This window comes from Humibacillus sp. DSM 29435 (assembly GCF_001758225.1).
GTDB lineage: Bacteria > Actinomycetota > Actinomycetes > Actinomycetales > Dermatophilaceae > DSM-29435.
This window is the reverse complement of the sequence record NZ_MAST01000014.1, coordinates 57243-98986: the sequence shown is the minus strand read 5'-3', so window position 1 is coordinate 98986 and position 41744 is coordinate 57243. Positions and strand designations below refer to the sequence as shown.

Sequence of the window (41744 nt, the reverse complement as noted above, 5' to 3'; positions counted from 1 at the left end):
CTAAACCGAAGCCTGCGCAGGCACCGGTCCTACCGTCAATGAAACAAGTAGCCGCGGGGAGTACGGGCAGATAGACGACGCACACGATGTCGCCTCGCCGAATGGCGCCACCGAGATGAGTGACGAGCAGGTTCTGCGCCGGTACCTGTGCATCCACTACCCCCACAAGGTGTCACCGGTCGCCAAGGGGGCGCTCACCGCTCCACGCATTGTCGAGGCCCTGACGAGCGTCATCGGCCCGAACGTCAAGGCCATGCAGTCGATGCTGTTCATCAAGTCCGAGGGCAGGCCCGGGCAGGCCTGGCACCAAGACGAATGCTTCATCCCCACTCGCGATCGGTCGCTGACGGCAGTCTGGATCGCCCTCGACGACGCCACCGTCGAGAACGGCTGTCTCTGGGTGCTGCCCGGTTCTCACCAGCGCGGCGTCATCTACCCCGCCCGGCCACAGCAGGACCCTCGGTTCGACTGCACCACCGAGGCCTACGACTTTCCTTACCGTGACGACGACGCCGTGCCGGTGCAGGTGCCGGCCGGCACCGCCGTCGTCTTCAACGGCTACCTCCTGCACCGGTCGCTGAGCAACTCCGGCGGGCGCGGCTATCGTCGGGCCCTGGCCAACCACTACATGAGCGCCGAGTCCCTGCTGCCCTGGAGGCTGCCCGCTGACGGCGAACAGATGGCGGTCGCCGACTACCGCGACATCGTCATCGTCGCGGGCGTTGACCCCTACGCCTACAAGGGCATCGCCGACATCGCCCGGCCCCACTCAAGACCAGACCAAGAGGGGGGCTGTGACCGCTGACCACCGGCTCCGGCCACCGGGCCGGTGGGAGAGTGGGGTGATGAGGGTCATCGGAGCCGGCTGGGGGCGAACGGGCACGACATCGGCCGCCGCGGCCCTGGACGTACTCGGGTTCGGTCCGTGCGTCCAGATGCAGACGATGTGGGAAAAGCCCGCACTGGCCGAGGCCTGGGCGGCTCACTACCGGGGCGAGCCGGCCGACTGGCCCGACCTCCTCGGCCCGTTCGGCGCCACAGTCGACTGGCCCGGTTGCTGGGAGTGGCAGACCTTCGCCCGACTCTGGCCCGACGCCAAGGTTCTCCTGACCCTTCGTGACGGGCCCTCGTGGTACGAGAGTGTGCTGGGTTCGATCCACGCTTAGACCGCACCCGGTCTGGAGGTCGGCCCGCCTGCTGTCGCCGCGCTTCTCGACCGGCTGTGGGACGCACACTTCGGCGGTTGGTCCAGGGTGTTCGACCGTGACCACACCCTCGCTCGCTACGAGGCCCACGTCGCCGACGTGCGTCGAGTCTGCCCACCGGATCGACTTGTCGAGTGGCGCGTGGCTGACGGTTGGGCTCCCCTGTGCGACGCACTCGGGGTCGAGGTTCCCGACCAGCCGGTCCCCCACCTCAACAGCCGCCCCGCCTGACTCGAGCCGTCGGGCGAAGCCTCCTCAGGAGGCGGCCGCCAAGGGTTCGGGCAGGGGGAAGACACCGTCGCGCGTGGCGAGGTAAAAGCCGAGCAACGGCACGTCGTGGGCGGCGCACGAGTCGATGGCCTGCTGGTGCCACGCCCGGTCTACGTCGTTCAGCACCCCACCACGGGGCCGGCCGCGTCCGACGAGCAGCGACCCGCCGCGCTCGACGACGAGGGGGAGCACCAGGTCGAACAGCGTCGCCACCGCCTCGATGTCCCCGTCGTGCGGAACGTCGGACAGCACGATCGGCAAAACGCCACGGTCGTGCTCGTCGCACACCATGATTCCCAGGCAGCCGTCGGCTCGGGCCTCCCCGCTGATGATGAGGTCGATGACGTCGGCCGCGAGACGCCGGTCGGTGAGCGGCAGCTCTTTGATGTTGACGGGCAGGTTCTCGAAGGTCATGCACGTCATGGTGGCGCCGATAGAAGCCGCGACGTGCGAGTTATCCCCAGCCGCGTCTTCAGGCGCGAACGACGTCCTTGTCACGCCACGAGAACTGCGGTTCGTACCCCAGGACACGCCGCGCCCTGTCGATGGAGAGCAAGGTCGTGTGTTCGCCGATGTCGCCACGGCGAGGGACCCCGGGAAACACCTCGTCGAGCAGCTGGGCGTTGGGGGTCGTCATCACCGTGTCGGGTGACGCGATGATGAACCGGTCGAAGCCGGTGGCCCCGTGCATCAGCGCCTTCTCGACGGCTTGTGCCCCGTCCCGACCGTCGATGTAGCCCCACAGGTTCCACTTCCGTGCCCGAGGGTCGGAGTCGAACGGGAACTCGGCGTAGTCGCTCTGGTCCATCACGTTGGAGAAGCGCAACGCCGTGATCGCGAGGTCGGGGTGCCAGCGGCACAGCTCGATCGCCATCGTCTCCTCGAGATGCTTGACGAGGCTGTAGACCGACTCGGGGCGAGCCGGGTACTCCTCGTCGACCGGGACGTAGGGGGGCGCGGTGTCGAAGGGCAGCCCGAGCACCGTCTCGGACGACGCGTAGACGATGGTGCGAACGCCGAGCCGGATCGCGGCGTGGAACACGCTGAACGTCGTGATGATGTTGTTGCGGAAGGTCTCGATGTCGGGGACGAGCCCAGGCGCCGGGATGGCCGCCAGGTGCACGAGGGCGTCGACCACCGCGGGCTGGTCGCCGTCGCGGGCCCCACTCAGCGCGTCGACGACCTGGCCGTAGTCGGTCAGGTCGACCCGCATGAACCCGTCGCCACGGGCTCCCTCCCTGTCGAGGTTGACCACCTCGTGCCCGCTCGAGCCCAGCCTGGCGACGACGTGCCGCCCGAGCTTGCCGGTACCTCCTGTGACGGCGATGCGCACGACGATCTCCCTGCTCAGAACTGGATGCCGCGGGTGAGGGCGCCGTCAACGACGAGGTTGGTGCCGCTGACCCGGCTGGCGACCGGGCTGGCCAGGAACACGACCGGAGCAGCGACCTCCGCCGGTGTGCCCATGTGACCGGTCGGGTTGAGACCCACCGCCGTGGCGTAGAGGTCGGGGTCTCCGGTTTCGATGCTCGACCAGACCCCGCCCTCGAAGTAGGTGTTTCCCGGAGACACGGTGTTGGCCCGAATCCCCTTGTGCGCCAGCTGCATCGCCAACCCGTGGATGTAGCCGATGATGGCGGTCTTAGCGGTGCCGTACGGCCCGGACGCGAAGTCGGACTCGCGACCCGACACGCTCGAGATCGCGATGATCGACGCGGCCTCGCTCTGCTCGAGGTAGGGCATCGCCGCGTTGACCAGGCGCACGGTGTGCATCACGTCGACGTTGAGGCTCAGCTGCCAGTTCTCTTCGGACTCCGGGATCGCGAGGGCACTGACGCTGGCCACGACAACGTCGATGCCCCCACCGGCCTGCGCCGACTGTTCGACCCAGGCGGTGAGCGCCTCGGCGTCAGCGACGTCGACCACTGAGCCGGTGACGGAACCGGCCGAACCGCGCTCGCTGAGAGTCAGCTCGACGGCGGCGACCTCCTCGGCCTGGCGGGCGCAGAAGCCCACGACGGCTCCCTCGGCGAGGAAGGCCTCGACGATGGCCCGACCGATGCCACGGGTGCCGCCGGTGACCAGAACGCGCTTACCCTTGAGCTGCAGATCCATGAAAGTGCCTCTCGTGCAGTTGATGTGAGCGGATGCCGGCTGGTCGCCTCCGCTTTGCGATGGTCGGGAACGAACGCGTCAGACGGCGCCGAGGTGGTGGGCTCGGGCGCGGAGGTCGGCGTGGATGCCGTCGAACGCCGCCCCGTCGGGGAGCAGTGCCTTGGCCGCCTTGACCACGACGCTGTAGTTCGCGTCGACGACGTTGGCGATGGGGGCCTGCGTGATCTGCGACAGCAGCTGGTACGCGTCCATCGTGTGCAGGCCGTGCAGAGCGCTCACCCAGTGCACGAGCTCGGAGTTGGCGATCCGCCACGAGTCCTCCATCGGGCGGCTCGAACCGATCGCCATCACGTGGGTATCGTCTTCGATGCGAGGCCAGCCCGGGGCCTGGCCCTTGATGAGGTCGACGATGAGCGTCGTGGTCATGGCCCCCTCGACCGCCGTGCCGCAGGCCTCACCCTCGCCCTGGCGGTAGTGGCCGTCGCCGACCGAGAACATCGCCCCTTCGACGTTGACGCCCAGGTAGACGGTGGAGCCCGCGCGCATCTGCGGGGTGTCCATGTTGCCGCCGAAGCGTTCGGGCACCAGCGACGAGCGCACCTCTCCCCCGGCCGGAGCGACCCCGACAGTGCCGAGCATCGGCTCGAGGGGCAGCTCGATGCGGTGGTCGCTGTGCCTGGCCACGAAGCCGACGGTGCGGCGGTCGCGGTCGAGCTCATAGATCCAGGTGGTGTCGGGCAGCGCCTCCTGGAGCGTGACCGTGCGGTCGGTGCCCGTCATGCCACCGAAGAAGGGAATGGCCGCGGAGGCACCCCAGTCGCGAGCGGGCTCGAGAGCGACGAGGTGCAGCACGAGGGTGTCACCCGGCTCGGCCCCCTCGACGAAGAACGGCCCGGTCTGCGGGTTGACGAAGCGCAGGTCGACCTTCGCGCTCGACAGGTCGTCGACGCTGCGCAGGGCTCCCCCGAACGCGTCGTCGGACCACAGCCTCAGGGCGGTGCCGGGCTTGACGCGCATGACTGGCGCGACGCCGCCGAACGTGTAGGCGTAGTCGTTGCGGGTGGGGGTGTACTCGATGACGTCCATGCTGACTACCTTGGCGCCGTCAGCCGAGCTTCGCCACCGTCAGCAGCACCACAGACGGTTCGCTCGCCTCGAGGCGGTGCGACGCGTCGGGGATCATCAACAGGTCACCTGCCGCGCCCTGCCACTCGCTGTCGCCGGCCACCAGCCGCACTGCTCCTTGAAGCACCTGGAGCGTCGCCTCCCCCGGGTTCTCGTGCTCGTGCAGCTGTTGTCCCTCGGCCAGGGCGATGAGGGTCTGACGCAGAGTGTGAGCGGCGCCGCCGTACAACGTCTGGGCGCTTCGCCCGCTCGAGGCCTCCGCCGCGGCGCGCAGGTGCCGGGCGGCCAGTTCGGTCAGGTTCAAGCCGGGCACGTTCTCCATGGGATCTCCTCCGTAGGGCGCAGAACCCCGATCATGCCCCACCAGACAAGCGCCTGCCAGCTCTCTCAGGCCGGCGGCCCACCGGCATCCTCGATGCCCTGCGCGCGGGCGATGAGGGCGTCGCCGCGGCGCACGAGGTCGAGCCGGGCGACCCGAGTGGGCAGCACGCTCGCGTAAAGCCAGTTCGTGGCGACGCGAACGCGAGCCGAGAGGGAGGGCAGCGCCAACAGGTGGTAGCCCCGAGCGACCGCCTTGGCGACCGGCCCGGTGAGCGGCACCCCCAGTGGTCTGGCCACCGCGTCCCAACCGCCCAGGTCGGCCACCAGACCGAGGTCGCGGTGCCGGTAGGTGCGGCCGGCGCCGATCCCGAGAGAGGCGGTCACGTTCGCGGCGGCCACCGGCCCCTGCCGCTGCGCGTGCTGGGCCGTCGGCGGGGTGAACGGGCGCCTGCCGGCGCCCGCGCCCCGCCCGGCCACTGCGAGGTCAGGCACTGCCGCCGCATCGCCCAGGGCCCAGACGTGGGGCGCACCCCGAACGGCGAGGTCGGGGCCGACCTCGACTCGTCCACGCTGGGTGGGCAGTCCGAGACTCGCCATGAGCGGGCTCGGCACGACGCCGGCGCTCCACACCACGGTGTTCGTCGCGATCCGCGTGCCGTCGGTGAGGGTGACGCCCTCGTCGTCGACCTCGCTGAGACTCACCCCGAGCCGAACCTCGATCCCCCGCCGGCGGAGTCGGCCGAGGGCGCACCGAGTCGCGAGCCCAGCTCGGGCAGCACCTGGGGGGCGACGTCGACGAGCACCCAGCGCACCTGCGACGGGTCGAGGCGGCCCCAGCGGCCGGTCACCCGCGACACCCAGAACTGCAGCTGGGCCACCAGCTCGGTGCCCGTGTAGCCGGCGCCGACAGCGACGATCGTCAGACGCCTCCGGCGTTCATCGTCGTTCTCCGGGCCGTCCGGGAGCGCGTCGGCGTGATCGAGCTGGGCGATGATGTGGTCACGCAGGTAGGTGGCCTCGCGCAACGTCTTCATGCCGTGGGCATGCTCGTGCAGGCCCGGGATGTCGAACTGGCGCGTCACCGATCCCGGGGCGATGACGAGCCGGTCCCAGCGGAGGTCGACCTGACCCTCCTCAGGGCAGTCGAGTCCGATCGTGTGGGCGGCGAGGTCGAGCTGGCGAACCCGACCGACGAGCACCCGTACCCCACGGAGCGCCTGCCGGTAGGGCACGGCGATGTCGCGCGGCTCGAGCACCCCGTTCGCCACTTCGGGCAGCAACGGTGCATAGAGCAGGTAGTCGCTGGCCGTCACCAGCACGAGCTCGGCCTTGCCGCCCAGCAGTTTTTGCAGCCGGCGCATCGCGTAGAAGCCGGCGAACCCGCCGCCGATCACCATCACGGTCGGTCGATCTTGCGTTGTCGTCACGAGGAGCCCCTTCGGTGGGTTCTCGACACCGTAGGCCGAACGGACCACCCACCGATTGAGTCATCCGACTTCATCGTCTGCGTCGACGGAGCGACCCGGTCGGGTCGCCGCAGACCGAGAAACCCAGAGAACGTCGGATGCCGCTCAGCCGGCGAGTGATCGCCCGCTGAGCGGCATCCGATGTCACGAGGTGGGAAAGGTCAGGCGACGCGCTTCTGCGGCGCGGTCGCCTCGGTCTTGCCCGGGTCGCTCTCGACGATGTCACCGAGGGCGTCGTCGATCTTGGCCATCAGGTCGGCCTCGAGCTTCACGCCGGCCGCCTTCACGTTGTCGGCGACCTGCTCGGGCTTCGAGGCCCCCACGAGGGCGGCAGCGACGTTGTCGTTCTGCAGCACCCAGGCGATCGCGAGCTGCGGCATGGTCAGGCCCGCCTCGTCGGCGATGGGCTTCAGCTTCTGCACCCGGGCCAGCACGTCGTCGTTCATGAACCGCTTGATCATGTCGGCGCCGCCCTTCTCGTCGGCGGCCCGCGAGCCCTGCGGCGGCGCCTCGCCCGGAAGGTACTTGCCCGACAGCACGCCCTGGGCCATGGGGCTCCACACGATCTGGCTCACCCCGAGCTCCTTCGACGTCGGCACGACCTCGTCTTCGATGACCCGCCACAGCATCGAGTACTGCGGCTGGCTCGAGATGAGCGAGAAGCCCAGCTGCTTCGAGAGCTTGACGCCCTCGCGGATCTGCTCGGCGGTCCACTCACTCACGCCGATGTAGAGCGCCTTGCCCTGGCGCACCACGTCAGCGAAGGCCTGCATGGTCTCCTCGAGCGGTGTCTCGGTGTCGTAGCGGTGCGCCTGGTAGAGGTCGACGTAGTCGGTCTGCAGCCGCTGCAGCGACCCGTTGATCCCCTCCATGATGTGCTTGCGCGACAGCCCGGTGTCGTTCTTGCCACCCGGCCCCGTCGGCCAGTAGACCTTCGTGAAGATCTCGAGGCTCTCGCGCCGCTCGCCCTTCAGGGCGTCGCCGAGAACCGTCTCGGCCTTGCCGTTCGCGTAGACGTCGGCGGTGTCGAAGGTGCTGATGCCGGCATCGAGCGCCGCCTGTACGCACTGGGTGGCGACGTCGTTCTCGACCTGCGAGCCGTGGGTCAGCCAGTTGCCGTAGGTGATCTCAGAAATCTTGAGTCCGCTGTTGCCGAGGTATCTGAATTCCATCCCCCCACCGTAAGACCCGAGTCCGGGCGAGATCTCCCGGGGGGCGTGGGCCCGCCTCGGCGTGCGGCCTGACGGGGTCAAGTCTGGCGGTCTGCCCTCGCGGTGGGTATGACTGGGCTATGACGTCTCAGACATCGGATGCCGCCCAGCTGCCCTTGCCCGCACGGATCGCCGTGGCGCTCGAGAACGACGAACGGCTCGACCCCGCGGTCGACGCGCTGGGCCAGGTCACCGCCCCGCTCGGCGCACCGGGTTTGGGCGACGTGCTGCGTGGCGCCTGGCTGGGGCACGCGTTGCATCCGTCGCTCACCGACGTGCCGCTGGGACTCTGGACCGCCACCAGCGTGCTCGACCTCCTCGGCGGCCCGACCGCTCGCCCGGCCGCCCAGCGGCTGCTCGGGGTCGGACTGCTCAGCGTGGCCCCCACCGCAGCTTCCGGCTGGGCCGAGTGGCACCGCTCTGACCGACCTGCGCAACGGGTGGGGGTGGCCCACGCTGCTCTCAACGTGGCCGCCATCGGGCTCTACGCCGGCTCGTGGGCCGCGAGACGGGGCGACCGGTACCGGCTGGGCACCGTGCTGGCTCTCCTCGGAGCCGGCACGGCCGGCGCGGCCGGCTATCTGGGCGGTCACCTGGCTGCCGTGCGCAAGGTCTCCACGGTGCACCCGGGCCTGGCCGGGGGTTCAGGCCCACTCCCCGACGAGGCTGCCCGGGCGGGGGGAGTCAACGACCCGCTCAAGGCGGGGGCGGTGACCGCGGCCCTTCCACGATCGGCAGGCAGGCGCTCCGAGCCGCAGGCCATCACCTCCGAAGATGTGCACGAGGCCCTCGTCGCCCAGCATGCGCACCTAGGCACACTGCTGCACCACGCTCGGGTGGCGGCTGCTCCTGACCACGCTGCTGCGATGCGCGGCTTCCTCAGCCACTTCGCCGGTCATGTCGCCGTCGAGTCGGCGCTCATCCACCCGGTGGTCCCCGCGGTCGTCGGCAGCGGTCTGGGCCTGGGCAGAGCGGCGGAGGAAGCGGGCCTGGCCCAGCAGATCAAGCGGCTCGAAGACATGGACTCGGAGTCGCCCATCTATCGAACGCAGTTCGGGCTCTTCGAAGAGGCGATGACGAAGCACCTGTCGATGGAAGAAGGTCAGGAGCTACCCGAGATGGTGAACCGGCTGCGCGACGACCACGCGGCCACGATCATCAAAGCCCTTGCGGCCGTGGTCGACTCGGCGCCCACCCGGTCGGGTTCGTACGCGCACATGCTCGATGCGGCAAAGGCACAGGTACGGTCTGTGACGTAGCAGGGGCCGTCGCGCGCTGCGTCGCAGTCGTCTGGTGTCGAGTGGGCCCCGCCTATGCTCCGGCCATGACCTGGATCAGGACGATCGACCGCGAGAACGCTGAGCCTCGCCTACGCGACACCTACGACCGTATCGCCGGCCCGCACGGCAAGATCGACAACATCCTGCTGGCGCACAGCCTGCGCCCGCACACCCTGACCGGTCACCTCGCGCTGTACAAAGCGGTGCTGCACCACTCTCGCAACCGCCTGCCGGTCTCGTTCCTGGAGACCATCGGCGTGCAGGTGAGCCATCTCAACGGCTGCGCCTACTGCGTCGACCACCACTCCGCCGGGCTGCGTGAGCTACTCGGCGATGACGCACGCCACGGTGTGGTGCTTCAGGCCCTCCGCGCCGGTCGGCCCGAAGACGCCTTCGAGGGTCGAGAGCTGGCGGCGCTGCGCTACACCAGGCTACTCACCGAGGCGCCCGGCACGGTCTCGGAGAACGACATCCAGACGCTACGCGCGACTGGGCTCGACGACGGCGAGCTCCTCGAGATCAACCAGGTGGCGGCCTACTTCGCCTACGCCAACCGCACCGTGCTCGGCCTCGGCATCACGACTGACGGCGACGACCTCGGCACGGCTCCACCGGAGTCTGACGACGTCACCGAATGGCACCACGGCTGACCACCCCGTGGCCAATCTCGCTGCCATGCAAGCAGATTGAATGAATGGATCTCTTGACGTACGTATCGAACACCTGTTCAAATTCAAAGAAGGGTAGAGCAGCCGCGATGCGAGCGACGGGAGGCGCAGTCGATGGTCGAGACCTCTCGACAGCACGCCTCCCCGGTGCCCGTCGGCTCCGTTTCTGACACCTCCGCACCGGTACTGATGGTGGGCCACGATGATGCGGTGGTCGACCTCGAGCGGCTGAGCACGTTGTACCACGACCGTGACGCCGGCCGGGTGTCGTTGAGTCAGAAGCGGCTTCCCCTGTTCGAGCGAGCCCTGCGACGGCAGGTGGCCCAGCATGTGCTGACCCGCCGGCTGCCGATGCTGGTGGCCGAGCTGCTCGAGGCCGCCGCCGACGACCTGGCTCCAGCGACGGCCGCCGATGGAGCGCGAACCGTCTCCGACCTCGAAGCCGAGGCGAGCGGCGAGCTACGCCGGTTCGAGGCGGTAGAGCACTGCAAGGCCGCGCTCGATGCCGTCGCGGTGGAGTCGCTGGGGCGCCTGCACGCCGACATCGACGCCGCCGAGACCGCCCGGTTCGCCGCGTTGGGCCGAAGCACGCCCCCGGGCTGGGTCGACCCCGAGCGACTCACCGTCATGGAGGTCTGCACCGCGACGGGACTCGGGGAACGTGACATCTTCGCCCGGGTTCGGCTGGGCTCCGCCCGTGGCGCCGCGGCCACCGACCTGCGGGCTCGGCTACGAGCCGGGTCGGTCAGCCTCTACCGGGCCTGCACCATCCACACCGAAACACACGGCTTGCCCGACGAGGCGGCCGCGGGAGTAGCCGAGGCGGTGCTGCGACCGAAAGACGATGCGCCGCCGTCGGCAGCACTGTTCCGCCAGCGCCTGAACCGGTGCGTGATGGCGGCCGACCGTGAGGCGGCAGAACGGCGCCGGGCTGCTCGCAAGCGCCGTCGCGGAGTGCACGCCAGGATCGACGAAGACGGGCTTGGCACGATGACCATCACCAACGACGCCGAGAAGGTGATCGCCGCGATGGAGCGCGTGAACGCGGCCGCGCGGGCTGCCCGACAGAGCGGCGACGAGCGCGATTTCGAGACGCTGCGCGCCGAGGTGGCCACCGACCTGCTGGTGTTCGGCGGGCTGCGTCCTGTCGTGGCCGGGGCCGATGGGAACGGCTACCCCGATCCCGACCCTCGTGGTGGCCCGCGCGCCACCGAGCCCGGCTCGGTCGATGACCAGCCGAGTGGCGACCAGACGCAGGCTGACCGCTCAGGCGAGAGCCGGTCGCGTGGCCGCTCAGAAACCTGCTCCGGCGCTCGAGACCCTCGCCGTCCCGCACCGCAGGGCGCCGGCCGTATCGGCCATCCACCCGCCGCCACGGTGTGGATCGTCGTGCCCTTCACCACCGCGGTCGGGCTCACCGACGCACCGTGCGAGATCCCGGGCTACGGGTGGGTACCGGCCGATCAGGCCCGCCGGATCATGCTGGCGGCCGGCTCCACCTGGCAGCGCCTTGCCGTTGACGTCGACACCGGAGCGGCCCTGCAGCTCGAGACCACGGCCTACCGACCCACCGCTGCGATGCGCGCGCAGGTCATGGCCGTCGATGGAACGTGCCGCGGCCCGGGCTGCACCGTGCCCGCCAACCGTTGCGACCTCGACCACGACACCCCGTGGCCCGAGGGGCCGACCCACGTCAGCAACCTCACGTCCAAGGAACGCCGGCATCACAACGTCCGCACCCACGAGCACTGGCGTGCGACCCGCGACGCCGACGGCGCCGTCCATTGGCGTACGGCCGCTGCACGCGCCTACACCACTCATCCCAAAGACTGGCTCGAAGGGGTTCGCAAGCCGAGGCTGCCATCGACGGCAGTGGTCGAGTGTCCACCAGCCTCAGCAGAGCCGACTCAGGCGGCCGACGATCGGCCACCCTTCTGACCCGTCTCCAAACTTCGCCCGCCTGCCGGACGGTGCCTGCCTCTGTCGGCCGGCTATGCACACGTACCGGATACCGCCGAGACCCGCATCACTTCTGTACGCACGGTTTTCTGATCGCGTAGACCGCGTACACGCCGTCGGTTGGACAGTAGATGTCCACCTCAGCAGCAGGGTCAACTCCGGCTGCAGCAATGATCTGCAGCATCTTCTTGATCGACCGCGGCTGGATGTGCGGCCACTGAACGGTGTTGAGGGTGAACTCGAGCTGCTTGTGTGTCTCATCGAGCATGTTGCCGAAGATCAGCAGCCCGCCGGGCTTGACCAGGTCGTAGGCGTTCTTCAGAAAGACGACGGCCCCGGCCCGGCTTCGCTTTTCGTCCACCACCCCGTTGTAGGTGTAGGACTCCTGGTTCTCCGGCGGAAGGTACTCCAGGAACCCGAGCGCTTCGACGACGTCGTAGCCCACCCCTGCGCCGCTCTCGAGGTGGGGACCCGGAGCAATATCGATTCCGTTCAGACTGAGGATGTTGCCCGTCACCGTGGTGACTCGATCGGTGATCCCGTGTTGGTCGGCCAACCGCACAGCCATCCCCAGCGACTCGCGATCCAGGTCGACGAGGGTCACGCTGGAGTCGGCGGCTCGCCCGTCACGCAGCAGCTCGGCCATGGTCTCCAACACCGGCTGGGCGGCCCCGCAGGCGAGCGATGCCACGGCGATGCATCCCGACTTGTCGGCCTCGTGCAGCAGCAGCTCTCGGAGGACAGCCGCACGGCTTCGGATGCCGATGGCGTCATCGATGTTCTTGAACCATCTGATCGACTCCTCATCGAGTACGACGCCGTTGCAGAGGCGGCCCTTCTCGGGGTCATAGATGATGTCCAGCGCAACCGCTCGCGGAATGAGCTTGAACCACGCGGCGATGGTGGGCATCGCTTTTCCCAGTTCCTGGGTGGCCGGGTTGGTCATGTCGATCACGGATCTGGTTCTGGTCAGATCTTTGGACGCATCCCCGTGGTACCCCATTGCGATGAGCTGCCTGATGCGGGTATCGATCCTCGCCTTGTGTGAGTCGGCCCACCGGTCGGTGTGCTCGAAGCGGTGATAGCGCTCCGGGCACCGGTCCACCACCCCGACCGCCGTGCGAACAGCGGTTCCATCCCTCCGGGAGGACGACGTCGCGTGCTTGCCGGGCGAGACTCCACCCTCACGACGCAGATCACGCTCGGCGGGGACCGCGTAGTCCTCCAGGGCCATCAGGGTGGTCGGCTTGACCATCGGCGCTTCCTAACTGTTCGTCCAGTGCGTGGCGGTGGCGTACGGCGGGCAGATTCACGCTCGCTGTCTCTGAGGAGGCGAACGCCCGGCCCCTGATACCTGGGCGGGGCCACGTTGGGCAGCAACCACACCGTGAACGCGATCACGACGATCACGGTGAGAAGGGTCAGTGCGCTTACGGCGCTGAGTCAACCAGCGACGCCGGAGGAGGAGCCCATGTCGTCGTAGCCCGGGCTGCTGCTCAGCTGATGCCGAGGTGGTGAGCCACGCGGTCACCGCCGATCTCGCGCACGAACACGGGGTCGCCCACCACGACGAGCTGGTCAGTGGCGCGTGACATGCCGACGTAGAGCATCTCGCGGGCCCGTTCCGGCTTGGTCGAGTTCACGCAGAGCACGACCGCACGCCGCTCCAGCCCCTTGCAGCCGAGCACGTGACCGTAGAAGACGTCGTCGTTCTCCCAGAACGAGCGCCAGTAGCCGAGGTGGCCGTCGTTCTCCTGTCGCTCCTTCTGGATCGGGTGACGGGACCCCATCGTGAGCAGGGCGATGTGCTCCGGCCGCCACCCGGCATCCAGCAGCCGCTCGACCTGGTCGTCGCCGGTGTCGACCACAGCGTCGCTGGCGCACGGCACGAACGTGACGTCGGAGCCGTCGCCGCCCCTCAGCTGCATGCGCATCGGCGCCAGCGGCCCGAAGGCGCGCGCGATCTGACGGGTGTTGCGCAGGTTGTGGTCGAGCACCAACGGCACGAGCGGCACCGGGGGCTGGCCGAAGCGGGCGAAGATCCGCTGGTTCTCGTCGCTGTAGACGTAGAGGCCACCGGTCTCGGGGTCGCGCAGAGCGGCCATCAGGGGCTGCCACCAGTGGTCGGCGAAGTCCTGCGCCTCGTCGACGATCACGGCGTCGAAGCGCTTCCCGTCGGGAAGGTCGTGGGCCCGCTCGGTCATCCGCTCGGCGAGCTCGCGCTCCCAGAACGACGCGTCGTTGCGGTCGTGCGAGGTCGTCTCGACGCCCCACTCGTTGGCGAGCGCCTCGAAGGAGCCGACGAAGGCGGGCCGGTGGTTGCGCGGCGCACCGGCCAGCTGCCGCGAGAAGTAGCAGCTGAGGCCCAGCGAGTAGCAGACCAGGGCCACGCGTTGCGGCTTGCGGTCACCCTGGCCGCGGGTCAGATCTTTCGCCTGCGTCAGGGCCAGGATCGTCTTACCCGAGCCGGCTCCCCCGCGAATCTCTAGCCGTGGCAGCAACCGCGTGATCTTGAGCAGGGTCGCCTGTTCGAGGGTGAGCCGGTCGGCGGCGGCCTCACGCTCGTCGGCCTCCGCGGCGACGTCATAAGTCGGTAGGCAGCGCCCGGTGAGGATCTCGAGGATGAGGTCGACGTCGTCCTGGCTCGGCACCCGCTGGTCGTTCTCCTGCCGTGCAGCCACGTCGCGGATGCGGCCCGCCAACGCGTCGAGGTCGCCCCGGCCACTGATCATCCACCGCGGACAGTCGGTGGTGGCGAAGTCGTCGTGCAGGTCGGTGTACGGCACGACGATGGCGTGCCCCCACCGCACCCGGCTGTGCTTCGACCGCCATCGCGGGTCCTTCTCGACGAACTCTCTCAGCACGTACTTGCCGTCACGGCACTGTTCGACGGGGCGCACCGGGTGCCGACGACCACCACCGCCGGTCCACCACCGCCCCTGCTCGTCGACCGAGACGCTGCCGCCCTTGACCTCGACCACGACGATGCCGACACCGGGCATGAGTACGACGAGGTCGAGCTCATGGTCTTTCAGCTCGGAGGTGAGCCGCAGGTTCGGTACAAGCAGCGTGTCGGGGCCCACGGTCGCCGCCAGCCGCTGCCAGACGAGTCGCTCCGACTCGTGCTCGAACTGTGGCGTCTCCCCCGTCACGACCATGCCCAGACGGTAGCGAGCCCCTTGCTCACCCGCACCCCAGACGCAGGATGCCGTTGGGCCGGCGATCACTCGCTGGCCCAACGGCATCCGGTGCATCGGTGGTTCGGTGCTTCGGTGCTTCGCCATCAGCTGCCGACGGAGACGCGCTCCTGCCTGACGGCGGCGGGGGCAGCGGCGACGGCGGCCAGCAGCTCGTGACGGATGCGCAGCTGCACGACGGCCACCCGGGCCAGCACCATGGTCAAGGCCCAGATGACGAAGAACGGGGCGATGACGGCGAAGTCGACGTGGTGGCTGATCATGAAGGTGCCGAACTCGTTGCGGGCCCAGAGGTTGTTCTCGACAAGCCAGATGAAGATCAGCCGGGCGGCCACGGCGACGAGCCAGACGGCGACGAAGCCGAGACCGCAGATGGTGTAGGCCTTGCCGGTGAGGCGGTCGACCTCGACCCGGGTGGCTGCGACCGCACCGGCCGCGAAGATCAGGCCGACACCGACCGCGGCGAGATAGACATTGACCGACGTGGCGTCGGTGGGCGCCCCGGCGAGGTAGCCGTACCCGACGAGCACGACCATGATGACGGGCCGCAGGGCGCTCATGGTGCGGTTGGCGCGGCGGCCGAACTGGGTGAGCATGACGACGGCGAAGATGCCTCCGCTGATGAGGGCGGCCTGGGCGAGGTCTGACATGGTGACTCCTTGGGCTGTGGTCTCCCGCTCGGGAGAGGGTCTGTGGTGTGGCGGTCGGTGCGCCGTTGCTGCTGATAACCAGACTCGTCGGATCGGCAGCGCCGCGAATCGGCCTGCGAGTGGAGACCGGATGGAGAGGGAGTGGAGACCGGGTGGAGACGCGATCTCCACCCGCGTCGAGGGATCTCTGTGTCCCGACGGACCACCGGGTTTGGAACACTGAGGCCGTGACCGAGCAGCTCAAGAGATGGGTGCGCCCCCAGATGCCGCCGAGCCCCACTGGGGCCGGTGAACCGACCCTCGCGGTCCAAGGGGTGCTCGCCGTCGCCACGCTGGCCCTGTCGCTCGCCACCGTGACGCCGCTCGGGATCACCGGAGCCGGCCTCTGGGGCGCACTGCTTCTCGCGGGCAACGTCGTCGTGTCGGTGGTGCGGATGCGCACCCCGGCTCAGGCGGGCGAACGCCGCCAGTTCGCCATCGCACTCGTCGGCGCCGTCGCCGCCGGACTGCTCTACGCCCACGACCCGGCCAGCTGGGGCGTGGCCTACGCCTACGTCGTGGCCATCAGCGCCGGTAGCCGGTTGGCGACGCCGCGCGCCATCGTCGTGGCGGCACTCGTGTCAGCAGTGGGAGTGCTCGGGCTGGTGCTGCACCCGAACATGGCCGACTTCCCGCTCTGGCCCCCCCTTACCGCCGGGGCCTGTGTCGCCTTCGGTATCGCCCGGCGCAGCCGCGCACAGGCGCTGGAGACGATGGGCCGGCTCGTCGAGCAGACCCAGCGGGCAGCCGAGTCCGATGCCCACGCGGCCACCCTGGCCGAGCGGGCTCGGGTGGCGCGCGAGATCCACGACCTGCTCGCGCACTCACTCTCGGGGGTCAACCTGCAGCTCGAGCTGGCCGACGCACTGTTCGACAAGGGCCGCGCTGCCGAGGCTCGCGACCGGGTGCGCTCGGCGCGGAGCCTCGTCGTCGAGGGCCTGGTCGAGGCCCGCCGCGCGGTCGGCGCCCTGCGGGAGGACACCATCGATCTGGTACCCGCGCTGGAGCATCTCGTGGCGGGGCACGGCGAACGGCTGCACGTCGTCGGCGTGGTTCCCGACCTCGGCACCGAACGAGCCCAGACGGTCATCCGGGTGGCCCAGGAGGCACTGACCAACGCCCGCCGACACGCCCCCGGCGCCCCGCTGCTGGTTCGGCTCGAGAGCGACACCCTCAGCAGCCAACTACGGCTGATGGTCGTCAACGCGGCACCGGACCGGGCGGCGGAGGCCGCACCCGACTCAGCGCGGCCGGCATCCGTCGGAGGTGGGATGGGCCTGCTCGGCATGCGAGAACGTGCTGCACTGGTCGGAGCCACGGTGACGGCGGGCCCGGTGACCATCGACGACGCCCTCGACCCACGGTGGGCCGGCGGCTGGCTGGTGCGGCTGACGCTGGTCGTTGCGAAGCCCGGCGCCCCTGGCTCCTCCGACCGACCGGAAGCGAAGGAGATGCCATGACTGGCAAGACGATTCGGGTGGTCGTGGCCGACGACCAGACCGTCATCCGCGAGGCGCTGGCCATGATGCTCGACCTCGAGGAAGACATCGATGTGGTCGCCGCTGCCGAGAACGGCGAGGTCGCCGTCGAGCGCGTTCTCGCCCTGCGGCCTGACGTGCTGCTCACCGACCTGCGGATGCCGGTCATGGACGGCGCCGCGGCCACGGCGCAGGTGGCGGAGCATGCGCCCGACACTGCCGTCATCGTGCTGACCACCTTCGACGACGAGACCTCGATCCTCTCGGCGCTGCAGGCCGGAGCGCGTGGCTACCTGACCAAGGATGCCGGCCGTGGTGAGATCGCGGCCGCGATCCGAGCCGCCGCTGCAGGTCAGTCGGTGCTCGACCGGGCCGTCCAGGCCCGCCTCGTGTCGGCCGCCGTCAGCCGGTCGGTCGGTACGTCGATGGCCGAGCAGCAGCCATCCGCAGGCTCGGCGGGTGCGCCGCCCGCGGCCACCGATGGGCTGACCCCCCGCGAGAGCGAAGTGCTGGCCCTCATCGCAGAGGGCCTCAGCAACCGCGAGATCGCTCGCCGGCTCTTCGTGAGCGAGGCGACGGTCAAGACCCACATCAACAACCTCTTCGCCAAGGCGCACCTGCGCGACCGGGCGCACGCCGTCAGCTACGCCTACACCCACGGCCTCGTCACGCCCTGAGCGTTCGCGACCTCGCGCGGCATCCGACGTGCTCATGCCGGACATCCGGGACAGCAAACGTGTATCACGAAGCGCCTCGACGCCTCCGTGGTTGTACGTCTCGTCGCCGTTCGCTCAGCCCTGCACAGAAGGAACTCCATGAAGATTGCGATCATCGGGGCCGGTTTCTCCGGCCTCGCGACAGCCAAGGTACTCACCGCCCTCGACCACGACGTCACCGTCTACGACAAGACGCCCGACGTCGGTGGGGTGTGGAGCGCGACCCGTCGCTACCCCGGACTGCGCACGCAGAACAACAAGGGCACGTACGCCTTCTCCGACCACCCGATGCCCGAGGCCTATCCCGAGTGGCCCAGCGGTGAGCAGGTTCAGGCCTATCTCGAGAGCTACGTCGCTCGTTTCGACCTGTCGTCCACGCTCCGGCTCGGCACCGAGGTCACGAGTGCCGTTCCCGCCGACCCGGGCGGCTGGGACCTGCACACCGCCACCGAGTCCACGCACTACGACCACCTGGTCGTGGCCAACGGGATCTTCTCGACGCCGTTCGTGCCGCAGTATCCCGGCGAGGAGCAGTTCCGGGCGGCCGGTGGCGAGATCGCCCCGGCGGGTGAGCTGCGCGACCACACGGCCACGGCCGGTCGCCACGTGGTGGTGGTCGGCTACGGGAAGTCGGCGTGCGACGTCGCGGTCGAGGTGTCGAAGACTGCCTCGTCGACCACCGTCGTGACCCGGGAGCTGCTCTGGAAGCTGCCGCGCAAGCTGGGCGGAGTGCTCAACTACAAGTTCCTCATGCTCACCCGTCTCGGCGAGGGGCTGTTCCGCTACCGCCGCGTGTCAGGGGCGGAGCGGGTGCTGCACGCCCGCGACTCGACGGTGGCCAACGGCATGCTCGGCAGTGTCGGTGCCGCCACCGTGCGGCAGCTGGGGCTGGCCGACCTCGGGCTGGTGCCGAACGGCAGCTTCGGTGACATCGCCCGCAGCACCGTCAGCCTGGCCACCGAAGGCTTCTTCCCGGGGGTGCGGGACGGCTCGATCGCCGTGGCCCGTGACTGCGTCATCGACCGTCTCCAGGTGGTCGACGGGGCGCCGCACGCCGCGCTCTCCGACGGACGCGTCGTGCCCGCCGATCTGGTGCTCGCCGCAACCGGCTTCCGCCAGGTCGTGCCGTTCCTGTCCGAGGAGGTGACTGGTCAGCTTCTCGACCCGAACGGCGACTACCTGCTCTACCGACAGATCCTGCCGATCGGGGTTGCCGACCTGACGTTCAACGGGTACAACTCCTCGCTCTTCTCACCGTTGTCGGCCGAGATGTCGGCGGTGTGGATCGGTTCGCACCTGGCCCGGGCGCACCGCGTGCCATCCCCCGAGGCGGCGCGCCGGCACGTGAGCGAACGCCTGGCCTGGATGAGGCAGCGCACGCACGGAAAGCACGCCCACGGCACCAACGTCATTCCCTTCTCGCTGCACAACATCGACGAGGTGCTGGGTGATCTCGGTCTCGACGTCGGGGGCGCCCGGAAGGCGCTGCAGTGGCTGCTTCCCGTGTCACCGTCGGCCTACGCCGGGGTCACCCCTCGCCTCGTCGCCAGGCTGGCGACGGAGCCGGCCACTGCGGATCCGCTCGCTCTAGACGTCGAGAGGGCGACGATCGTCGCCTGACGGTCATCCACCGAGCAGCATCCGGCGGCCTGCACGCTGCGACTGCCGTGCAGTGGTGGGGCGCCTTGGTGTCATCAGAACGTCGCTAGAAATTCGCTCACTTCCGCGCGGTTTCGCTCACTTCTGTGCCAAGGTGGGATCGTGCGTTATGCGAGACATCGCGCGATTGTCGACGAGGTAAAAGGTGGGGCCGTCTCGGTCCAGTCCCTCGTCGATCGGTTCGGCGTGAGCTCGGCCACGATCCGCCGAGACCTGACCGAGCTGGCCCACGCGGGCGTGGTGCGGCGGGTCCACGGCGGCGCCGCACCCCTGCCGTCGAGCGAGCCCGAGGTCGACCGGCCCTACGACGAGGTGGCCGACGACGCAGCCATCGAGAAGCAGGCCATCGCCCGGCGGGCCGCTCATCTCGTGCGCGACGGCGACACCGTGCTGCTCGACATCGGCACGACCACCGGCGCTCTGGCCCGCGAGCTGCGGGGGCGCGCGGTCACCGTCATCACCCCCAGCCTCGCCGTGCTCGACGAGCTGCGCAGCGACCCGACCACCGACGTCATCGTGCTCGGAGGGTTGTTGCGCCGTCGCTACCACTCCCTCGTCGGCCTGCTCACCGAGGACGCGCTGCGCCAGGTCCACGCCACCACCGTCTTCCTCGGCACGAGCGGCGTCGACGCGAACGGCTGGGTGCTCGACACGACGTCGGTCGAGGTGCCCACCAAACGGGGCCTCCTCCAGGCCGCCGACCGAGTCGTGCTGCTCGCCGACCACAGCAAGTTCCCCGGTCAGGGGTCGATCCGCGTGTGCGGTCTCGACTCCGTCTCCGTGCTGGTCACCACCGACCTCGCCGACCACAGAATCCTCGAGACCGCGCGAACGCGTGGCACGGAGGTGCTCCTGGCCTGACCGGCCGGCTCCCGCCTGACCCCCCACCCACATCCCACCCGTGACCGAGGAGGCCACCGCATGAACGCCATAGCCAGCCACTACCCGTCGCAGCATTCCGGGCGTCACCCACATCGCCGTCGCGGCCTCGTGCTGGCCCTGTCTGCCACGCTCGCCGTCACGACCTTCGCGGCCTGCGACCGCACTAGCGGGTCCCCGGCGAGCCCGACCCAGAACGCGAACGCCAAGGACGTGACGCTCGCCATCACCTCCAACTCCATCGCCGGGGGCAAGAACGCCGACGAGGCCGACTGGTACAAGAACTACGTCATCCCGAACTTCACCAAGGCCCAGAAGGCCAAGGGCGTCAACGTGACGCTCACGTTCCAGCCGTCCGGCGTCGACGACGAGCAGTACAAGACCAAGCTGGCCCTCGACCTCAAGAGCAAGTCGGGCGCCGACATCGTCGCGCTCGACGGCATCTGGGTCGGCGAGTTCGCCCAGGCCGGCTACATCAAGCCGCTGAGCGACGTCGTGGGCTCCGACGTCACCACGTGGGAGGGCTGGTCACAGATCCCCAAGGCCGTGCAGGCCAACTCCTCCTTCGAGGGCAAGACGTACGGCATCCCCTCCGGCACCGACGGGCGCGTGCTCTACCTCAACAAGAAGCTCTTCGCGAAGGCGGGTCTGCCGACCGACTGGCAGCCGAAGTCGTGGCAGGACATCCTCGACGCCGGCGCCAAGCTCAAGTCGCTACCCGGCGTCGACCCGATCCAGATCAACGCCGGCACGGCGATGGGCGAGGCCACCACCATGCAAGGGGTGCTGCCGCTGCTGGCCGGAGCCGGCACCGAGATCTACTCCGGGAACAAGTGGCAGGGCAACACCAAGGCCGTTCGTGACGTATTGACCTTCTACCAGACGCTGGTCAAGCAAGGTCTGGAGAACACCGACTTCCAGCAGGCGGCCAAGGGCCGCGACGAGTCGTTCGCGGCCTTCGCGAAAGGCAAGATCGGCATCCTGCTCGAGGGCGACTACTTCTGGCGCTCGGTGATCAACCCGAAGAACGGGGATGCCGCCATGGCCACGCGTGACTCCGACGTGGGCTGGGCGGCCATCCCGTCGCAGCAGCCGGGCACCGGCATCGGGGGCAGCGACACCGTGTCGATGTCAGGTGGAGGCGGCTACTTCCTCAACCCCAACACGAAGTACCCCCAACAGGCCTGGGAGCTGTTGCAGTTCCTCGGCTCGGCCGACGCCATCAAGGCCCTGCTCGGTGGCACGGCGCGCATCACCGCCCGCCAGGACGTCAACACCGAGGTGCTCTCGACCGACCCGCTTCTGACGTTCATCTCCGAGAAGGTGCTCCCCGTGACGCACTACCGGCCGGGCCTGGCGGTCTACCCGCAGGTCTCGCAGGCGCTGCAGCAGGCGACGGCCGACATCGTCTCGGGCAAGAGCGTCGACGACGCCGCCAAGGCGTACCAGACTGCGGTCGAGAAGGCCGTGGGGGCCGACAAGGTGTCGGCGTCGTGACACCTCCCCGGTACCCACCTCACAGGGGGGAGGTGGGCACCGGGTGAGCGCGGCGACGATCGACGCTGCTGGGCTGGGGCGACGGCGCGCCATGTTGCTGGTGGCGCCCGCTCTGATTCTCATCACGGCCTTCCTTGTCATTCCCGCCCTCTGGACCGTCTACCTCGGCGTCACCGACTACCGGCTGACCGGCATCCAGGCGGCCAACCCGCAGTTCGTCGGGCTCGACAACTACCGCGCGGCGCTCGTCGACCCGGCGTTTCGCAACGCGCTGTGGCTGACACTCGTGTTCGTGTTCGGGTCGGCCATCGTCGGGCAGACCGGCGCGGGCTTCGCCCTGGCCTGGACGCTGCGCTCCGTGCCCAAGATCGTGCGCACCGTCGTGCAGACTCTCGTGCTGCTGGCCTGGATCCTGCCCAGCTCGATCGTCGCGTTCCTCTGGGTGGCCTACCTCTCGCGCGACGACGGAACCCTCAACGCCATCCTGCACACCGGCGGCACCGACTGGCTGCTGGCCCACCCCATGCTCTCGATCATCGTCTTCAACACCTGGCGCGGCACGGCGTTCTCGATGCTGCTCTTCTCGGCGGCGCTGGGTGCGGTTCCCCCGAGCCAGCTCGAGGCCGCCCGGCTCTCCGGGGCGGGCACCTTCGCGCAGCTGCGCGACGTCGTGGTGCCGCACATCCGCGGACACGTGCTGACCAACACGCTGCTCATCAGCCTGTGGACCTTCAACGACTTCTCGCCGTACCTGCTCACCGCCGGCGGGCCGAACCACGCGAGCGAGGTGCTCCCGGTCTTCATCTACAACGAGGCACTCTACGGCGGCCAGCTCGGCTACGGTTCGGCCATCTCGTTCATCATGCTCTTCATCAACCTCGTCATCGCACTGTTCTACGTGCGCCTCCTCCGGGAGCGGCGATGACGCCCCGCACCGTGCTGCGTCGACTGGCGCTCACCGCCTTCCTGTCGATCGCCACGGCCTTCTGGGCGTTGCCGCTGCTCTGGCTCGTCACCGCGCCCTTCGACCGCCGACCGGGCCTGACCGTGTCGTGGCCCGACTGGACGCTCGAAAACTTCCAGCGCCTGGCCGAGAACCCCTACGCCTTCTCGTCGTTGAAGAACTCGGTCATCCTCGCCGGCGGGTCAATGATCGGGGTGACCATCCTCGCCGCCCTGGCGGCCTACTCGCTGTCGCGCGTGCGCATCCCCGGGCGCAACGCGCTGCTCTACGGCCTGCTCCTGCTCAGCTCGATCGTCACCGGTACCGCCGCCATGGTGCCGATCTTCCAGCTGATGTTCTCGCTGAACCTCATCGACGACCGTTCCGGCGTCATCCTCGTGTTCATCGGTGGCCTGCTGCCGGCGGCCATCTTCATCCTCAAGGACTTCATGGACGCCACGCCGAAGTCGTACGAGGAGAGCGCCCGGGTGTTCGGGGCCAGCTCGATGCAGGTGCTGCGCCACGTGATGCTGCCCATCGTGCGACCCGGCCTGGCCACCATCGCGGTCTGGACGCTCGTCAACGTGTGGAGCGACTTCCTCATCTCCTACATCCTGCTGCGCGACCCGGCGAAGATCCCGGCCGGCGTTGTGATGTACACCTTCTACTCCGAGGGCGGGCAGGCGAACCTGCCTCTCATCTCGGCGTTCTCGCTCGTCTACGCGCTACCGGTGGTGGCGCTCTACCTGTTTGTCAACCGCCGCTACGGCTTCAGGTTCCACGGAGGCATCAAGAGCTGATGGCCAGTATCCACATCGACGGTCTCACGAAGGTCTACCCGGGGGGCGTGACCGCCATCGACGGGCTCGACCTGACGATCGAAGACGGCTCGTTCTTCGCGCTGCTCGGCCCGTCGGGCTGCGGCAAGACGACGCTGCTGCGCACCATCGCCGGTCTGGAGGCCGTGTCGGCCGGCACCATCCACATCGCTGAGCGCGACGTCACGGTTCTGCCCCCCGGCGACCGCAACGTCGCCATGGTCTTCCAGGACTACGCCCTCTTCCCCCACATGAGCGTCAACGAGAACATCGCCTACCCCTTGCGCATCAAGAAGACCGGACGCTCCGAGCGCACCCTCAAGGCCACGGAGACCGGCACGGCCCTGGGCCTCGAGGCCCTGATGGAGCGCCGCCCGGCCGAGCTGTCGGGTGGCCAACAGCAACGCGTGGCCCTGGCCCGGGCGATGGCCTGCCAGCCGTCGGTGTTCCTGCTCGACGAGCCGCTGTCGAACCTCGACGCCCGACTGCGTCTCGAGGCACGCAGCTTTCTCAAGCGTCTGCAGCGCGAGCTCGGCGTGACCACCGTGTTCGTCACACACGACCAGAGCGAGGCCCTGGCGATGGCCGACCAGATCGCGGTGATGGAGAAGGGCCGCATCCGCCAGCTCGGCACGCCGTCAGAGATCTTCCGCAGCCCGTCCAACACGTTCGTGGCCAACTTCATCGGCTCGACCCCGATGAACCTCCTCCCGGGCGTGCTGCGCGGCGGAACGCTACGGGTGGGCAGCGCGTCCGTCGGGCGTGAGGCCGCCGGAGAGCTGGCCGCCTGGTCGGCCGGCGCCGTCGACTCCGGCGAGGTGACCGTCGCGTTCCGGCCCGAGTACGCCCGGGTCGACGGCGACGGTCCGCTCCGGTTCACGGGCACCGTCGAGACCCTGGAGAACCTCGGCGCCAGTGTGCTGGTCACCGTTCGTACCGGCGATGACCAACGGGTGCAGGCCGTGGTGCCGGAAGGCGAGGAGGTCGACGTGGGAGCCGGCGTGCACGTGGCACCCGTGCCCGGTCGCATCCTCGTCTACGACGCCCGGGGAGAGCTGTTGCGCCCGTGAGCGGCACGGTGCTGGCGACCGTCAACCGGCAGTGGCGGCCCAGCGACCGCGCTGAGCAACAGATCCGCGAGGTGGAGGTCGACGTGCCCTCGGGGTGTGCCGCGCTGGAGGTCGAGCTGTCGTATCCCGCTGATGCCGGAGACGGCGCTGCCGGCGCTGCCGTGCTCGATCTCGGGCTCGAAGGCCCGGCCGGCTACGTCGGCTGGTCGGGTGGGGCCCGACGCCGGTTCGTCGTGTCGGAGGGCTGGTCGACGCCGGGTTACCTGCCCGTGCCGGTCGAGGCCGGCGTCTGGCGGGTGCTCGTCGGGTTGCACCGGGTGCCGCCAGGGGGCGCCACGATGACGCTCACCGTGCGGTCTGTGAGAGCGGATGCCGTTGGGCGGGCTCGCGAGGCCGAACCGGCCGACCCTCCCCCGCGCGTCCGGCCCGACCAGACGGACCGTCGCCGAAGGCTTCCCACCGTTGACGGGCTCACGTGGCTGGCGGGTGACTTCCACTCTCACACAGTGCATTCCGACGGTTCCTTGTCGATCGGTGCGCTGGCGGCGCTGGCCGCCTCACGCGGTCTCGACTTCCTCGCCGTGACCGACCACAACACGACCAGCCACCACGCGCACCTGCCGGCGGCCGGCCACGCCCACGGCATCCGGCTCCTTCCCGGTCAGGAGGTGACCCGCGACATCGGTCACGCGAACGCCTTCGGCGACATCGGCTTCGTCGACTTCCGCCAGCCACCCACCGCCTGGGCCGCCGACGTGGCGCAGCGCGGCGGCATCCTCTCGGTCAACCACCCGCTCGCGGCCGACTGCGCCTGGCTCTCGCCGCTCGACCAGGCGCCGGTAGCCGAAGTGTGGCACTCGTCGTGGGCTCAGGTGCCGTCATGGGGTGCGCCCCTGGCGTGGTGGCTGCTCACCCCAAGCACCACCCCGATCGGCGGCAGCGACTTCCACCAGCAAGGCAGCGACGCCCTGCCTGGGTCGCCGACGACGTGGGTGCTCTGCAACGCAGACGGCGACGGCGACGGCGTGCTGGGTGGGTTGCGGGCCGGGCGCACGAGCGTCAGCACCTCGGTCGACGGCCCGCTGCTGCTGCGTGACGGTGACGAGCTGGTGGCGGTCGACGCCGACGGCCTGCTGCTCACCGGTGCCGGCCAGGCACGGCGCCCCGTGGTCGGCGACCGGGTGCGGCTCGGCGCACCGGAAGGGCCCTGGTGGCTCGAGGACGACCACCGGGTCGTGCACGCTCTGTGCCGCTGACCACCAATGCCACTGAACTTCAATGCCGCTGAGCTCAAACGCCACTGACCCCTGTGCGGCTGACCCCCTCTGCTGCTGAGGCAGTCGCTACCCGAACGGCACCCCGACGTCGACGCACAGGGCGACGATCTGCCACGGGCCCAGCGGCATGGTCACGACGCCGTCGGTCACCTCGACCGGATCGCCGGGCACTCCGCGCCCCGACACCGTGAACGCCCGCTGTACCGGCCGGTCCGGTGACCCCACCACCACCACCGTGGGTTCGTCGGAGGCGTTGAGCACGCGCACCTCGACGGCAGTGTCATCGTCAGAGCGGCGGCGAAGCGACAACAGGTCGACTCCCCGGCCGGTGACCGGCAGCCCCGCTACGCTCGCCAGTGGGGTGTCGGCAGGCGCCGAGCCGGCACGCACGACCACCGGGTGCAGCAACCCCTCGACGGCAGCCCCGAGGTCGGCCTGCCCCCAGTCACCGTTGTGAGGCATGACGGCCACGGTGGCCCGGCACGGGCCCAGTACCTGGGCGTTCGGGGTCGGCAGCTGCGGCCCGGCGGGCTCACTGCGGTAGGGATGCACGTTGCGGCTCAGGTAGCCGATCGAACGCAGCAGGGTCAGGGCGATCTCGGTTCCCGAGGCGGCGTCACCGTCCACCACCTCGTACTCCATGGTGCGACCGAGCAGAACGCCAAGCCCCCCGGCGTCGACGAACGTCTCGGCCGGGAAGGTCGCAATCGGGTACTCCCCGACCGGGCCGGCCTCTGCGGTGCGGCCCCGGTGCACGACGGCCAGCTGGCCCTTGGCGTGCGAGCCGTCGGCGGGCCGGGCCGTGGGCAGGTGCAGTCGCAGGCGGTGGTCGCGCGAGCGGTTCTCCCACTCGAGCGCGAGCCGTACGAACGGCTCGCCCTGCCGCAGCTCGACCTCCATGGTGACGAGCGTCGACTCGGTGGTGCTCGAGCGGCCGGACAGGTCGCTCGAGGTCGGCAGCTCGTAGCGCCGGTCGACCCTCAGATGCCCGACGACCGGGCCGACCTGACCCGGCGCGGTGACGGTCACCTCCGTGGGAGTGCCGACGAGCACGTCGTGGAGCGGCGGGCCGTAGTTGTAGGAGTCGCCCCCGTCTCCCCCGTCGACGAGACGAGCCACCCGCTCGACCGTGACTCCGTCCGCCGTGACGGAAAGGGTGCCGTCTTCGGCGACCCTCACCGCGACGAGGCCGTTGTCGAGGGTGCGCGCGTCGCGACGCACCGGCTCGCCGGCCGGCGCCGGCGCCCCAGCCACGGGCCTGATGGCCGCCCATCCGAGGGCGGGAACGGTTACCTGCGCGGCCAGGCGGCGCCGGGGTTCGTCACGGGTCACGACGACCCACTCGGTGTCGGTGCCCGCGGCCTGCGCCGCGGCGCGCAGGCGCAGCTCAGCCGCGATCGCGTCGAAGGCCGGGTCGCCCTGGTCAGCCAGCAAGAACGTCAGCTGTCGCAGTTCGGGCTCGATCTCGATGCCACGCACCTGCAGCCCGAAGAGCTCCCGGTCGTGCACCCGGTGCATCAGCCGGGGCAGGTCCGTGGAGCGGACCCGCTCTCGCGCCAGCTCGGCCGTGGGACGTGAAAGCTCTTGCGCTGGAACGAGGCTGCCGTCGGGAAGGGCGAATGCGACATCCGCCCACTCGTCGGGCACCGGAACCGTGACGTCGACCATGTCGGTGCGCACGTCGGGCGACGGGTTGGCCACGACGAGGGAACCGGTCGGAGCTGCCGCGACCGCTGGGGCGAGCGCACGGTCACGCACGGCCTGGGCGGCGTGCTCGGCCTGCTCGAGGCGGGCCAGCACCTGGCCGGCGGTCTCGTCGACGCCGCATCCGGTGACCGAGTCGTGACAAGAGGAGTCGACGACGCCTCGCCAGGCGAGGTCGAGGTAGTAGGCGGGCAGGGTGGGCAGGAACAACGAGGAGAAGGGCTCGGCGTAGCGCGCGAGCAGCCGTTCGGTGCGGGCCATGGCCTCCTTGAGCTGCCAGCGCACCGACAGCACCCCGGGGAGGATGTTGGCGCGGGCATGACTGCGCAGCTCTCCGTCGACCACCCTCAGCTGCGCGAGCGGATGGCGAGGCGAGGCGAGGTACTCGGTGAGGGTCGCCACCCGCACGTGGGGCCCCTCAACGTCCGCGTTGAGGTCGGCCACCTCGGCCATCAGGCTGGGCAGCGGTGCGGCGTGGTCGGTGCCGTACATGGCCAGGAACTCGTCGTCGTACCAGCTCGACTGGGTGCCCAGGCGTTCGGCGAGGCGGCGTCGCGCGTCACCGGCCCCGAACACGTCAGCGGCGTTGCCGTAGCTGTTGGCGAGGAACTCGGTGCGGATGCCGCTGCCGTCGGGTGAGCGCCAGCAGAACTCGTGCTGGTCGACCTCGGCGGGCACGCCCCGGTAGACCACGGCCTGCTCGATGCCGACGTGGCGCAGGATCTGCGGCATCTGGGCGCAGTGACCGAACATGTCGGGGAGGTAGCCGATCGCCATCACCGGGCCCAGCCGTGCGGCGTCGGCCCATCCGATCTCGAGGTTGCGAATCATCGTCTCGCCCGAGCAGAGAAACTCATCCATCAGCACCCGCCACGGCCCGATGGCCAGCTGCCCGCTCGCGGCGAGGGCCCGCACGGCCTCCGTCTGGTCGGGGCGCACCTGAAGGTAGTCGTCGACGGCGGCCATCTGCCCGTCCATGGTGAAGCGGAAGTCGGGCTCGCGAACGGCCCTGGCGACGACGTCGTCGAGGAGGTCGACAAGGCGCAGACGGAAGCGTTGGAAGGGCTCGTACCACTCCCGGTCCCAGTGGGTGTGGGGCACGAGCCAGACCCTGTTCGTCATGACTCCCGATCATGGCAGGTGGGCCCGGCCGGGGCGCGTCGGAAGCTCCCATGGTTCGCCTGCTGGCGGCCCGGCGGGGTGAGCGCTGCCCACGTGGTGGACATTTGGGACGTCGGGTGTCACCGATGGCCCACCATCGGGAACTGCCTCGGTAGCGTCAAGCGTTGCTGGGTCAGTGGCGACCCGCGGGTGGATACGGGTGGACACGGGTCGACACTGCGGAATCTTGAAGTTGGCTTGAACGTTGACGAAGGTGACGGCAGGTGGGCCAGGTGCCCGCCCGTGACGAGGAAGAGGTGCACTGTGAGGCGCAAGAAGTACGAGGAGTTCGAAGAGGACAACGGCACCGTGCTGCGCTACGCCCGCCACGAGAACGGCGGCGGCTCCGTCGAAGTGAACGCCCAGGTCGACCCCACGGCCTACGTCGCCGCGTCCGCCTACGTCGATCGCGGCGCCACCGTCGGGGCTGGAGCCCGCATCGGCGTCGGCTCGTGGGTCGACCACGACTCCGTGGTGTGCTCCGGGGCCGTGATCGGTTCGGCTGTTCACGTTGGAGCCGGCGCAGTCATCGGCCGGGGCGCCAAGCTCGGTGCCCGCGTCAAGGTCGGCGACAACGCCCACCTGTGGGACAGCGTGAGCATCGAACCCGACGAGGTCATCTCCGACGGGGCCGTCATCCGTCAGGGTGCTCGCGACCAGCGCGCCGCCTGAGGGGTAGTCAGCGCACCACCATGACCGGGCAGGTCGCGTCGTGGATGACGCGGTGGCTCACCGAGCCGAGCAGCATGCCCGTGAACCCGCCGTGCCCGCGGGATCCGACGACGATGAGACCAGCCGTCGCACCGAGGTCGGCCAGCGACTGACCGGGGTCGCCGTAGAGCACCTCGGTCATCACGATGACGTTCGGGTGCAGCGCCCCCACGCGGTTCGCCGCTCGGGTCAGCGACCGCTCGGCGTGCTCGCGCAGAGCGTGCGTCTCCTCTGTGCCACCCTTGGCGGTCTCGAAATAGGCCCACGACTGCATGGATAGTGGGTGGGCGACGCTGACGATGTGCAGCCTGGCGCCCTCCCGCTCGGCGACCTTGGCGGCGGCGTCGACGGCGCGAGCAGCCGCGTCCGAGTCGTCGGTGCCGACGACGACATCATGGTCGGGCCCGGGCCTCGGCGGCGGCGGCGGGCCGCCCGGACCTCCACCGGCCGGCCCGCGCACGACGACGACCGGGCAGTGAGCATGTGCAGCAACGGCGTACGAGGTCGAGCCGAGCAGGCCCGCGAGGATTCGACCCCGGCCCCGACTGCCGACGACGACCAGGTCGGCATCTCTGGACGCCTCGATGAGCTGTGCAGCCGGGCTCCCGAACCAGTACTGCGTCTTGATCTGCGCCGTGTCGAGGGTGGCCCCGGCGAGAGCCGCGCCCTCGTCGACCAGCGACTTCGCGGCGCTCTCGACCGACGGGTCGAGCTGAGAGATCTCCATCGCCGGAAACGCGGGCACCGTGGCGAGGTTGACACTGTGCAGCAGGGTCAGGCCGCAGCCCTGCCGCCGGGCCGTCTCTGCCGCCCATTCGAGCGCGGGCTGCGACCCTGGTGTGCCCTCGTATCCGACGACGACACCGTGAGTGGTCCGCGCGTGGCCGTTCATGGTCAACACCTCTTCCGTGGGTCGGCCCGAGCCCCTGCTCCGGGCACCCCCATCGTCTCGCCTTGTGCCGCGTGAGAGAGCAGCTTTGTGACCACTCAGACAACACTCAGACGGGCGGCCGCGGATGCCGCTGCAGCTCGTCATCGGGGCAGCCGCAGGTCCGCGTCGAGCAAAGCTAGTCAAGCGTCTCGAGCAGGCCGCGGGTGGAGCTGACGGGAGGACTACTGGGGGACAGGGCCTTAGGTGTGCGCAGTCCCGTCGTCCGTTTAACGACTACCTGGTCGCGGACTGGTGCCCTTTCGAATGGTGGGACACAGCGGACCAGCGAGCGGTACCCCGCAGTTGGATATGGCACGTCGGAGGAGGCCCGGCATGAACACCCACCGACGCCAACCAAACCGGTATCGCAGCGCCAGACACCACAGGTCCACGAAGCGCTGGACCTCGACCTGCGGCATGGGCTGCCCGTCGGAGAGCACCATGCCAGCCCCTCCAGACGCCGGTGCTCGACGCCACGCGGCCTGGGTCGCATCGGCGACCTGAGGGCGCAACTGGACGGTGATGGCTGAGTAGAACTCGCTCATAACAACGGACTCCCCGACTATCCAGGCATGCCGGCAGGCAAGGCCTTCCTGTGCGTCGTGGCCGCGACCGACCAGGGCGGCGCAGACCTCGGCCTCGTCTGACGTCCGGCGGGCGACGCGGTACGGGAACTCGCCCCATGCCACGAGGACGGCGGTGCTGTCCGCATAGCCGTCGCGGACTCGCTCATCGCGTTTGGCTCCGCGTTCCAACAGCTTGGTGACGAGGGCGCTCACCACGCCGCTGGTCAGGATGACGGTGAGGATGACCCAGCCAGCACCGTTGCCGTCATCACCGATCATGGTCCAAAGAAGGTCGTTCATCGCGACCACCTCGTGAGGGCGTCGCGCATGGCCTCGCTCGCGACCGGCCAAACCACGCCGTCCTGCGGATGGCCGTGCGGGAGCTCCTCTCCGGGCCACCGTCCCTCACGGCGGAACGCCTCCTCGGACAGCGCGTGCAGGCGCACCCTCGTCAGCAGGTCCTCCAGCCCGTCGTCCCACAGCCAGAGCAGGGCAGGGTCATCACCGGGGTGCTGCAGGCACAGCATCCGCGGGCCGACGTCGTTGCGGTGACGCCACGTCCGCCGGCGCTCGCTGACCGAGTACACCAGCACCTCACGCTCGCGCGTCACGACCACGCGAACCCGTTCCGTCGGGTACCCCTCCTCCGCGGCTGAGGGAAGGGGAAGGAGGTCCAGCTCGAGCTTGACCGCGAGCCCGTTGCTGAGCAGGCGACCCACGACGTTGGCGGCCCCCCACACCACGTTGCCAGAGGCAACGTCCTTGGCCACGCGGGCGGGGTCAGCCAGCAGGTTATCCATCGACGGTGGCGAGACTTCGATATTCGAACGCCTGGACGCCAGCAATGTGGGCGGCAGGGTGCTGACCTCGTCGACGGCCATCGCGCGCCAAGGGCGGACCGGGCGCGCGTTACCGGCGGCCGTGGTCAGCAGGCCGTCCGCGGTCACCGCCCCGCCGATCTGACCGATGGTCTTCAGACGCTCCGAGAAGCTCACGCCAGCCTGCGGGAACAGATCACCGAAAACGTAGCGCCAAGCGTGCACGGCCGCGACCGGGTCGCCTGCGTTCTCCAGGCGAACCGCTTCGACGGCCTTGCGCAGGTGCTCCTCAAAGAACCGGAGGACCTGCGCGCGTTCGGCACCGGACCACTTGCCGGTCAGGTCGTCCTGCGCGAGCCCGGCGTACGGTTCCGACAGCCTGTCCACGGCCACGCTGAAGGTGGCGACCATCGCCTGCTGCGGCGCCATTTTCTTGGTAACCGCCTCGTAGGCAACGGACTCGACGAGCAGTCCGCAGACCATCCCCTTGACCTCCGCGTCACGGTCGAGGGAGTGCTTCGCCTGCCGGACCTGGTTGACCCAGACCCCACCGCAGTCCTGGTTGCGTGCGGCGACTTTGTCGCGCAGCCGTCGCACGTCGGACAGCTTCGTCCACTGGTCCTTATCGCGGTCCGCGATGTAGAGCCAGCCGTCGTCGGGGCTCTCGGTCTCGAACGCCGGCACCAGGTCGACCGTGAAAGCCTGCCCAGCGATAGTCAGCTGAAGCGCGTGCGCATGTGCCTGGTCTACGTCGAAGGCAACGCCGGGCACGATGTTCGCATCGACGATGGCCCTGCGGATCTTGTCCATGGCCCACTCGGACATGCCAGGCTCTGTGCGGTGCTCCATGAGGCGGTCCGGCAGGACGACGACCATGTCGACATCCTTGAGCGGCGGGCGCATCGTCTTGCGGCCGAACGACCCCTGGAGCAGCCGGGACTGCAGTAGCCCCGCATCCCGCAGGCACTGCTCCAGGTCGGTGGCAACGTCGCGCGCCTGCTGGGTGACTGCCGGGTCAAGCTTCAACTTCTTGTCAAACGCCTTGAAGGCGTCAAAAACCTTGCCAGTCATCAGATTCTCCTGTCGAAAGTGACTCGTACAACACGCCGAGTATCTGGACGCGAACGACAGGAACGTGGTCTGATGTGCGTGGACAAACATGCAGACTCAGTTCTGCCGACGATGCGCCCGGTTCCCGCCGGGCGCATCGTGCTTTTCGCCTACTGCTTCTCCTTTCAGGTGTACGAACGTCCACCGCCCCGGACCCCATCAGGGGGCCCGGGGCGACGGCTTTGTCGGTGTTATCGCTTCGAGAAGCGATAACCATAGAAACTGTCAATCACGCGACTGCGTGACACTCCGCGCAACTCGTCCTCAGCTGCAGCCGCTGGTGCTTCCGCAGCCTTCGCAGACGTAGCAGGAGCCGGCGGGGCGCATCTTCGTGCCGCAGGTCAGGCACATCGGGGCGTCTGCCTTGATGCCGCCGAACTTCTCCAGCAGCTCGGCCGAGCTGTGCACGTCACCTGAGATCTCGCGGGCTGAGGCAGCGCCGGCACCCGACTTCACCTCGGACGCCACCAGCTCGTGCTTGTCGTCAGCCTTGGGCGCCTCAGGCGCCTTGCGGGCCACCTGCGCCGACTGCTGCAGTGAGGCGAGCTCGTCGGCGAGGTCTTCGCCACCCTCTTCACCGTCGGACTCGTACGAACCGGTCTCGAGCTGGCGGGCCCGCTCCGCAGCGGTGTGGATGCCCATGAAGGAGCGGGTGTCGAAGTCGAGGTAGTCAAGGGCGAGGCGCCGGAACACGTAGTCCATGATCGACTGCGCCATCCGCACGTCGGGGTCATCGGTCAGGCCGGCCGGCTCGAAGCGCAGGTTGGTGAACTTCTCGACGAACGTCTCGAGCGGCACGCCGTACTGCAGACCGATCGACACCGCGATCGAGAAGGCGTCCATCACGCCGGCCAGGGTCGAACCCTGCTTGCCGAACTTGAGGAAGATCTCGCCGAGCTGGGCGTCGTCGTAGGTACCGGCCGTCAGATAGCCCTCGGCGCCACCGACGGCGAACGAGGTCGTCTGTGAGCTGCGGCGCTTGGGCAGGCGGCGACGGACGGGGCGGTACTCGATCACCTTCTCGACCTTCACCGCCGCCGCAGCCGAGTCAGCGGCATCCTTCTTGTCCTTGGCGGTCGACCCGCCGTCAGACAGCGGCTGACCCACCTTGCAGTTGTCGCGGTAGACCGCGAGCGCCTTGAGGCCGAGCTTCCAGCCCTGCAGGTAGACGTCCTCGATCTGCTCGACCGAGGCGTCTTCGGGCAGGTTGACCGTCTTGGAGATGGCGCCCGAGAGGAACGGCTGGGTCGCCGCCATCATCCGCACGTGACCCATCGCCGAGATGGAGCGGGCACCCATGGCGGTGTCGAAGACCTCGTAGTGCTCGGGCCGCAGGCCCGGGGCGTCGATGACATGACCCTTGTCGGCGATGTACTCGACGATGGCCTCGACGGTCTCGCCCGTGTAGCCCATCTTGCGCAGCGCCCGCGGGATGGTGAGGTTGACGATCTGCATCGAACCGCCACCGACGAGCTTCTTGAACTTCACGAGCGAGAAGTCGGGCTCGATGCCGGTGGTGTCGCAGTCCATCATGAAGCCGATGGTGCCGGTCGGTGCCAGCACCGACGCCTGCGCGTTGCGGTGACCGTTCTTCTCGCCGATCTTCACCACGTCGTCCCACGCCTTGGTGGCGAGCTTGTGCACGTCGCCGTCCATCGCGTCGATCGTGCGGAGGTCGTCGTTGGCGGCCTGGTGCTTGCGCATGACCCGCTTGTGCGCTTCGGCGTTGCGGGCGTAGCCGGCGTACGGGCCGACGACGCCGGCGATCTCGGCGGAGCGCTTGTAGGCGGCCCCGGTCAGCAGCGACGTGATGCCGGCGGCGAGCGAGCGCCCACCGTCGGAGTCGTAGCCGAGGCCGGTTGCCATGAGCAGCGCGCCGAGGTTGGCGTAGCCGATGCCGAGCTGGCGGTAGTCGCGGGTGGTCTGGCCGATCGCCTCGGTCGGGAAGTCGGCGAAGCAGATCGAGATGTCCATCGCGGTGATGACGAGCTCGACGACCTTCTGGAAGGTCTCACCGTCGAAGGTGTCGTCGTCGCGCAGGAACTTCAGCAGGTTGAGCGAGGCCAGGTTGCACGAGGAGTTGTCGAGCGACATGTACTCCGAGCACGGGTTGGAGGCCGTGATGCGGCCCGTCTCGGGGCTGGTGTGCCAGTCGTTGATCGTGTCGTCGTACTGGATGCCTGGGTCGGCGCAGGCCCACGCGGCCTTGGCGATCTTGGTGAACAGCGCCCGAGCGTCGACAGTCTCGATGACGGAGTTGTCAAGGCGTGAACGCAGCCCGAACTCGGTACCGCTCTCGACCGCCTTCATGAACTCGTCGTTGACTCGCACCGAGTTGTTGGCGTTCTGGTACTGCACCGAGACGATGTCCTTGCCGCCGAGGTCCATGTCGAACCCGGCGTCGCGCAGGGCGCGGATCTTGTTCTCCTCGTTCGCCTTGGTCTCGACGAACTCCTCGATGTCGGGGTGGTCGACGTCGAGCACGACCATCTTGGCGGCACGGCGCGTGGCGCCACCGCTCTTGATGGTGCCGGCAGACGCGTCGGCGCCGCGCATGAACGACACCGGCCCCGAGGCCGTTCCGCCGCTGCTGAGCAGCTCCTTCGAGCTGCGGATGCGCGAGAGGTTCAGGCCGGCGCCCGAACCGCCCTGGAAGATCTTGCCCTCTTCCTTGTACCAGTTGAGGATCGAGTCCATCGAGTCGTCGACGGCGAGGATGAAGCACGCCGACACCTGCTGCGGACTGGACGTGCCCACGTTGAACCACACCGGTGAGTTGAACGAGAACACCTGGTGCAGCAGGGCGTGGGTCAGCTCGTGCTCGAAGACCTCAGCGTCATCGGGGGTGGCGAAGTAGCCGTTGGCCTTGCCGGCCGCGCCGTAGGTGAGCACGACCCGGTCGATCAGCTGCTTGAGGCTGCTCTCGCGCTTGGGGGTGCCCAGGGCGCCACGGAAGTACTTCGTGGTGACGATGGTGCTCGCGTTGACCGACCAGAAGTCGGGGTACTCGACACCGCGCTGCTCGAAGATCGTCTCGCCGGTCTTCCAGTTCTGCTGAACGACATCGCGCTTTTCCCACTTCACCTCGTCGTAGGGGTGCACGCCAGGCGTGGTGTAGATGCGCTCGATGTGAACGCCCTTCTTCGCGGCGCCACCCGTGGCTGCCTTCGTGCGCGGGCTCCGGTTACCGATCTCCGTCATTGTCTGCGGCCTCCCTGACCGTGGTGCTTCCAGTCGTACGTGTGTGATGGCCCTACCTCGAGTGTCGCTGTCAGCGGTGACAGTGGCGCCCGAGTCGTTCACTGCTGGCTGTGCAGCTTGGTCTCTCTGATCGGTGGTTCCTGGCCGACCGCATCGCGCTCCGCGCGCAGTACCGCGATGGCCCCCTCGAAGTCCTCGAGGCTGCCCCACGCCTGATAGACGCTGGCGAACCTCAGGTAGGCCACCTCGTCGAGCTCGCGAAGCGGCTCGAGCACCGCCATCCCGACCTCGTGCGCCTCGATCTCGGCGTTGCCCTGGCCTCGGATGGACTCCTCGACCCGTTGGGCGAGCAGAGCGAGGTCGTCCTCGGTGACCGGTCGACCCTGACAAGCCTTGCGCACTCCCGACAGCACCTTCGCCCGGCTGAACGGCTCGCCCGCCCCCGATCGTTTGATGACGCTGAGGCTCGAGGTCTCGAGCGTGGTGAACCGACGGTTGCACTCGGGGCACTGACGACGCCGACGGATCGCCGTACCGTCGTCGGTGGTGCGCGAGTCGATGACCCGCGAGTCGGTGTACCGGCAGAACGGACAGTGCACGGCTGCCACCTTCCTTCCCTGAGAACGAGCACCTCGGTGGCCCACGTCTGCTCGCCACCCGTTCAACACCGACAGGCCACCCCGTATGCCGCTCAACCACCCGCCCGAGGCCCGGCGCGGAGCCGGGCTTGGGGATGAGGCTGGGGACGATCTGGGGATGTCCTGTGGGTAAGTCCCATCTGCCTGGGGACTACATGTGGACGACTTACAGTGATGTAACTACTAGATGTAGGGGTAACTGTAGGCACGGTGCCACCCCGACCGCAAGGGCAACCCACGCCGCTCGGCGTGTCGACCCGCTGACGTGCACAAACATCGCAGAACCATGGTTCACGACGGGGGTGTCGGGTCGAGCTGACCGGACGCGGGCGGGAACGGGGCCCACGCGCGGCGTACCGGCGCGCCGAACGGTGACCCCCACGGTGACCCCCACGGTGACCCCCACGGTGACCCCCACGGCATGCCCTTCGCGGCGCGAGCGAACCACGACCCCACCCGATCGGCGCTGAAGTGGGAGGTGCGCTCGCGCGTGCTCGCGGCCACCGCGCGGTCGGGCCGCGCCAGGGCCACCGCGAGCAGGTTGCGTTCGCTCGTCGAACCGGCATCGAGATACCCGCTGTGTCCCGACGACGCGCCCCAGCGGTTGACGGCATCCTTGCTCGCCGCGGTCGACAGCCAGATCGACCCAGCCACGTTCTCGGCCTCGACGTCATGCACGACCGGGCCGGCCGTCGCCACCGGGTCGAGGTCAGCCCTCAACACGTTCAGGCCGCCCCGCTTCAGTGCGGTTTCTTCGATGGAGCGGAACGGCACACCCGGCGACCCGAACATCACGACGTCATCGATCGAATGCGGCTGCAGCAAGGCGAAGCCTGCGAGCACCGAGCCGTAGGAGTGGGCCCAGACGGTCTGGTGCACGTAGCGGTCACGGGAGGCTGCCACACCGTTGGTGAAGGCCGCCAGCTCGGCGGCGTAGCTCTCCGCCCTCGAGCTGGTGAACACGCTGGCTCCCGGCACGCCGATGCTCGTGTTCTGCGGGGCCGGGTAGCCCAGCCACGTGACGATCGCGAGGTCGTCGTCGTCGTCACCGACGCGCGACGCCTCGGCCCGCATCCGGGCGAAGATGCTGTCGTAGCGCAGCAGGTCACCTCTGACGGTCGTCGACAGACCGCCGACATAGGTGGCGACGTGCCCGGCCCGGTCGACGTCGCCGACGGCCACCGCCGCTTCGAGCAGCTCACCTGACCCGTCGACCATGAGCAACGTTCGCGCACCGCCGTCGCGACAGCCCAACACCTCGCGAACCGCCCGCAGGTCGGCGAGGCGGTTGCTGGCGGCGGTGAGCCCGATGCTGTCGGGCGCGGCCCACCCGGTCGCCACTGCGTCGTACCGGGCGCGGGCCTGCCGCTCGAGACGGCTGAGCAGCACGAGGTTGGCGGCGTGCCGGTCGGCAGCAGGGATGCCGTCGTGAGGCCCCACCCACTCCGGATGGTCTCGCAGCACCTGTCGCCGCTGGTCGGGGCTCAGGCTCGACCACCAGGCCTGCGTGGCGAACGGGGTCAGCCCGCCCGACAGCGTTGGTGGTGGAGGAGCCGTACCCGCCGATGACAGACCGGTGTCAGCGACTCCACGGGCCGCCGCCAGGAGGGACCGCGCCAAATCGTCGTCAGCGTCGTGAGCCACGGTCTGGGCGCGACACACGAAGGCTTCGACCTCCGCTCGCATCAGGGCCTCCCTACGGGCCTGCAGGGCCGCTGCGACGACGTCGGGGTCAGCCGCCCTCGGCAGAACCCGCACACTGCCCCACTCGTCGACCCAGGCGCCTTCCTCTTCAGCCCTGCGGCCGGCGCGAAAGAGCAGGGCCAAGGCCGAACGCAGGCGCGGCGCCGCAGACTCCAGGGCATCCACGCTCGCACCGAGTCTGAAGACGAGACGGCCGAGCCGACCGGACAGCCCGAGGTAGCGGGCGCCCGCCGCGTCGGCGGCTGCGCCGACCCACGAAAGCCGGGCGACGCGGGCGACGAGCAGCACGGCGGTCACCTCGAGCACCCGGGCCTGCTCGCGCCGCAACCCGCCGGCGACCTCTTCGAGCACCTCCGGGCGCACGCGGCGCAGGTCGGCCACGGTGAGCGAGCTCATCGCGCCGCACCCAGCGCGCGCGCGCCTGCCGACTCGACCTGCTCGTACGCTGCGGAAGCCGCACTGAGGGCCTCGCCGAGCGTGCGCACCTGCGCGCGCACCTCGCTGAGCTCGGTTCGCCATCCCGCCTGGATGCCGCTGACCGCCGCCGCCGCGGAGCCACCACCCAGCGCCTCCCGAAGCGCAGCGAGCTGTTGAACCATCGTCATGCCCGCGAGGATGCGAGCAGCGGCCCCCACGTCGGCAGCCTCACTCAGCAACAGTGCCGGGTCGACCTGGTATCGCATCGTCGATTCCCTTCGTCATGCTCTGCTCCCCACGAAAACGCTACGGCGTCAGTCGGCGTCCCGCGTCCGGCTGTCCACACCCCGAAGCCGAGCACTCGACCGAGGCCAGGATGACGCCACGAGGTCATCGCGGTGCTGCCCAGGGCCAACGCCTGAGAACGCCGCACCCCAACGTGGGGTGCGGCGTTCAGGCACGTGCGGCGGGGTCGAAGCGCCACTCGGGCCAAGCCGCTGGTGGTGGAACCAGGACGGCCGTGCCAGGGCTGGCTGGGCCAGCGGGGGTGAAGACTCAGGGAGCGGGCACCAGAAGCTGCTGCCCAGCGTGCACCTGATCGGTGGACAGCCCGTTGGCCAGCTGGAGCGACGCCACGCCCTCGCGAACCGGCACGTCGGGCAGCTCGCGAGCGGCGATCTGCGACAACGTCTGCCCCGACTCGACCGTCACGGGCCGACCCTCGGCGGCAGCCGACGCGAGCTGACTGGTCAACCCGATGCCGAGCGCGATCACCACGGCCAACGTGGCCACCGTGACCGTCAGCCGACCGAACCGTGTCAGGCGCAGGCTGGGCCGCTCGGCTCGCGCCGCCTCGGCCGCATGCCGGCCCGTGGGGACCAGGCTCAGCCGCGGTCGCGCCGGCTGCCCCAGGGGGCGGGCACCGGGGGTGCCCAGGGGCGCCCCGGGCGTCATGACAGCGGCATCCGTGAAGGTCAGGACGGTGGCGCCCATGGTGCCCTCCTCATCGAGTGGGGAACAGATCGGGTAACAGGTCGTGCAAGCGCTGCTGGAACGGTTGTTCGATAGAACGTCTGTACGATGTCTAGCACGCCTGTTCGAGAAAGTCGAGACACGCCTCGAACAGGTGTTTGGCAACTGTGTTCGAAACTCGTAGTCTGTGCTCACAACAACAACCACACCAGTCACCACTGACACTGGGTCGATCCGCCGCTTTCTGGGGCGAGAAGATCGGGCCACGCACAGCGGCGCGAACCGACGAAGGGTGCACCATGGCTGACGTGACCGAGCTTCCCGAGCGTGACCGGGGCGACGGCCTGACCATGCGGCAGCGGCGGGGGCTCGAGGGGATCCGTAACTCGGTCGACCGCCGCGGCTACCCGCCCAGCATGCGCGAGATCGGCGAGGCCGTCGGCCTGGCCAGCCCTTCGAGTGTCTCGCACCAGCTTGCTGCCCTCGAGCGCAAGGGGTTCCTGCGCCGCGACCCCAACCGGCCGCGCGCGATCGAGGTCGTCTCCCCCGACGCCCCCCCCGCCGAGCTCGCGCATCGCCGCTCGGCCTCCATCTCGGGCCCCTCGGATCACACGCCGTCGTCGCACGACCTCGAGACGGGCTCGGGTGACGCGCGGCCGGAGGCGGCCTACGTTCCGGTGCTCGGGCAGATCGCGGCCGGTGTGCCCATCCTCGCCGACGAGGTCGTCGACGAGGTGTTCCCGCTTCCCAAACAGCTCGTGGGGGAAGGCTCGCTGTTCCTGCTCAAGGTCGTCGGCGACTCGATGATCGAGGCGGCGATCTGCGACGGCGACTGGGTCGTGGTGGCGCAGCAGCAGACGGCCGAGAACGGCGACATCGTGGCCGCCCTGCTCGACAACGAGGCCACCGTGAAGACGTTCAAGCGCACCGACGGGCACGTCTGGCTGATGCCCCACAACTCCGACTTCTCCCCCATCGACGGCGACCACGCCACGATTCTCGGCAAGGTCACGGCGGTGCTTCGCCGCATCTGACTCAGCGCCGCGCGCTCTGCTGTGTGCTCAACGCGGATCAGCCGTCATCTGTGGTGGCCTTGAGATCAGTGACCCTGAAGGAGCGCACCGTCACGACACCCTGCCGACACGTGACGACATAGAGCCGCGACGTCGTGTACACCGACCGTTACCTTCGCGGCCGGCACCATGGTGTCGGGTGTGATCACCGTGACGGTCCTGAGCGCCTTCGGCGTCGACGATCGACACCAAGGCTTCGCCGCCGCGTACGAGCGGATCTACCTGGGGCCGGCCATCGCCCTGGGTTTCACGCTCGGCCCCATCCTCGTCGTAGCCCTGACGGTCAGCGGCTTGCACCACATCATGCTCGTCGCCGAGGTCGTGGTCATCGTGCTCTTCGGCAGCTACTGGGCGGTTCAGACCAGAAAGCTGTGGAACCTGCGCGCCACCTCGCGCGGCGAGGGACGCCACGTCGACGAGGTTGCGCAGTGACCCGCCGCACCCGTTGACCGATTCACACCCGCAACCCCTCGACCAGCCGGTCGAGCGTCTCGCCGAGCGGGGCGTGCAGCCGGATGCTCGCCTCCGCGTCACCCCGGGTGGCGGACCGGGTGACAATGGCGACCGGCGTTCCCTCGCGATGCGCGCGGCGCACGAAGCGGTAGCCACTCATCACCGCGAGCGAGCTGCCGAGCACCAGCAGCGCGTCGGCACGGTCGACCAGTTCGAAGCATCGCTCGACGAGCGCCTTGGGCACGGCCTCACCGAAGAAGACGACGTCGGGCTTGACGGTGTCGTGCCCGCAGACCAGGCACCGGGGGGTGTGGAACATCTCCACGAGCTCGTCGGCCAGCACGATGTCGCCGTCGGGACGAACCTGCTCACCCCACTGCGAGCCGACGGATGCCGCTTCCGCTGCGAAGCGCTCCCGAAACCCCGGGTTGGCCTCACTCAT

General features: G+C 69.2%; 35 protein-coding genes and 2 pseudogenes (1 of these 37 only partly in view). 17 read left to right on the top strand and 20 right to left on the bottom strand.

Annotated elements, in window-relative coordinates; genetic code table 11:
• The first annotated feature begins 115 nt into the window (after positions 1 to 115).
• A complete protein-coding gene (locus tag BA895_RS11860; protein ID WP_083283266.1) occupies positions 116 to 805 on the top strand; it encodes a phytanoyl-CoA dioxygenase family protein in 690 nt (229 codons plus the stop codon).
• A 40-nt stretch (positions 806 to 845) separates the two neighbouring features.
• Positions 846 to 1436 (top strand): annotated as a pseudogene (locus BA895_RS24465) (sulfotransferase family protein).
• A 24-nt stretch (positions 1437 to 1460) separates the two neighbouring features.
• Here the strand turns inward: BA895_RS24465 and BA895_RS11850 are convergent.
• The 7 genes and pseudogenes from BA895_RS11850 to BA895_RS11820 all read right to left on the bottom strand — a co-directional run bounded on the left by BA895_RS11850 (position 1461) and on the right by BA895_RS11820 (position 7674).
• Positions 1461 to 1889: a hypothetical protein gene (locus tag BA895_RS11850; RefSeq protein WP_070192103.1), complete on the bottom strand. Its 429-nt coding sequence runs from the start codon at positions 1887 to 1889 to the stop codon at positions 1461 to 1463.
• A 58-nt stretch (positions 1890 to 1947) separates the two neighbouring features.
• Positions 1948 to 2808: an NAD(P)-dependent oxidoreductase gene (locus BA895_RS11845; RefSeq protein ID WP_070192102.1), complete on the bottom strand. Its 861-nt coding sequence runs from the start codon at positions 2806 to 2808 to the stop codon at positions 1948 to 1950.
• Positions 2809 to 2822: 14 nt separating this feature from the next.
• Positions 2823 to 3590 carry an SDR family NAD(P)-dependent oxidoreductase gene (locus BA895_RS11840; protein ID WP_070192101.1) on the bottom strand — a complete coding sequence of 256 codons (768 nt, stop codon included), beginning with the start codon at positions 3588 to 3590 and terminating at the stop codon, positions 2823 to 2825.
• 78 nt (positions 3591 to 3668) lie between these two features.
• Positions 3669 to 4676 carry an acetamidase/formamidase family protein gene (locus BA895_RS11835; protein WP_070192100.1) on the bottom strand — a complete coding sequence of 336 codons (1008 nt, stop codon included), beginning with the start codon at positions 4674 to 4676 and terminating at the stop codon, positions 3669 to 3671.
• A 19-nt stretch (positions 4677 to 4695) separates the two neighbouring features.
• A complete protein-coding gene (locus BA895_RS11830) occupies positions 4696 to 5037 on the bottom strand; it encodes a cupin domain-containing protein (RefSeq protein WP_070192099.1) in 342 nt (113 codons plus the stop codon).
• 65 nt (positions 5038 to 5102) lie between these two features.
• Positions 5103 to 6397: pseudogene (locus BA895_RS24460) on the bottom strand (NAD(P)/FAD-dependent oxidoreductase).
• A 266-nt stretch (positions 6398 to 6663) separates the two neighbouring features.
• Complete coding sequence (locus BA895_RS11820; RefSeq protein WP_070192098.1) at positions 6664 to 7674, bottom strand: aldo/keto reductase family protein; 1011 nt, start codon at positions 7672 to 7674, stop codon at positions 6664 to 6666.
• A gap of 119 nt (positions 7675 to 7793) precedes the next feature.
• Here BA895_RS11820 and BA895_RS23940 point away from each other — a divergent pair, with 119 nt between their 5' ends.
• From BA895_RS23940 to BA895_RS11805, 3 genes are all read left to right on the top strand, one after another.
• Positions 7794 to 8972: a DUF2231 domain-containing protein gene (locus tag BA895_RS23940; RefSeq protein WP_070192097.1), complete on the top strand. Its 1179-nt coding sequence runs from the start codon at positions 7794 to 7796 to the stop codon at positions 8970 to 8972.
• Positions 8973 to 9037: 65 nt separating this feature from the next.
• A complete protein-coding gene (locus tag BA895_RS11810; RefSeq protein ID WP_070192096.1) occupies positions 9038 to 9643 on the top strand; it encodes a carboxymuconolactone decarboxylase family protein in 606 nt (201 codons plus the stop codon).
• Between the two features lie 132 nt (positions 9644 to 9775).
• A complete protein-coding gene (locus BA895_RS11805; RefSeq protein ID WP_070192095.1) occupies positions 9776 to 11599 on the top strand; it encodes an HNH endonuclease signature motif containing protein in 1824 nt (607 codons plus the stop codon).
• Between the two features lie 88 nt (positions 11600 to 11687).
• On the opposite strand, the gene BA895_RS11800 is transcribed toward BA895_RS11805, so the two are convergent.
• The 3 genes from BA895_RS11800 to BA895_RS11790 form a co-directional block, all read right to left on the bottom strand.
• Entirely contained in the window at positions 11688 to 12875 is a 1188-nt protein-coding gene (locus tag BA895_RS11800) for a cyclopropane-fatty-acyl-phospholipid synthase family protein (RefSeq protein WP_070192094.1), read from the bottom strand.
• Positions 12876 to 13116: 241 nt separating this feature from the next.
• On the bottom strand, positions 13117 to 14778 hold the full coding sequence (locus BA895_RS11795) for a nuclease-related domain-containing DEAD/DEAH box helicase (RefSeq protein ID WP_070192121.1): 1662 nt from the start codon (positions 14776 to 14778) through the stop codon (positions 13117 to 13119).
• A 125-nt stretch (positions 14779 to 14903) separates the two neighbouring features.
• Positions 14904 to 15467 carry a hypothetical protein gene (locus BA895_RS11790; protein WP_070192093.1) on the bottom strand — a complete coding sequence of 188 codons (564 nt, stop codon included), beginning with the start codon at positions 15465 to 15467 and terminating at the stop codon, positions 14904 to 14906.
• A gap of 227 nt (positions 15468 to 15694) precedes the next feature.
• Here BA895_RS11790 and BA895_RS11785 point away from each other — a divergent pair, with 227 nt between their 5' ends.
• From BA895_RS11785 to BA895_RS11745, 9 genes are all read left to right on the top strand, one after another.
• Positions 15695 to 16966 (top strand): sensor histidine kinase, encoded by a 1272-nt coding sequence (locus BA895_RS11785; protein WP_070192092.1) that lies wholly within the window; start codon positions 15695 to 15697, stop codon positions 16964 to 16966.
• A complete protein-coding gene (locus tag BA895_RS11780; RefSeq protein ID WP_070192091.1) occupies positions 16963 to 17661 on the top strand; it encodes a response regulator transcription factor in 699 nt (232 codons plus the stop codon). The genes BA895_RS11785 and BA895_RS11780 overlap by 4 nt, the downstream gene beginning before the upstream one ends.
• A gap of 138 nt (positions 17662 to 17799) precedes the next feature.
• Positions 17800 to 19320 (top strand): NAD(P)/FAD-dependent oxidoreductase, encoded by a 1521-nt coding sequence (locus tag BA895_RS11775; protein WP_070192090.1) that lies wholly within the window; start codon positions 17800 to 17802, stop codon positions 19318 to 19320.
• 141 nt (positions 19321 to 19461) lie between these two features.
• Entirely contained in the window at positions 19462 to 20220 is a 759-nt protein-coding gene (locus tag BA895_RS11770; protein ID WP_217493887.1) for a DeoR/GlpR family DNA-binding transcription regulator, read from the top strand.
• A 60-nt stretch (positions 20221 to 20280) separates the two neighbouring features.
• Entirely contained in the window at positions 20281 to 21735 is a 1455-nt protein-coding gene (locus BA895_RS11765) for an extracellular solute-binding protein (protein ID WP_083283263.1), read from the top strand.
• 43 nt (positions 21736 to 21778) lie between these two features.
• Positions 21779 to 22660: a carbohydrate ABC transporter permease gene (locus tag BA895_RS11760; protein ID WP_070192087.1), complete on the top strand. Its 882-nt coding sequence runs from the start codon at positions 21779 to 21781 to the stop codon at positions 22658 to 22660.
• Positions 22657 to 23478 carry a carbohydrate ABC transporter permease gene (locus tag BA895_RS11755; protein WP_070192086.1) on the top strand — a complete coding sequence of 274 codons (822 nt, stop codon included), beginning with the start codon at positions 22657 to 22659 and terminating at the stop codon, positions 23476 to 23478. Before BA895_RS11760 ends, BA895_RS11755 begins: the two co-directional genes overlap by 4 nt.
• A complete protein-coding gene (locus BA895_RS11750; protein ID WP_070192085.1) occupies positions 23478 to 24566 on the top strand; it encodes an ABC transporter ATP-binding protein in 1089 nt (362 codons plus the stop codon). The genes BA895_RS11755 and BA895_RS11750 overlap by 1 nt, the downstream gene beginning before the upstream one ends.
• Complete coding sequence (locus tag BA895_RS11745) at positions 24563 to 25822, top strand: CehA/McbA family metallohydrolase (RefSeq protein ID WP_217493886.1); 1260 nt, start codon at positions 24563 to 24565, stop codon at positions 25820 to 25822. Before BA895_RS11750 ends, BA895_RS11745 begins: the two co-directional genes overlap by 4 nt.
• Before the next feature lie 87 nt (positions 25823 to 25909).
• On the opposite strand, the gene BA895_RS11740 is transcribed toward BA895_RS11745, so the two are convergent.
• On the bottom strand, positions 25910 to 28669 hold the full coding sequence (locus BA895_RS11740; RefSeq protein ID WP_070192084.1) for a glycoside hydrolase family 38 C-terminal domain-containing protein: 2760 nt from the start codon (positions 28667 to 28669) through the stop codon (positions 25910 to 25912).
• 303 nt (positions 28670 to 28972) lie between these two features.
• Between BA895_RS11740 and BA895_RS11735 the strand changes: the two genes are divergently transcribed.
• Positions 28973 to 29380 (top strand): hypothetical protein, encoded by a 408-nt coding sequence (locus BA895_RS11735; RefSeq protein WP_070192083.1) that lies wholly within the window; start codon positions 28973 to 28975, stop codon positions 29378 to 29380.
• Between the two features lie 7 nt (positions 29381 to 29387).
• On the opposite strand, the gene BA895_RS11730 is transcribed toward BA895_RS11735, so the two are convergent.
• The 8 genes from BA895_RS11730 to BA895_RS11695 form a co-directional block, all read right to left on the bottom strand.
• Positions 29388 to 30311 (bottom strand): universal stress protein, encoded by a 924-nt coding sequence (locus BA895_RS11730; RefSeq protein ID WP_070192082.1) that lies wholly within the window; start codon positions 30309 to 30311, stop codon positions 29388 to 29390.
• A 266-nt stretch (positions 30312 to 30577) separates the two neighbouring features.
• Positions 30578 to 31216 (bottom strand): hypothetical protein, encoded by a 639-nt coding sequence (locus BA895_RS11725; RefSeq protein ID WP_139142618.1) that lies wholly within the window; start codon positions 31214 to 31216, stop codon positions 30578 to 30580.
• The gene (locus BA895_RS23535) at positions 31213 to 32805 is read right to left on the bottom strand and encodes a nucleotidyltransferase (protein WP_139142617.1); all 1593 of its coding nucleotides are present in this window, start codon (positions 32803 to 32805) and stop codon (positions 31213 to 31215) included. The genes BA895_RS11725 and BA895_RS23535 overlap by 4 nt, the downstream gene beginning before the upstream one ends.
• Before the next feature lie 303 nt (positions 32806 to 33108).
• Positions 33109 to 36045 (bottom strand): vitamin B12-dependent ribonucleotide reductase, encoded by a 2937-nt coding sequence (locus BA895_RS11715; RefSeq protein ID WP_070192080.1) that lies wholly within the window; start codon positions 36043 to 36045, stop codon positions 33109 to 33111.
• 98 nt (positions 36046 to 36143) lie between these two features.
• Positions 36144 to 36644: a transcriptional regulator NrdR gene (nrdR, locus tag BA895_RS11710; RefSeq protein ID WP_070192118.1), complete on the bottom strand. Its 501-nt coding sequence runs from the start codon at positions 36642 to 36644 to the stop codon at positions 36144 to 36146.
• 330 nt (positions 36645 to 36974) lie between these two features.
• Positions 36975 to 38783: an alpha/beta hydrolase gene (locus tag BA895_RS11705; protein WP_070192079.1), complete on the bottom strand. Its 1809-nt coding sequence runs from the start codon at positions 38781 to 38783 to the stop codon at positions 36975 to 36977.
• Entirely contained in the window at positions 38780 to 39070 is a 291-nt protein-coding gene (locus tag BA895_RS11700; RefSeq protein WP_070192078.1) for a WXG100 family type VII secretion target, read from the bottom strand. The genes BA895_RS11705 and BA895_RS11700 overlap by 4 nt, the downstream gene beginning before the upstream one ends.
• A gap of 289 nt (positions 39071 to 39359) precedes the next feature.
• Positions 39360 to 39797, bottom strand: a complete 438-nt coding sequence (locus tag BA895_RS11695; protein WP_254666439.1) for a LysM peptidoglycan-binding domain-containing protein — start codon at positions 39795 to 39797, stop codon at positions 39360 to 39362.
• Positions 39798 to 40075: 278 nt separating this feature from the next.
• Between BA895_RS11695 and lexA the strand changes: the two genes are divergently transcribed.
• Both lexA and BA895_RS11685 read left to right on the top strand, forming a co-directional pair.
• On the top strand, positions 40076 to 40810 hold the full coding sequence (gene lexA, locus BA895_RS11690; protein WP_070192077.1) for a transcriptional repressor LexA: 735 nt from the start codon (positions 40076 to 40078) through the stop codon (positions 40808 to 40810).
• Positions 40811 to 40990: 180 nt separating this feature from the next.
• Positions 40991 to 41281, top strand: coding sequence for a hypothetical protein (locus BA895_RS11685; protein ID WP_139142616.1), 291 nt, complete (start codon positions 40991 to 40993; stop codon positions 41279 to 41281).
• A 22-nt stretch (positions 41282 to 41303) separates the two neighbouring features.
• On the opposite strand, the gene BA895_RS11680 is transcribed toward BA895_RS11685, so the two are convergent.
• On the bottom strand, positions 41304 to 41744 hold the end of the coding sequence (locus tag BA895_RS11680; RefSeq protein WP_254666438.1) for a Sir2 family NAD-dependent protein deacetylase. It continues 564 nt past the right edge of the window; the window shows 441 of its 1005 coding nt (coding positions 565–1005); its start codon lies off the right edge, out of view; its stop codon occupies positions 41304 to 41306.

Excerpts from the sequence above, each read along its gene's own strand:
- BA895_RS11860 (WP_083283266.1), top strand. The coding sequence starts at position 116 with ATGAGTGACGAGCAGGTTCTGCGCCGGTACCTGTGCATCCACTACCCC.
- BA895_RS11850 (WP_070192103.1), bottom strand. The coding sequence starts at position 1,889 with ATGACCTTCGAGAACCTGCCCGTCAACATCAAAGAGCTGCCGCTCACC.
- BA895_RS11840 (WP_070192101.1), bottom strand. The coding sequence starts at position 3,590 with ATGGATCTGCAGCTCAAGGGTAAGCGCGTTCTGGTCACCGGCGGCACC.
- BA895_RS11835 (WP_070192100.1), bottom strand. The coding sequence starts at position 4,676 with ATGGACGTCATCGAGTACACCCCCACCCGCAACGACTACGCCTACACG.
- BA895_RS11830 (WP_070192099.1), bottom strand. The coding sequence starts at position 5,037 with ATGGAGAACGTGCCCGGCTTGAACCTGACCGAACTGGCCGCCCGGCAC.
- BA895_RS11820 (WP_070192098.1), bottom strand. The coding sequence starts at position 7,674 with ATGGAATTCAGATACCTCGGCAACAGCGGACTCAAGATTTCTGAGATC.
- BA895_RS23940 (WP_070192097.1), top strand. The coding sequence starts at position 7,794 with ATGACGTCTCAGACATCGGATGCCGCCCAGCTGCCCTTGCCCGCACGG.
- BA895_RS11810 (WP_070192096.1), top strand. The coding sequence starts at position 9,038 with ATGACCTGGATCAGGACGATCGACCGCGAGAACGCTGAGCCTCGCCTA.
- BA895_RS11805 (WP_070192095.1), top strand. The coding sequence starts at position 9,776 with ATGGTCGAGACCTCTCGACAGCACGCCTCCCCGGTGCCCGTCGGCTCC.
- BA895_RS11800 (WP_070192094.1), bottom strand. The coding sequence starts at position 12,875 with ATGGTCAAGCCGACCACCCTGATGGCCCTGGAGGACTACGCGGTCCCC.
- BA895_RS11795 (WP_070192121.1), bottom strand. The coding sequence starts at position 14,778 with ATGGTCGTGACGGGGGAGACGCCACAGTTCGAGCACGAGTCGGAGCGA.
- BA895_RS11790 (WP_070192093.1), bottom strand. The coding sequence starts at position 15,467 with ATGTCAGACCTCGCCCAGGCCGCCCTCATCAGCGGAGGCATCTTCGCC.
- BA895_RS11780 (WP_070192091.1), top strand. The coding sequence starts at position 16,963 with ATGACTGGCAAGACGATTCGGGTGGTCGTGGCCGACGACCAGACCGTC.
- BA895_RS11775 (WP_070192090.1), top strand. The coding sequence starts at position 17,800 with ATGAAGATTGCGATCATCGGGGCCGGTTTCTCCGGCCTCGCGACAGCC.
- BA895_RS11765 (WP_083283263.1), top strand. The coding sequence starts at position 20,281 with ATGAACGCCATAGCCAGCCACTACCCGTCGCAGCATTCCGGGCGTCAC.
- BA895_RS11755 (WP_070192086.1), top strand. The coding sequence starts at position 22,657 with ATGACGCCCCGCACCGTGCTGCGTCGACTGGCGCTCACCGCCTTCCTG.
- BA895_RS11750 (WP_070192085.1), top strand. The coding sequence starts at position 23,478 with ATGGCCAGTATCCACATCGACGGTCTCACGAAGGTCTACCCGGGGGGC.
- BA895_RS11740 (WP_070192084.1), bottom strand. The coding sequence starts at position 28,669 with ATGACGAACAGGGTCTGGCTCGTGCCCCACACCCACTGGGACCGGGAG.
- BA895_RS11730 (WP_070192082.1), bottom strand. The coding sequence starts at position 30,311 with ATGAACGGCCACGCGCGGACCACTCACGGTGTCGTCGTCGGATACGAG.
- BA895_RS11725 (WP_139142618.1), bottom strand. The coding sequence starts at position 31,216 with ATGAACGACCTTCTTTGGACCATGATCGGTGATGACGGCAACGGTGCT.
- BA895_RS23535 (WP_139142617.1), bottom strand. The coding sequence starts at position 32,805 with ATGACTGGCAAGGTTTTTGACGCCTTCAAGGCGTTTGACAAGAAGTTG.
- BA895_RS11715 (WP_070192080.1), bottom strand. The coding sequence starts at position 36,045 with ATGACGGAGATCGGTAACCGGAGCCCGCGCACGAAGGCAGCCACGGGT.
- BA895_RS11705 (WP_070192079.1), bottom strand. The coding sequence starts at position 38,783 with ATGAGCTCGCTCACCGTGGCCGACCTGCGCCGCGTGCGCCCGGAGGTG.
- BA895_RS11700 (WP_070192078.1), bottom strand. The coding sequence starts at position 39,070 with ATGCGATACCAGGTCGACCCGGCACTGTTGCTGAGTGAGGCTGCCGAC.
- BA895_RS11695 (WP_254666439.1), bottom strand. The coding sequence starts at position 39,797 with ATGGGCGCCACCGTCCTGACCTTCACGGATGCCGCTGTCATGACGCCC.
- lexA (WP_070192077.1), top strand. The coding sequence starts at position 40,076 with ATGGCTGACGTGACCGAGCTTCCCGAGCGTGACCGGGGCGACGGCCTG.